Origin of the sequence: Pseudomonas canadensis, assembly GCF_000503215.1 — a bacterium.
GTDB lineage: Bacteria > Pseudomonadota > Gammaproteobacteria > Pseudomonadales > Pseudomonadaceae > Aquipseudomonas > Aquipseudomonas canadensis.
This window is the reverse complement of record NZ_AYTD01000013.1, coordinates 55,511-111,818: the sequence shown is the minus strand read 5'-3', so window position 1 is coordinate 111,818 and position 56,308 is coordinate 55,511. Positions and strand designations below refer to the sequence as shown.

The 56,308-nt window shown below is 62.2% G+C and carries 51 protein-coding genes and 1 pseudogene (2 of these 52 cut by a window edge); 35 read left to right on the top strand and 17 right to left on the bottom strand.

Annotation, left to right across the window (positions count from 1 at the left end; translation table 11 throughout):
* On the top strand, window positions 1-580 hold the 3' portion of the coding sequence (locus U367_RS0109165) for a FecR family protein (RefSeq protein ID WP_028616683.1). The gene continues 353 nt to the left of window position 1, outside the view; only the last 580 of its 933 coding nucleotides appear in the window; the start codon falls outside the window, past its left edge; the stop codon is at window positions 578-580.
* Here U367_RS0109165 and U367_RS0109160 read toward each other — a convergent pair.
* Window positions 577-2,394, bottom strand: a complete 1,818-nt coding sequence (locus U367_RS0109160; protein ID WP_028616682.1) for a sigma-54-dependent Fis family transcriptional regulator — start codon at window positions 2,392-2,394, stop codon at window positions 577-579. The two genes, U367_RS0109165 and U367_RS0109160, sit on opposite strands and share 4 nt — an antisense overlap.
* Window positions 2,395-2,640: 246 nt before the next feature.
* Here U367_RS0109160 and U367_RS0109155 point away from each other — a divergent pair, with 246 nt between their 5' ends.
* The 6 genes from U367_RS0109155 to U367_RS0109130 are packed head-to-tail and all read left to right on the top strand — an operon-like array spanning window position 2,641 to window position 8,564.
* Window positions 2,641-3,735: an ABC transporter ATP-binding protein gene (locus tag U367_RS0109155; protein WP_028616681.1), complete on the top strand. Its 1,095-nt coding sequence runs from the start codon at window positions 2,641-2,643 to the stop codon at window positions 3,733-3,735.
* Window positions 3,735-4,832 carry an ABC transporter ATP-binding protein gene (locus U367_RS0109150; RefSeq protein WP_028616680.1) on the top strand — a complete coding sequence of 366 codons (1,098 nt, stop codon included), beginning with the start codon at window positions 3,735-3,737 and terminating at the stop codon, window positions 4,830-4,832. The genes U367_RS0109155 and U367_RS0109150 overlap by 1 nt, the downstream gene beginning before the upstream one ends.
* Window positions 4,829-5,695, top strand: coding sequence for a carbohydrate ABC transporter permease (locus U367_RS0109145; protein WP_010209674.1), 867 nt, complete (start codon window positions 4,829-4,831; stop codon window positions 5,693-5,695). The genes U367_RS0109150 and U367_RS0109145 overlap by 4 nt, the downstream gene beginning before the upstream one ends.
* Window positions 5,696-5,705: 10 nt before the next feature.
* Window positions 5,706-6,506 carry a carbohydrate ABC transporter permease gene (locus U367_RS0109140; RefSeq protein WP_003232361.1) on the top strand — a complete coding sequence of 267 codons (801 nt, stop codon included), beginning with the start codon at window positions 5,706-5,708 and terminating at the stop codon, window positions 6,504-6,506.
* A gap of 10 nt (window positions 6,507-6,516) precedes the next feature.
* Window positions 6,517-6,789 (top strand): DUF2160 domain-containing protein, encoded by a 273-nt coding sequence (locus tag U367_RS0109135; RefSeq protein ID WP_016977309.1) that lies wholly within the window; start codon window positions 6,517-6,519, stop codon window positions 6,787-6,789.
* 32 nt (window positions 6,790-6,821) lie between these two features.
* A complete protein-coding gene (locus tag U367_RS0109130) occupies window positions 6,822-8,564 on the top strand; it encodes an ABC transporter substrate-binding protein (protein ID WP_028616679.1) in 1,743 nt (580 codons plus the stop codon).
* A gap of 119 nt (window positions 8,565-8,683) precedes the next feature.
* On the opposite strand, the gene U367_RS0109125 is transcribed toward U367_RS0109130, so the two are convergent.
* Window positions 8,684-9,112, bottom strand: coding sequence for a hypothetical protein (locus U367_RS0109125; RefSeq protein ID WP_028616678.1), 429 nt, complete (start codon window positions 9,110-9,112; stop codon window positions 8,684-8,686).
* A 164-nt stretch (window positions 9,113-9,276) separates the two neighbouring features.
* Here U367_RS0109125 and U367_RS0109120 point away from each other — a divergent pair, with 164 nt between their 5' ends.
* Window positions 9,277-10,278: an ABC transporter substrate-binding protein gene (locus tag U367_RS0109120; protein WP_028616677.1), complete on the top strand. Its 1,002-nt coding sequence runs from the start codon at window positions 9,277-9,279 to the stop codon at window positions 10,276-10,278.
* Between the two features lie 120 nt (window positions 10,279-10,398).
* Here the strand turns inward: U367_RS0109120 and U367_RS0109115 are convergent, their stop codons facing one another.
* Window positions 10,399-11,295: a LysR substrate-binding domain-containing protein gene (locus tag U367_RS0109115; RefSeq protein ID WP_028616676.1), complete on the bottom strand. Its 897-nt coding sequence runs from the start codon at window positions 11,293-11,295 to the stop codon at window positions 10,399-10,401.
* A gap of 172 nt (window positions 11,296-11,467) precedes the next feature.
* Between U367_RS0109115 and U367_RS0109110 the strand changes: the two genes are divergently transcribed.
* From U367_RS0109110 to U367_RS0109080, 7 genes are all read left to right on the top strand, one after another.
* Window positions 11,468-12,415 carry a branched-chain amino acid ABC transporter permease gene (locus tag U367_RS0109110; RefSeq protein ID WP_028616675.1) on the top strand — a complete coding sequence of 316 codons (948 nt, stop codon included), beginning with the start codon at window positions 11,468-11,470 and terminating at the stop codon, window positions 12,413-12,415.
* Window positions 12,412-13,497, top strand: a complete 1,086-nt coding sequence (locus tag U367_RS0109105) for an ABC transporter permease subunit (protein WP_028616674.1) — start codon at window positions 12,412-12,414, stop codon at window positions 13,495-13,497. The genes U367_RS0109110 and U367_RS0109105 overlap by 4 nt, the downstream gene beginning before the upstream one ends.
* A complete protein-coding gene (locus U367_RS0109100; RefSeq protein ID WP_028616673.1) occupies window positions 13,494-14,267 on the top strand; it encodes an ABC transporter ATP-binding protein in 774 nt (257 codons plus the stop codon). Before U367_RS0109105 ends, U367_RS0109100 begins: the two co-directional genes overlap by 4 nt.
* On the top strand, window positions 14,260-14,976 hold the full coding sequence (locus U367_RS0109095; protein ID WP_028616672.1) for an ABC transporter ATP-binding protein: 717 nt from the start codon (window positions 14,260-14,262) through the stop codon (window positions 14,974-14,976). The genes U367_RS0109100 and U367_RS0109095 overlap by 8 nt, the downstream gene beginning before the upstream one ends.
* 63 nt (window positions 14,977-15,039) lie before the next feature.
* Window positions 15,040-16,179 carry a branched-chain amino acid ABC transporter substrate-binding protein gene (locus tag U367_RS0109090; RefSeq protein ID WP_028616671.1) on the top strand — a complete coding sequence of 380 codons (1,140 nt, stop codon included), beginning with the start codon at window positions 15,040-15,042 and terminating at the stop codon, window positions 16,177-16,179.
* Window positions 16,180-16,439: 260 nt separating this feature from the next.
* Window positions 16,440-16,922: an L-2-amino-thiazoline-4-carboxylic acid hydrolase gene (locus U367_RS0109085; RefSeq protein ID WP_028616670.1), complete on the top strand. Its 483-nt coding sequence runs from the start codon at window positions 16,440-16,442 to the stop codon at window positions 16,920-16,922.
* The gene (locus U367_RS0109080) at window positions 16,915-18,150 is read left to right on the top strand and encodes a Zn-dependent hydrolase (protein ID WP_028616669.1); all 1,236 of its coding nucleotides are present in this window, start codon (window positions 16,915-16,917) and stop codon (window positions 18,148-18,150) included. Before U367_RS0109085 ends, U367_RS0109080 begins: the two co-directional genes overlap by 8 nt.
* Here the strand turns inward: U367_RS0109080 and U367_RS0109075 are convergent.
* Window positions 18,147-18,935 (bottom strand): AraC family transcriptional regulator, encoded by a 789-nt coding sequence (locus U367_RS0109075; RefSeq protein WP_028616668.1) that lies wholly within the window; start codon window positions 18,933-18,935, stop codon window positions 18,147-18,149. The two genes, U367_RS0109080 and U367_RS0109075, sit on opposite strands and share 4 nt — an antisense overlap.
* Before the next feature lie 86 nt (window positions 18,936-19,021).
* Here U367_RS0109075 and U367_RS0109070 point away from each other — a divergent pair, with 86 nt between their 5' ends.
* The 4 genes from U367_RS0109070 (at window position 19,022) to aqpZ (ending at window position 22,577) form a co-directional block, all read left to right on the top strand.
* The gene (locus U367_RS0109070; RefSeq protein ID WP_028616667.1) at window positions 19,022-20,020 is read left to right on the top strand and encodes a bile acid:sodium symporter family protein; all 999 of its coding nucleotides are present in this window, start codon (window positions 19,022-19,024) and stop codon (window positions 20,018-20,020) included.
* An 86-nt stretch (window positions 20,021-20,106) separates the two neighbouring features.
* Window positions 20,107-20,466, top strand: coding sequence for a hypothetical protein (locus U367_RS0109065; protein ID WP_028616666.1), 360 nt, complete (start codon window positions 20,107-20,109; stop codon window positions 20,464-20,466).
* Window positions 20,467-20,588: 122 nt separating this feature from the next.
* Window positions 20,589-21,773: a sugar transporter gene (locus U367_RS0109060; protein ID WP_028616665.1), complete on the top strand. Its 1,185-nt coding sequence runs from the start codon at window positions 20,589-20,591 to the stop codon at window positions 21,771-21,773.
* Window positions 21,774-21,875: 102 nt separating this feature from the next.
* Window positions 21,876-22,577: an aquaporin Z gene (gene aqpZ / locus U367_RS0109055; protein ID WP_028616664.1), complete on the top strand. Its 702-nt coding sequence runs from the start codon at window positions 21,876-21,878 to the stop codon at window positions 22,575-22,577.
* Window positions 22,578-22,649: 72 nt separating this feature from the next.
* Here the strand turns inward: aqpZ and U367_RS1000000131310 are convergent.
* Both U367_RS1000000131310 and U367_RS0109040 read right to left on the bottom strand, forming a co-directional pair.
* A pseudogene (locus U367_RS1000000131310) lies at window positions 22,650-22,986 on the bottom strand (NAD(P)/FAD-dependent oxidoreductase); the annotation flags it as partial.
* 138 nt (window positions 22,987-23,124) lie between these two features.
* A complete protein-coding gene (locus U367_RS0109040) occupies window positions 23,125-24,069 on the bottom strand; it encodes an aliphatic sulfonate ABC transporter substrate-binding protein (protein WP_028616663.1) in 945 nt (314 codons plus the stop codon).
* A gap of 194 nt (window positions 24,070-24,263) precedes the next feature.
* On the opposite strand from U367_RS0109040, the gene U367_RS0109035 reads away from it, so the two are divergent.
* The 4 genes from U367_RS0109035 (at window position 24,264) to U367_RS0109020 (ending at window position 28,556) form a co-directional block, all read left to right on the top strand.
* Complete coding sequence (locus tag U367_RS0109035) at window positions 24,264-25,595, top strand: LLM class flavin-dependent oxidoreductase (protein ID WP_028616662.1); 1,332 nt, start codon at window positions 24,264-24,266, stop codon at window positions 25,593-25,595.
* A 144-nt stretch (window positions 25,596-25,739) separates the two neighbouring features.
* The gene (locus tag U367_RS0109030) at window positions 25,740-26,798 is read left to right on the top strand and encodes an ABC transporter substrate-binding protein (protein WP_028616661.1); all 1,059 of its coding nucleotides are present in this window, start codon (window positions 25,740-25,742) and stop codon (window positions 26,796-26,798) included.
* Window positions 26,785-27,774: an ABC transporter permease gene (locus U367_RS0109025; protein WP_028616660.1), complete on the top strand. Its 990-nt coding sequence runs from the start codon at window positions 26,785-26,787 to the stop codon at window positions 27,772-27,774. Before U367_RS0109030 ends, U367_RS0109025 begins: the two co-directional genes overlap by 14 nt.
* Complete coding sequence (locus U367_RS0109020) at window positions 27,768-28,556, top strand: ABC transporter ATP-binding protein (RefSeq protein ID WP_028616659.1); 789 nt, start codon at window positions 27,768-27,770, stop codon at window positions 28,554-28,556. The genes U367_RS0109025 and U367_RS0109020 overlap by 7 nt, the downstream gene beginning before the upstream one ends.
* A gap of 125 nt (window positions 28,557-28,681) precedes the next feature.
* Here the strand turns inward: U367_RS0109020 and U367_RS0109015 are convergent, their stop codons facing one another.
* Together U367_RS0109015 and U367_RS0109010 are read right to left on the bottom strand one after the other, a co-directional pair.
* Window positions 28,682-29,068 carry a hypothetical protein gene (locus tag U367_RS0109015; protein WP_028616658.1) on the bottom strand — a complete coding sequence of 129 codons (387 nt, stop codon included), beginning with the start codon at window positions 29,066-29,068 and terminating at the stop codon, window positions 28,682-28,684.
* Window positions 29,069-29,214: 146 nt separating this feature from the next.
* Window positions 29,215-29,937 carry a pirin family protein gene (locus U367_RS0109010; RefSeq protein ID WP_028616657.1) on the bottom strand — a complete coding sequence of 241 codons (723 nt, stop codon included), beginning with the start codon at window positions 29,935-29,937 and terminating at the stop codon, window positions 29,215-29,217.
* A 180-nt stretch (window positions 29,938-30,117) separates the two neighbouring features.
* On the opposite strand from U367_RS0109010, the gene U367_RS0109005 reads away from it, so the two are divergent.
* Both U367_RS0109005 and U367_RS0109000 read left to right on the top strand, forming a co-directional pair.
* Window positions 30,118-31,068 carry a GlxA family transcriptional regulator gene (locus tag U367_RS0109005; protein ID WP_028616656.1) on the top strand — a complete coding sequence of 317 codons (951 nt, stop codon included), beginning with the start codon at window positions 30,118-30,120 and terminating at the stop codon, window positions 31,066-31,068.
* Between the two features lie 149 nt (window positions 31,069-31,217).
* Window positions 31,218-32,687 (top strand): winged helix-turn-helix domain-containing protein, encoded by a 1,470-nt coding sequence (locus U367_RS0109000; RefSeq protein WP_028616655.1) that lies wholly within the window; start codon window positions 31,218-31,220, stop codon window positions 32,685-32,687.
* Here the strand turns inward: U367_RS0109000 and U367_RS0108995 are convergent.
* On the bottom strand, window positions 32,634-35,396 hold the full coding sequence (locus U367_RS0108995; protein ID WP_028616654.1) for an ATP-binding protein: 2,763 nt from the start codon (window positions 35,394-35,396) through the stop codon (window positions 32,634-32,636). The two genes, U367_RS0109000 and U367_RS0108995, sit on opposite strands and share 54 nt — an antisense overlap.
* A gap of 58 nt (window positions 35,397-35,454) precedes the next feature.
* Window positions 35,455-35,853, bottom strand: a complete 399-nt coding sequence (locus U367_RS0108990) for a helix-turn-helix domain-containing protein (RefSeq protein ID WP_028616653.1) — start codon at window positions 35,851-35,853, stop codon at window positions 35,455-35,457.
* 205 nt (window positions 35,854-36,058) lie between these two features.
* Between U367_RS0108990 and U367_RS0108985 the strand changes: the two genes are divergently transcribed.
* The 5 genes from U367_RS0108985 to U367_RS0108965 all read left to right on the top strand — a co-directional run bounded on the left by U367_RS0108985 (window position 36,059) and on the right by U367_RS0108965 (window position 42,045).
* Entirely contained in the window at window positions 36,059-36,967 is a 909-nt protein-coding gene (locus tag U367_RS0108985) for a LysR family transcriptional regulator (RefSeq protein ID WP_028616652.1), read from the top strand.
* An 875-nt stretch (window positions 36,968-37,842) separates the two neighbouring features.
* A complete protein-coding gene (locus tag U367_RS0108980) occupies window positions 37,843-38,433 on the top strand; it encodes an antibiotic biosynthesis monooxygenase (RefSeq protein WP_028616651.1) in 591 nt (196 codons plus the stop codon).
* Window positions 38,430-40,268, top strand: coding sequence for an amidohydrolase (locus U367_RS0108975; protein ID WP_028616650.1), 1,839 nt, complete (start codon window positions 38,430-38,432; stop codon window positions 40,266-40,268). Before U367_RS0108980 ends, U367_RS0108975 begins: the two co-directional genes overlap by 4 nt.
* Window positions 40,269-40,296: 28 nt before the next feature.
* Window positions 40,297-40,914, top strand: a complete 618-nt coding sequence (ycaC, locus tag U367_RS0108970) for an isochorismate family cysteine hydrolase YcaC (RefSeq protein WP_028616649.1) — start codon at window positions 40,297-40,299, stop codon at window positions 40,912-40,914.
* A 249-nt stretch (window positions 40,915-41,163) separates the two neighbouring features.
* On the top strand, window positions 41,164-42,045 hold the full coding sequence (locus U367_RS0108965) for a LysR family transcriptional regulator (RefSeq protein ID WP_028616648.1): 882 nt from the start codon (window positions 41,164-41,166) through the stop codon (window positions 42,043-42,045).
* Here U367_RS0108965 and U367_RS0108960 read toward each other — a convergent pair.
* The gene (locus tag U367_RS0108960) at window positions 42,032-43,069 is read right to left on the bottom strand and encodes an AraC family transcriptional regulator (RefSeq protein ID WP_028616647.1); all 1,038 of its coding nucleotides are present in this window, start codon (window positions 43,067-43,069) and stop codon (window positions 42,032-42,034) included. The genes U367_RS0108965 and U367_RS0108960 overlap by 14 nt on opposite strands.
* 1 nt (window position 43,070) lies before the next feature.
* Window positions 43,071-43,985 (bottom strand): GGDEF domain-containing protein, encoded by a 915-nt coding sequence (locus U367_RS0108955; RefSeq protein WP_028616646.1) that lies wholly within the window; start codon window positions 43,983-43,985, stop codon window positions 43,071-43,073.
* Window positions 43,986-44,374: 389 nt separating this feature from the next.
* Here U367_RS0108955 and U367_RS0108950 point away from each other — a divergent pair, with 389 nt between their 5' ends.
* The 5 genes from U367_RS0108950 to U367_RS0108930 all read left to right on the top strand — a co-directional run bounded on the left by U367_RS0108950 (window position 44,375) and on the right by U367_RS0108930 (window position 50,850).
* Window positions 44,375-46,888 (top strand): TonB-dependent receptor, encoded by a 2,514-nt coding sequence (locus U367_RS0108950; protein WP_028616645.1) that lies wholly within the window; start codon window positions 44,375-44,377, stop codon window positions 46,886-46,888.
* 137 nt (window positions 46,889-47,025) lie between these two features.
* A complete protein-coding gene (locus tag U367_RS0108945) occupies window positions 47,026-48,891 on the top strand; it encodes a phytase (RefSeq protein ID WP_028616644.1) in 1,866 nt (621 codons plus the stop codon).
* Window positions 48,892-48,937: 46 nt separating this feature from the next.
* Complete coding sequence (tolQ, locus tag U367_RS0108940; RefSeq protein WP_028616643.1) at window positions 48,938-49,630, top strand: protein TolQ; 693 nt, start codon at window positions 48,938-48,940, stop codon at window positions 49,628-49,630.
* 15 nt (window positions 49,631-49,645) lie between these two features.
* Window positions 49,646-50,092 carry a protein TolR gene (tolR, locus tag U367_RS0108935; protein WP_028616642.1) on the top strand — a complete coding sequence of 149 codons (447 nt, stop codon included), beginning with the start codon at window positions 49,646-49,648 and terminating at the stop codon, window positions 50,090-50,092.
* On the top strand, window positions 50,089-50,850 hold the full coding sequence (locus U367_RS0108930; RefSeq protein ID WP_028616641.1) for an energy transducer TonB: 762 nt from the start codon (window positions 50,089-50,091) through the stop codon (window positions 50,848-50,850). Before tolR ends, U367_RS0108930 begins: the two co-directional genes overlap by 4 nt.
* Window positions 50,851-50,932: 82 nt before the next feature.
* Here U367_RS0108930 and U367_RS0108925 read toward each other — a convergent pair whose 3' ends face one another.
* The 5 genes from U367_RS0108925 to U367_RS0108905 all read right to left on the bottom strand — a co-directional run.
* Entirely contained in the window at window positions 50,933-51,883 is a 951-nt protein-coding gene (locus U367_RS0108925) for a D-isomer specific 2-hydroxyacid dehydrogenase family protein (RefSeq protein ID WP_028616640.1), read from the bottom strand.
* A complete protein-coding gene (locus tag U367_RS0108920; protein WP_028616639.1) occupies window positions 51,880-53,058 on the bottom strand; it encodes an acyl-CoA dehydrogenase family protein in 1,179 nt (392 codons plus the stop codon). Before U367_RS0108920 ends, U367_RS0108925 begins: the two co-directional genes overlap by 4 nt.
* Window positions 53,055-54,419: an LLM class flavin-dependent oxidoreductase gene (locus tag U367_RS0108915; protein WP_028616638.1), complete on the bottom strand. Its 1,365-nt coding sequence runs from the start codon at window positions 54,417-54,419 to the stop codon at window positions 53,055-53,057. Before U367_RS0108915 ends, U367_RS0108920 begins: the two co-directional genes overlap by 4 nt.
* 12 nt (window positions 54,420-54,431) lie before the next feature.
* The gene (locus U367_RS0108910) at window positions 54,432-55,385 is read right to left on the bottom strand and encodes an ABC transporter substrate-binding protein (RefSeq protein WP_028616637.1); all 954 of its coding nucleotides are present in this window, start codon (window positions 55,383-55,385) and stop codon (window positions 54,432-54,434) included.
* Window positions 55,386-55,476: 91 nt separating this feature from the next.
* On the bottom strand, window positions 55,477-56,308 hold the 3' portion of the coding sequence (locus tag U367_RS0108905) for a rhodanese-related sulfurtransferase (RefSeq protein ID WP_028616636.1). Its footprint extends 752 nt past the window's final position; 832 of the gene's 1,584 nt are visible here — the last part of the coding sequence; its start codon lies off the right edge, out of view — the gene reads right to left on this strand; the stop codon is at window positions 55,477-55,479.

The window sequence follows — 56,308 nt, the reverse complement described above, 5'->3', positions numbered from 1 at the left end:
CGGCAGCCAGTTGCAGCTCAACAGCAATTCCGCGGTGGACGTGAAGTTCGACGGCCATCAACGGGTCATCGAACTGCTGCAGGGCGAGCTCTGGGTGGAGGTGGCCAAGGATGCGCAAAGGCCGTTCGTGGTGCGTACCGACCAAGGGACGGCCACGGCATTGGGCACGCGTTATCTGGTCAAGCGTGCGGCGGATGGCGCCACGGTGGTCACGGTGATCGAGTCCACCGTCGCGGTCAAAGGCGACACCCGCGACGGGGTCAAGGTCACGGCCGGCCAGCGTACGGTCCTCGACCATGGCCGTGCCCAACCGCCGCAAGCCATCGGCAACAGCGACCCGGACGCCTGGACCCGTGGCCTGCTCAAGGTCAATGACCAACCCTTGAGCGAGGTGCTGCAAACCCTCGCCAGCTACCGCCACGGCATGCTGCGCTTCGATCCCCAGGCCTTGCAGAACCTGCGGGTGTCCGGCGTGTTCAAGCTGGACGACACGGCGGCGGCGCTCTCGTCACTGGCTGACAACTTGCCGATCCAGGTGGAGTACTTCACCGACCTGCTGGTGGTGGTCAAGCCGCGCTAGCGTTCGTGCTGGCGCAGACGTTTGTACAGGGTATTGCGGCTCACCCCCAGCTCCCGCGCCAGGTGGGAGATGTTGCCGCCGGCCGCCTTCAAGCGCTGGTTCAGGTCAATGCTGTCATCCAGGTATTCACTGGCGGGCAGCGGCGGCTCCACCTTCAAGTCGACAAAGAAATCATCCGGCAGATGCTCTGCGCGGATCGGTTGTTCTTCGGCCATGGCCAGCGCCACCTGCAACACGCTGCTCACCTGACGCAGATTCCCCGGCCACGGATGCTGCTCGAATAGCGCCAGCACTTCGGCGCTGAGGCCCGCCCATTGAGTCGGCTCGCGGTGCTGCTGCCACAGTTGCTGGAACAGCGCCTGCTTGTCGGTCCGTTCGCGCAACGGCGGCAGTTCCAGGGTCAGGCCGCCGATGCGGTAGTACAAGTCTTCACGGAAACGTCCGGCCTGTACCAGCTCACGCAACGCGCGGTTAGTGGCCGAGATGATGCGCAAGTCCACCGGGAACAATTCGCTGCTGCCCACCGGCTGCACACAGCGTTCCTGCAACACCCGCAGCAAACGGGCCTGGGTCGGCAGGGGCATATCACCGATCTCATCGAGAAACAGCGTGCCTTTGTCGGCCTTGCGGATCAGGCCGATGCTGCCTTTCTGATTGGCGCCGGTAAAGGCGCCTTTTTCGTAGCCGAACAGTTCCGATTCCACCAGTTCGGCGGGAATCGCCGCACAGTTCACCGCGATAAACGCCTTCTGGCTGCGCGAACTGGCCTGGTGCAGAGCTTTGACGAACACTTCCTTGCCCACGCCGGTCTCGCCGTGGATCAGCAGCGGAATGTCCTTCTCCAGTAAGCGTTCGGCCTGACGCACGGCTTTTTCCACGCGCACATCGCCAAAGTGCAGGGTCTTGAGACCGATCGACGCAGGCTTCGGCGGCGTTGGCTCGGTGAACACGCGTGCCTGCACGGGTACCTGCTTGGGGCGTCTCAACAAACATTGGAAACGGTTGCGTCCCGCGGCTTGCAGGGAGAAGGGCAGCCCTTCCGGCTGGTTCAACAACTCCAGCAATGACACCTTGAACAAACTGTCGATCATCACCCGCGACAAGCTGATACCCAGCAGGTTGTCGGCACGCCGGTTGGCCGACAACACCTGGCCGCTCTCATCAAAAATCAACAAGCCCGCCCATTGACTGTCGAGGTTGCTCAGGCCGGTGTTGAAGGTCAGTTGGAAGTGCTCGCCGCGAAACAGATTGAGGATCAGCCGGTTTTCCACGGTCTGGCTCATCATCTTGACCATGCCCAGGGTGTGGGAGGGCGGCAGGTAGCTGTCGCTGGACACATCCAGCACTGCGATGATTTCGCGCTGGGCATCGAAGATCGGCGCCGCCGAGCCGGTCATGAAGCGGTTAGCCTTGAGGAAGTGTTCATCGTGTTCGATATGCACCGCCTGGGCACACGCCAGCGCGGTGCCGATGGCATTGGTGCCGCTGGAGCGCTCCATCCAACTGGCGCCAGGGTTGAAGCCACGCGCCAGCTTGGGCTCGATAAAACGCTGGGTGCCCCAACTGGTCAGCACCTGGCCCTGGTTGTCGGCCAACATGATCAGGCAATTGGAATTGCTGAGGATGTTTTCGTAGTAGGGCAGCACTTCCTGATGGGTGGTCTGCACCAGCGAATGCTGGCTTTCCAGCAATTGACTGATGCCCTCGGCGGGGAGTTGGTCGAAGCTGGGCGTGCTCTGGTGATCCAGGCCGAAGGCGCGGCAACGGCGCCAGGATTCCTGGATAAGGGTGTCGTGAGCCAGTGGTTCGGCCATGGGCGACCTTCTGCTTTTTATTGTTTTTATGGGGGCCCGCAGGCGCGGGGGCCTAACTAGTGTTGTTCAGTGCTGTTCATTGTCAAGGGCCTGAGTGTTCAGTTGTTCAGCCTGTGATGTTCATTTCTGTTCACACCTGAACACCCCGTTTAGCCCATTTCCTTGCACATCAAGCACTTGCCGTTTTGGCACGAAACTCGCTCTGACACCTCGCCAGATTCATTCCAATAATAAAAAGGTCGTGTCATGTCATTGACCCTGGAAAATGTCTCCCGCGTTGTCGAAGGCCAAACCTGGATCGACGACGCCACCCTGCGATTCGAAGCCGGTTCCTTCAACGTCCTGCTCGGCCGCACCTTGTCCGGCAAGACCAGCCTGATGCGCCTGATGGCCGGCCTGGACAAGCCAAACAGCGGCCGCATCCTGATGAACGGCGTGGATGTCACGCAAAAACCGGTGCGCCTGCGCAACGTGTCGATGGTGTACCAGCAGTTCATCAACTACCCGACCATGACCGTGTTCGAGAACATTGCCTCGCCGTTGCGCCAGGCCGGTGTGTCCAACGAGGTGATCCAGGGCAAGGTGCTAGAAACTGCGAAAATGCTGCGTATCGAAAAATTCCTCCAGCGCCACCCGTTGGAACTCTCCGGCGGCCAGCAGCAACGCACGGCCATGGCCCGCGCGCTGGTCAAGGACGCCGAGCTGATCCTGTTCGACGAGCCGCTGGTAAACCTGGACTACAAACTGCGCGAAGAGCTGCGTCAGGAAATGCGCGAGCTGTTCGCCGCGCGCCATACCATTGCCATCTATGCCACCACCGAGCCCAATGAAGCCCTTGCCCTCGGCGGCACCACCACCATCCTGCATGAAGGCCGGGTGATCCAGAGCGGCAAGGCCGCCGAGGTGTATCACCAGCCGCAGACGGTGCTGGCCGCCGAGCTGTTTTCCGAGCCGCCGATCAACCTGATGCCAGGTCGCATCAGTGGCAACGAAGTGAGCTTCGCCAATTTCGTGCACTTCCCGCTCAACGTCGACCTGCGTCCCATCGGCGAAGGCGAGTTCCGTTTCGGCGTACGCCCCAGCCATATCAGCCTGGTGCCGAGCAACGATGACGACCTGGAGCTGGCGGTCACCGTGGAAGTCGCGGAGATCAGCGGTTCGGAAACCTTCCTGCACGTACGCAGCGAGCATTTCCTGCTGGTACTGCACCTGCCGGGCGTGCACGAGTACGACGTCGACGCGCCGATCCGTGTGTACATCCCCACCCATAAACTGTTTGTGTTCGATGGTCAGGGCCGTTTGGTCCAGGCCCCCGGGCGCCGTGTCGCGAGGGTTGCCTGATGGCCGAGATCCATTTGCAGAACCTGGCGCACAGCTACAGCCCTACGCCAAGTGGTCCTGAGGACTACGCCATCCGGGAAATGAACCATGTGTGGGAGCAGGGTGGAGCCTACGCGTTGCTTGGGCCGTCGGGCTGCGGCAAGTCGACCTTGCTCAATATTATCTCCGGCCTGCTCAGCCCGTCCGAAGGCCAGGTGTTGTTCGACACCAAAGTCGTGAACGACCTCACCCCGGAAAAACGCAACATCGCCCAGGTGTTCCAGTTCCCGGTGGTGTACGACACCATGACGGTGTTCGACAACCTGGCGTTCCCGCTGCGTAACCAGGGCATGGCCGAGGCGAAAATTCACAGCAAAGTGCAGGAAATTGCCGAAGTCCTCGACCTGCAAAACCTGCTGAGCAAAAAGGCCCGCAACCTCACCGCCGACGAAAAACAGAAAGTCTCCATGGGCCGTGGCCTGGTGCGTGATGACGTGTCGGCGATCCTCTTTGATGAACCGCTGACGGTGATCGACCCGCACCTCAAGTGGAAACTGCGGCGCAAGCTCAAACAGATCCACGAGCAGTTCAACATCACCATGGTCTACGTCACCCACGACCAGTTGGAGGCCTCGACCTTCGCCGACAAAATCGCGGTGATGTACGGCGGGCAAATCGTGCAATTCGGCACGCCGCGTGACCTGTTCGAACGGCCTAGCCACACTTTTGTCGGCTATTTCATCGGCAGTCCTGGGATGAATCTGATCGAGGTGCAGGCGGAGGCGGGCGGGGTGCGCTTTGCCGGCACCCATCTGCCGTTGTCCGAAGCGCTGCAGCAACGCATTGCCAGCACCGACTACCAGAAACTGCAGGTCGGCATCCGCCCGGAATTCATCCACGTGTGGGACGAGCACAATCCCGACGCCCTGCAGGCCGAGGTCACACACCTGGAAGACCTTGGCACCTACAAAATCATCACCCTCAACCTGGATGGCGCGTTGCTCAAGGTGCGCCTGGCCGAAGACAAACCGGTGCCCGAAGGCAAGGCCTCCATCAGCTTTCCCGCGCAGTGGCTGATGGTGTACGCCGACGATTACCTGCTGGAGGTGCAGCCATGAACAAGGTGCAGAACAACAAGGCCTGGTGGCTGGTGTTGCCAGTGTTCCTGCTGGTGGCGTTCAGCGCGGTGATCCCGATGATGACCGTGGTCAACTACTCGGTGCAGGACATCTTTGACCAGTCCAGCCGCTACTTCGTCGGCGCCGACTGGTACAAGCAGGTGCTGCTTGACCCGCGTCTGCACGACTCGCTGCTGCGCCAGTTCATCTACTCGGCCTGCGTGCTGCTGATCGAAATTCCGCTGGGCATCGCCATCGCCCTGACCATGCCGACCAAGGGCCGCTGGTCGTCGCTGGTGCTGATCATTCTCGCGATTCCGCTGCTGATCCCTTGGAACGTGGTGGGTACGATCTGGCAGATTTTTGGTCGCGCCGATATCGGTTTGCTGGGTTACAGCCTCAACGCCTTGGGCATCAGCTACAACTACGCGGCCAACACCATGGACGCCTGGGTCACGGTGCTGGTAATGGATGTATGGCACTGGACGTCGCTGGTGGCGCTGCTCTGCTACTCCGGGCTACGCGCGATTCCGGACGTGTACTACCAGGCTGCGCGGATTGATCGGGCATCGCCTTGGGCGGTGTTCCGACATATCCAGTTGCCCAAGATGAAAAGCGTGCTGCTGATCGCGGTGATGCTGCGCTTCATGGACAGCTTCATGATCTATACCGAACCGTTCGTCCTCACTGGCGGCGGGCCGGGTAACGCCACCACGTTCCTGAGTCAGACGCTGACCCAGATGGCCGTAGGCCAATTCGACCTGGGCCCGGCGGCGGCTTTCTCGCTGGTGTATTTCCTGATCATCCTGTTGGTGTCCTGGCTGTTCTACACCGCCATGACCCACTCCGACGCCAACCGCTGAGGCCGCCAACATGAGCAAGCGCAAGCTTATTCCGCTGCTGATCTACATCCTGTTCCTGCTGGTGCCGATCTACTGGCTACTGAACATGTCCTTCAAGAGCAACACCGAAATCCTCGGCGGGCTGACGCTGTTTCCGCAGGATTTCACCTTGGCCAACTACAAGGTGATCTTTACCGACCCGAGCTGGTACACCGGCTACCTCAACTCGCTGTACTACGTAAGCCTGAACACGGTGATCTCCCTGAGCGTGGCGCTGCCGGCGGCCTATGCGTTTTCGCGCTACCGTTTCCTGGGTGACAAGCACCTGTTCTTCTGGCTGCTGACCAACCGCATGGCGCCGCCGGCGGTGTTTCTGCTGCCGTTCTTCCAGCTGTATTCGTCGATTGGTCTGTTTGACACCCATATCGCCGTAGCCCTGGCCCACTGCCTGTTCAACGTGCCGTTGGCGGTGTGGATCCTCGAAGGCTTCATGTCCGGGGTGCCCAAGGAAATCGACGAAACCGCCTACATCGACGGCTACTCGTTTCCCAAGTTCTTCGTGAAGATCTTCATCCCGTTGATTGGCTCCGGCATCGGGGTGACCGCGTTTTTCTGCTTCATGTTTTCCTGGGTCGAACTGCTGCTGGCGCGCACCCTGACCTCGGTCAACGCCAAGCCCATCGCGGCAGTAATGACGCGCACAGTCTCGGCGTCGGGTATCGATTGGGGCGTGCTGGCGGCGGCGGGGGTGTTGACTATCCTTCCCGGCATGCTGGTGATCTGGTTTGTTCGCAACCACGTGGCCAAGGGCTTTGCCCTGGGCCGGGTCTGAGGAGTCGATGATGGAATGGATGGCCTGGACCACCCCCACCGCGCTGTTCTTTGGTGCCATAGCCCTGATCCTCGCGGGCATGACCACCTGGGAATTGCGTTCGCCGAGCATTCCTCGGCGCGGTTTGTTACCGATCAGCACCACCCGTGGTGATCGTTTGTTTATCGGTCTTCTCGGCAGTGCCTACCTGCATTTACTGGTCATTGGCGCTACCGACTGGAGCATCTGGGTGGCGTCCGCGCTCTCCCTGGTATGGCTGTTGAGTGTGATGCGTTGGGGCTGATGCCCTTGTGAATAAACAACCTGGAGGTCTCTATGTTGAATAAGAACAATAAGCTGCGACATAGCATTTCATTGGCCGCCGTACTGGCCCTCAGCGGTTTGAGCGCTTCGGCTTGGGCCGATGCGTACGAAGATGCCGCGAAAAAATGGATCGGCAGCGAATTCAAACCGTCCACCCTCACCGCTGAACAGCAGCTTGAGGAACTCAAGTGGTTTATCAAGGCGTCGGAACCGTTCCGTGGGATGAAGATCAACGTGGTGTCGGAAACCCTCACCACCCACGAGTACGAGTCCAAGGTGCTGGCCAAGGCCTTCAGCGAAATCACGGGGATCAAGCTGACCCACGACCTGCTGCAGGAAGGCGACGTGGTGGAGAAGCTGCAAACCCAGATGCAGTCCGACAAGAACATCTATGACGGCTGGGTCAATGACTCGGACCTGATCGGTACGCACTTTCGCTACGGCAAGACCGAATCCATCACCGACCTGATGGCCAACGAAGGCAAGGACTTCACCTCGCCGACCCTGGATATCAAGGACTTTATCGGTATCTCCTTTACCACCGCGCCGGACGGCAAGATCTACCAGCTACCCGACCAGCAGTTCGCCAACCTGTACTGGTTCCGCGCCGATTGGTTTGAGCGCGCGGACCTGAAAGCCAAGTTCAAGGAAAAGTACGGTTATGAACTCGGCGTGCCGGTGAACTGGTCGGCGTATGAAGACATCGCCAAGTTCTTTAGCGAAGACGTCAAGGAAATCGACGGCAAGCGCGTGTACGGGCACATGGACTACGGCAAGAAAGACCCGTCCCTGGGCTGGCGCTTCACCGATGCCTGGTTCTCCATGGCCGGTGGTGGCGACAAGGGCCTGCCGAACGGCTTGCCGGTGGACGAGTGGGGCATTCGCGTGGAGGACTGCCACCCGGTCGGCTCCAGCGTCACCCGTGGCGGCGACACCAACGGCCCTGCCGCCGTGTACGCCACCCAGAAATACGTGGACTGGATGAAAGCCTACGCGCCACCGGAGGCGGCGGGCATGACCTTCTCCGAATCCGGCCCGGTGCCGTCCCAAGGCAACATCGCCCAGCAGATTTTCTGGTACACCGCGTTTACCGCCGACATGGTCAAACCGGGTTTGCCGGTGGTGAATGCCGACGGCACGCCGAAGTGGCGCATGGCGCCGTCGCCGGTAGGACCGTACTGGGAAAAGGGCATGAAGAAGGGCTATCAGGACGTAGGTTCCTGGACCTTCCTCAAGTCGACGCCTGAGAAGCAGAAACTCGCGGCCTGGCTCTACGCGCAGTTCGTGACCTCGAAAACCGTCTCGCTGAAGAAGACCATCGTCGGCCTGACGCCGATCCGTGAGTCCGACATCAACTCCCAGGCCATGACCGACATGGCGCCGAAACTGGGTGGCCTGGTGGAGTTCTATCGCAGCCCGGCCCGTACCGAATGGTCGCCGACCGGCACCAACGTGCCCGACTATCCACGCCTGGCACAACTGTGGTGGAGCAACATCGCGGCGGCCGCCAGCGGCGAGAAAACCCCGCAGCAGGCGCTGGACAACCTGGCCAAGGAGCAGGACGCGATCATGACGCGCCTGGAACGCTCCAAGGTGCAACCGGTGTGCGGCCCGAAAATGAACCCAGAGCGTGACGCGCAATACTGGTTCGACCAGCCGGGCGCGCCGAAACCGAAACTGGCCAACGAGAAGCCGAAAGGCGAGACCGTGGCTTATGGCGACTTGCTCAAACAGTGGGAGGCGGCGCGCAAGTAAACGCGTTGAGTGGAGCAAAACGGCACTCACGTGCCGTTTTGTTTTTCCATCACGGAAAGCATGCAAATTTCAAAACAATACAAATCAAATGTGGGAGCTGGCTTGCGGTGATTTTAAGATCACGCCGCCTGCGGCTGAACCTGCAACACGCCCTCTACGTCCTTGACCAACCCACTGGCCAAAAACAGCGGTGCCAGGCGTTTGTGCAGTTGCGGCTCGACAAACTCCTTCACCGTGTCCAGCGCCAGTACACCGCTCAATGGCAACTCCGCCTTGGTGTACGACAACCAGGCTTTCTTCAACGCTTGCAACACATCGCTGCCCGCCGTGGTGGCGAAGCGGCGGTGGGTGGGTTTGCCGTCGAAGGTGAAGGTGTGCTGGAACTCGTAGCCGGTTTCATCACCTTGGCTGGCGGTGCAGCGGATGCAGCTGCACGGGCCGTCGCCGAAGGCGCTGCGCAGGTAGGCGTTGAAGTCCACCACGGGTTTGAGTGACAGGCGCTTATCCACCTCGAACAGGTCCCCGGTCATTTTTTCGTCAGTGTTCAACGTCCATTTCCTCGCAGTGTGCGGCAGGTTTTCAAAGCGCGGCACAATACCAGCCGAGCGCCTGTTTGTGGGTTATTTGCATAACAATAGATCCCGATATTCTTTTCCAGTCTTAAAAATCGCCGCTAGGCTCCATCACCTTATTAAAAACGCGGCAGACTCCTATGACTTTCAAGCGTTCTTCCCTGACCCTGCTGGCTGCTGCGACAGCCTTGATCAGTATCGGCGCCCACGCCGAAGGCAAGATCAGCATCGCCCAGCAATTCGGCATCGGCTACCTGATCCTCGATGTGGTGCGTGACCAGAACCTGATCGAAAAGCACGGCAAGGAACAGGGCCTGGACATCAAGGTGGAGTGGAACAGCATTTCCGGTGCCACCGCGATGAATGAGTCGCTGTTGGCCGGTGCCTTGGATGTGGTCTCGGCCGGGGTGCCGCCGATGCTCACCCTGTGGGACCGCACGCAGGGCAAGCAGAACGTCAAGGCCATCGCCTCCCTCGGCTCGATGCCCAACTACCTGTTGACCAACAACCCCAACGTGAAAACCCTCAAGGACTTCACCGAGAAAGACCGCATCGCCGTGCCCGCCGCTGGCGTGGGCTTCCAGTCGCGCACCCTGCAGATCGAAACCGCCAAGCAGTTCGGCGACGCCAACTACAAGAAGTTCGACGACATCTCCATCAGCCTGGCCCACCCTGATGCGACTGCCGCGCTGATTGCCGGTGGTTCGGAGATCAATGCGCATTTTTCCAGTCCGCCGTTCCAGTACCAGGAACTGTTGAATCCCAACGTGCACAAGGTGCTCAGTTCCTATGACATCCTGGGTGGTCAGGCGACGTTCAACGTGCTCTACACCACGCAGAAATTCCACGACGAAAACCCCAAGACCTATAAGGCGTTCTATGACGCGCTGGCCGAGGCCGAAAAGATCATCAAGGCCGACAAACCGGCTGCGGCCAAGGCCTATATTCGCGTAGAACAGTCGAAATTGCCGTTGGACCTGGTAGAGAAGATTGTCCAGGACCCGGAAATCGATTTCACCATCGTGCCGCAGCGTACCTACATCTACGCCGAAAAATTGCAGGAACTCGGCGTGCTGAAAAACAAGGCCGCCAGTTGGAAGGACTACTTCTTTGAAGAAGCCCATGGCGGCAATGGCAGCTGAAATCGCTTTCTGTAGGAGCGAGCTTGCTCGCGAAGGTCGTTAACGATAACGCAGCGCATCGGGTTTGACGCGGCGCTCTTGGGTTCTTCGCGAGCAAGCTCGCTCCTACAGTAGGTTGGGTTAAACGGCGATCAGACTGCGCTTGATCCAGTCATACAAGTCATTTCCCTCGCTCGACAATTCACTGTTGGCCCGCCGGCACAGGTAGTACTGGCGGCCATCATTGACCTCCAGTTCAAACAACTTCACCAGCTCGCCACTGGCCACCAGTGGTGCCACCAGCGGCTCGCGCAGCAAGGCGCAGCCGAGGCCGGTGAGGGTGGCGGTGAGCGCCAGTTGGCCGTCTTCCAGCAACAACCCATTCAGTGCCGTGGTGTCGACGTCGGCCGCTTCGAACCACTGGCCCCAAGTGCCACGCTCTTCGTCGTGCAGCAGTGGCAGTTGGCTCAGCGCCTCGGGTGAGTCGATAGGGCCGTGCTGCGCCAGGAAATCGCGGCTGCAATAAGGCGTCACCGCGCCGGAGATCAGCGGCTCACTGTAATAACCCGGCCAATGCCCGGTGCCGAAGCGGATCGACAGGTCGGCTGCATCGCTGGGGTAACTGCGGTGGTTGGCGTAGGTCACGTTGATGTCCAGCGCCGGGTGGTCCTTCAGAAAATCCGCCAGGCGCGGGATGAATAGGTTGATGCCAAACAGCGGGATCAGGCTGATGGTCACCTGGCGCGTGGCGCTTTTTTCGCGCACGTGCTCGGTGGCGCTGCGCAGTACGGCGAAGGCCGAACGAATCGCGCGGTAATACTCACGGCCTTCATCGGTAAGCACCAGGTTACGGCCCTGGCGCAAGGTCAGCGGCTGTTGCAGGAAATCTTCCAGCAAGTGCAATTGATGGCTGATGGCCGAGGCGGACACGTCCAGCTCGCGCGCGGCGGCATTCACTCCGCCATGGCGCGCGAAAGCTTCGAACGTGCGCACGGCACGCAGGGGAGGGTCGTTGGCTAACTGTTCTGATTTATTCATGTATTGAATTAAATACTAACTTTTAACCTGAATAAAGAGCCATAAATGCCGTATATCTGGCATAAATAGCCTGTTATTCGTTTGATATATGCATATGACTTTCTGATATTTGATAAAAACAGAATAGATGCTTAGTGTGCCGCCCTTGCACGCACTGAGGTTTCTGGTCCTGATGGATGGGTTTATCCAACAACTGCTCAACGGTCTGATGACGGGCAGTCTCTACGCGCTGGTGGCCCTGGGTTACACCATGGTCTATGGCATTTTGCGCATCATCAACTTTGCCCACGGCGATGTGCTGATGATCGGCGCGTTGGTGGGGTTGTCGGTGATCCGCCTGGTGCAGGCCGCTTGGCCTGCGCTGCCGCCGGTGCTGGTGCTGCTCTGTGCAACCTTGGTTGCCATGGCGGTTTGCGCGGTACTCGCGGTGGTGATCGAACGCGTCGCCTATCGTCGCCTGCGTCATGCCCCGCGCCTGGCGCCCCTGATCAGCGGGATTGGCGTGTCGCTGCTGCTGCAAACCATCGCCATGCTGGTGTGGACCCGCAACCCGCAGATGTTCCCGCAACTGCTGTCGCTGGCGCCGATTGAAGTGTTGGCCGGTGCCTCGGCGCACCCAGCGATTACCAACGTCACGGCGCTGACTACTATCGCTATCGCGCTCTCGGTGATGGTCGCGCTGCTGGTGCTGGTGGAGCGCACGCGCTTCGGCCGGGCCATGCGTGCGGTGGCGGAGAATCCCCAGGTCGCCAGTTTGATGGGCATCAGCCCCAATCGGATTATCGTCATCACCTTTGCCATCGGCGGCGCCCTGGCAGCACTCGCCGGGATCATGATGGCCAGCAACTACGGCAGCGCGCATTTCTACATGGGCTTCCTGCCCGGCATCAAAGCCTTCACCGCAGCGGTGCTGGGCGGCATCGGCAACCTCAAGGGCGCCATGCTTGGTGGCCTGCTGCTGGGGCTGATCGAAGCCCTAGGCACGGGTTACCTGGGCGCGGCCACGAATGGCGTGTTCGGCAGTAATTACCAGGATGTGTTCGCCTTTATCGTGTTAATCGCGGTGCTGGTGTTCCGTCCTTCGGGGTTGTTGGGCGAACGTTTGGCGACCCGCGCATGATCAAGTCTCTGTCTCCCAACAAGCGTGCGAGTCTCGGCCTGCTGCTGTTCGCCGTGGCCCTGGTATTGGCGCCTTGGATCGTCGGGCATGCCGGCGGCAACACCTGGGTGCGCACCCTGGACTTTGCCCTGCTGTACATCATGCTCGCCCTTGGCCTGAATATCGTGGTCGGTTACGCCGGGCTGCTGGACATGGGCTTCATCGCGTTTTACGCGGTGGGTGCCTATCTGGCAGCGTTGCTCTCGTCACCCCATCTGCTGCAACAGTTCCCGGCATTGGCCGCGCTGTTGCCGGCAGGGATGCACACCTCGATCTGGCTGATCCTGCCGTTGGGCGCGCTGCTTGCTGCCGGTTGCGGCGTAGTGCTGGGTGCACCGACCCTGCGCCTGCGCGGCGATTACCTGGCCATCGTCACCCTGGGCTTTGGCGAAATCATCCGCATCCTGCTGCGCAACCTCGATCGCCCGGTAAATATCACCAACGGGCCCAAAGGCATTGCCCAGGTCGATCCGGTCAGCCTCCTGGGCGTGAACCTCGGTCGCACCCAGGAACTATTCGGTCTGCGCCTGCCGTCGGTCTATCTCTACTACTACCTGTTCACCGCGCTGGTGGTGCTGATCCTGTTTGCCTGCATCCGCCTGGAGCGCTCGCGCATCGGCCGCGCCTGGGTGGCGATCCGTGAAGACGAAGAAGCGGCGCAGGCCATGGGCGTGAACACCGTGCGTCTCAAGCTGTTGGCGTTTGCCATTGGTGCCGCGTTCGGCGGGGTGAGCGGGGCGCTGTTCGCTTCGTTCCAGGGCTTTGTTTCGCCGGAGTCCTTCACCCTCAACGAGTCCATCGCCGTGTTGGCCATGGTGGTGCTGGGTGGCATGGGCCATATCCCTGGTGTGATCCTCGGCTGCGTGCTGTTGGCGGCCTTGCCCGAAGCCTTGCGCGCCAGCATGGGCCCGCTGCAGCAGGCGCTGTTCGGCCAGGTGCTGGTGGACCCGGAAATCATCCGCCAGTTGTTTTACGGCCTGGCGCTGATTCTGGCGATGCTCTATCGACCGGCCGGGCTGTGGCCCAAAGGAGTGGCACGATGAACGCACCGCTGTTGCAGATAGACCACGTCAACAAGCACTTCGGCGGCGTCGCGGCGCTGACCGATGTGAGCCTGAGCATCCAGCCCGGTGAGATTTATGGGTTGATCGGCCCGAACGGCGCGGGCAAGACCACGTTCTTTAATGTGATGACCGGCTTGTATACCCCGGATTCCGGGCGTTTCCAGTTAGATGGCCGCGACTACCAGCCCACCAGCGTGCATCAGGTGGCCGAGGCGGGCATTGCCCGCACGTTCCAGAACATCCGCCTGTTCAATGCGATGAGCGCCCTGGAAAACGTTATGGTCGGGCGCCATGTGCGCACCCGCAACGGCCTGTGGGCGGCCTTGAGCCGCCACCGCCGCGCGCAGGAAGAAGAGGCGCAAACCCGCGCCCATGCCCATCGTTTGTTGGCGTATGTAGGCCTGGCCGGCTTTGCCAATTACCGCGCCGACAGCCTCAGTTACGGCCATCAACGCCGCCTGGAAATCGCCCGCGCCTTGGCCACCGAGCCACGCCTGTTGGCCCTGGATGAACCGGCGGCCGGAATGAACGCCAGCGAGAAAGTGCAACTGCGCGGCCTGCTGGAAAAGATCCGCGATGACGGCCACACGCTGTTGCTGATCGAACACGACGTCAAGCTGGTGATGGGCGTATGCGACCGCATCAGCGTGCTCGACTACGGCCAGGTCATCGCCGTCGGCCCACCAGCCGAAGTGCGTCAGCATCCGGCGGTGATCCAGGCCTATCTGGGAGCCAGCGCGCATGTCTGAAGCCTTGTTGAACGTCGAGGGCTTGCAGGTGCGCTACGGCGCCATTGAGGCCGTCAAATCCCTGGACCTGCATATCGCTGAAGGCGAGCGTGTCACGCTGATCGGCGCCAATGGCGCGGGCAAGTCCTCCAGCCTCAAGGCCTTGACTGGTTTGCTCCCAGCGGCCAAGGGTGAGATCCGTTTTGCCGGGCGATCGATTCTCGGCCAGGCGCCGGAAAAACTGCTGCGCCAGGGCATCGCCATGGTCCCGGAAGGCCGCGGGATTTTCGCGCGCATGAGCGTGCTGGAAAACCTGCAGGCTGGCGCCTTTCTGCGTCGCGATAACGAGCAAGTGCAGCGCGAAATGCGCCAGTTGTTCGAACACTTCCCGCGCCTGGAAGAACGCCTGCATCAGTCCGCCGGCCTGTTGTCTGGTGGCGAGCAACAGATGCTCGCCCTGGCCCGTGCGCTGTTGTCACGCCCGCGCTTGTTGATCCTGGATGAGCCGTCCATGGGCCTGGCGCCGATCATGGTCGAGAAGATCTTCCAGGTGATCGACGACGTCTGTCGCCAGGGCATGACCCTGTTGCTGGTGGAACAGAACGCACGGCTGGCGCTGCAAGTCACCGACCGTGCCTACGTGATGGACACCGGGCGCATCACCTTGACCGGCCCCTCCCAGGCTTTGCTTGAACACCCCGAGGTGCGCAGTGCCTACCTCGGTGAATAAAACCATGACGCTACCGGACGCCCGGCGTGTTCCGACCCGCCCGACACTTAGCAGGAATAACCCATGAACACTTTGAAAAAAACCGCATTGATCGGCCTGGCCCTGAGCAGCCTGGCCAGCGCCGTGGCCCAGGCCGACCAGACTGTGTTGATAGGCCTCGCCGGTCCGCTCACCGGCCCCTCGGCACGGATCGGCAAGGACCTGGAAAACGGCGCGCAACTGGCCATCGACCAGGCCAACGCCAAGCACCCGAAAATCAACGGTGAAGCCGTGACCTTCAAGCTAGTGTCCGAAGACGACCAGTCCGACCCACGCACCGCCGTCACCGTGGCCCAGCGCCTGGTGGATGAAGGCGTGGTGGGCGTGGTCGGCCACTGGAACACCGGCACCAGCATCCCGGCGGCACGGGTTTACCACGACGCGGGCATCGCCCAGGTCGCACCGGTGGCTACCGGTCACGCTTACACCCAGCAAGGGTTCGACACCAGTTTCCGAATCATGGGCCATGACGACGATGGCGGTCAGGTAGCAGGCGACTATGCCTTGAAAACCCTGAAAGCCCAGCGTATCGCCGTGATCGACGACCGCACCGCGTTCGGCCAGGGCCTGGCGGACCAGTTCGTCAAATCCATCGAAGCCGGAGGCGCCAAGGTGGTGTCCCGCGAATACGTGGATGACAAGACCATCGACTTCAGCGCCGTGCTGACCAATATCCGCAGCCAGAACCCGGACCTGATCTTCTTCGGCGGCGTCGATGCCCAGGCCGCGCCGTTGGCCCGTCGCATCAAGCAGTTGGGGATCAAGGCGCCATTGATGGGCGCCGGGGGTTTCGTCAGCCAGACCTTCCTGCAATTGGCGCAGAACGAAGGCGAGGGCGTAATCGCCCTGGAGCCGGGCCTGGCGATTGCGCAGATGCCGGGCGGCAAGGCATTCGAGCAGGCTTACAAGGAACGCTACAAAACCAACATCGAGCTGCACGCGCCGTTCGCCTACGACGGTGTGGGGGTGTTGGTGGCAGCGATCGAAAAGGCCGATTCGGTGGACCCGCAGAAATACCTGCCGGTGCTGCGCGCCATTAGCTATGAGGGCGTGACCGGCACCATCGCCTTTGACGGCGAAGGCAACTTGAAGAAACCGTCGTTCACCGTTTACCAGGTCAAGGCCAATCAATGGCAGCCGGTGAGCGTGGCAGGCGGTCAATAACCGCTGATCTGGGGTGAGCATACTTTAGTGTGGTGAGGAGGATTAGAGTGGTGAGCGGGCTTGCCCCGCGCTGGGCTGCGAAGCGGCCCCAAACCAGGCGCTGAGGAGTTGTCTGACACACCGCGGCGTTCCCAATGGGGCTGCTACGCAGCCCAGCGCGGGGCAAGCCCGCTCACCACAACAAGCCCGTTCACCAGAGAGAGCCCCCCTTTGAGCTTGGGGGGAATTAATAGGTTTTGTGGAGCTGATGGAGGCACACAATGAGCAAACTGGAAGGTGAACTGGGCATCCTCGCCCGGCGGCGCATCGAGGCCGAAATCATCAAGCCGATCTACGAGATCCTCAAGCGCGAACAGGGCAAGGACTTTGCCGCTACGGTGATCGGTGAAGCCGTGGGCAATGCCGCGATCCAGGCCGGCAAGCATTTTGCTTCGCTGGAAGAGCAGGGCGCTGACCTCAAGAGCTTCGTCGAGCTGCAAGTGCTGTGGGAAAAGGATGACGCGCTCAAGGTCGAGATCATCGCCAGTGACGCCGAGCACTACGACTACGACGTCAAGCGCTGCCGCTACGCCGAGATGTACCACGAGATGGGCCTGGGCGAGATCGGCCATCTGCTGTCGTGCAACCGTGACGAGCTGTTTATCGTCGGCTACAACCCGGACATCAAGTTGACCCGCACCCAGACCATCATGGGCGGCGATCACCGTTGTGACTTCCGCTATCGGGCCAAACCTCATGAGTAAGCTGGCGCGTGTGAACGGCGAACGCCTGTGGGCTTCGCTGATGGAAATGGCGCAGATCGGCGCCACCGAAAAAGGCGGCGTCTCACGCCTGGCGCTGACCGACGAAGACCGCCGTGGCCGCGACCTGTTCGTGCAGTGGTGCGAGGCGGCCGGTTGCAGCATTCGCGTGGACGCCATGGGCAATATCTTCGCCCGTCGTGCGGGGCGCTTCGATGATTTGGCCCCGGTGATGACCGGCTCCCACGGCGACTCCCAGCCCTTTGGCGGCAAGTACGATGGCATCTACGGCGTACTTGCGGGGGTGGAAGTGCTGCGCACCCTGAACGACCTGTGCATTGAAACCGACCGGCCCATCGAAGTGGTCAACTGGACCAACGAAGAAGGTTCACGTTTTGCGCCGGCGATGATTTCGTCGGGCGTCTATGCGGGGGTGTTTGACCTGGAATACGGGCTGTCCCGGGAAGACAAAGCCGGCGTGACCATTGGCCAGGCGCTGCAGCAAATCGGCTACGCTGGCACCGAGCCGGTGGGTGGCCAAGCGATCCACGCCGCATTCGAACTGCATATTGAACAAGGCCCGATTCTGGAGGCACAGGGCATTACCATCGGCGTGGTCACTGGCGCCCAGGGCCAGCGCTGGTACGAAGTGGAACTGAGCGGCCGCAGCGCCCACGCCGGCACTACGCCCATGGATCATCGCCTGGATGCCTTGCTCGGTTTTGCCCGTGTGGTCGAGGCCGTCAACGGGCTGGGCCTGGAGCAGGGCGCCGAAGGGCGGGCCACGGTGGGCATGGCGAATATCTTCCCTAACTCGCGCAACGTGGTGCCGGGGCGGGTGTTCTTCAGTGTGGAGTTCCGTCACCCGGACGAAGCGGTGCTGGCGCGCCAGGACCAGCAGTTGCGCGATGCCGTGGCGCAGATTGCCGACGGGATTGGCTTGCAGCACAGCGTGAAGCAGATTTTCCAGTACGCGCCGATTGCCTTTGACGCGGGCTGTGTCGAGGTCGTGCGGGCGTCGGCTGAGGCATTGGGCTACAGCCATCGGGCGATGATTTCCGGTGCTGGGCACGATGCCTGCTACCTGAACCAGGTGGCGCCGACGGCGATGATTTTTGTGCCCTGCGTGGATGGGTTGAGCCATAACGAGGCGGAAGAAATTTCTCAGGAATGGTCGACGGCGGGGGCGGATGTGTTGCTCCAGGCGATGCTGGCGAAGGCCTCTGCCTAGCGAAAGAACTCACCCGGCGTCGCCTCGAACTGCTGGCGAAACGCATTGATAAACGCCGAGGTGGATTCGTATCCACACCCCAGCGCCACATCCGTCACCCGCTCGCCTTGCTCCAGGGCGGGCAGGGCGGTCAGTAACCGCAAACGCTGACGCCACGCCCGAAAGGTCAGCCCGGTGTCGCTCAGGAACAAGCGGCTGAGGGTCTTCTCGCTCACCCCCAGCTTCTGGCTCCACTGGCCCAAGGTCGTCTGCTGCTCCGGGTGTGAGTTGAGGCTGCGATAGATCTGGCGCAAACGCGGGTCCAGTGGCAGCGGCAGCATCAAGTCGACTTGCGGCGCCGCCGCCAGTTGGTCCAGCACCACCTGGGCCAAACGCCCATCCGGTCCATCCTCAGCATATTCCACCGGCAATTCGCTGAAGCTGCGGATCAACTCCCGTAACAAACTGCTCACCTCCAGCACATGACAGCGCTCATCCGCCCAGGTGGTGACGCTGCAATCCAGGTACAAACTGCGCATTTCCGTGTGGGGCGAGCTGAACACGCGGTGCGGCATGCCGGCCGGAATCCACACTGCCCGCTGAGGCGGCGCGACGAAGCGGCCGACGCTGGTCTGGATCTCCAGAACCCCGGAAATTGCGTAGGACAATTGCACCCACGGGTGGCTGTGGCGACGGGTCAGCGCACGATTGGGCAAGGATTCGGTGCGTCCGTACACCGGCCGTGGCAGGCTGAAAAGCCCGGGCACACTGCGGCGGACGGTCTTGTCATGTCCTTTTGGCGGCATTTACTGGCTCATTGGCGTTAGTCGGTAACAAGCCGTTACGTTAGAGTCGCGACGACGCTCTTGGCAACCCCCGGAAGATCCTGCTTATGACTCGCCCCCGATTTCTGCCCGACAACTTCACCCTGACGCTGATCGCCACGGTGATCCTCGCTTCCCTGCTGCCCGCCAGCGGCCAGACCGCCGTGGCCTTCGGCTGGGTCACCAACCTGGCGATCGCGCTGCTGTTCTTCCTGCACGGCGCCAAGCTGTCGCGTCAGGCGATTGTTGCCGGTGCCGGCCACTGGCGCCTGCATCTGTTGGTGTTCAGCCTGACCTTCGTTCTGTTCCCGCTGCTGGGCCTGGCCCTCAAGCCGGTGCTGTCACCGTTGATCGGCAAAGACCTGTACATGGGCATGCTGTACCTCTGCGCCTTGCCGGCCACGGTGCAATCGGCGATTGCCTTCACGTCCCTGGCGCGGGGCAATATCCCGGCGGCGATTTGCAGTGCGGCGGCGTCCAGTCTGTTCGGGATCTTTCTCACGCCGTTGTTGGTGACGCTGTTGCTCAACGTGCACGGCGAGGGCGGCTCTACCGTCGACGCAATCCTGAAGATCAGCGTGCAATTGCTGTTGCCATTCATCGCCGGGCAGATCGCCCGGCGTTGGATCGGTGAGTGGGTCGGCCGCAATAAATCCTGGTTGAAGTTTGTCGACCAGGGCTCGATCCTGCTGGTGGTATACGGCGCGTTCAGCGAAGCGGTCAACGAGGGCATCTGGCACCAGATCCCGCTGTGGGAACTGGGCGGTCTTGTAGTGGCGTGCTGCGTGCTGCTCGCCTTGGTGCTGGTGGCTTCGACCGTGTTGGGCAAAGCCTTCGGCTTCAACCAGGAAGACCGCATCACCATTCTGTTCTGCGGTTCGAAAAAGAGCCTGGCAACCGGCGTGCCGATGGCCCAGGTGTTATTTGCCGGAGCCTCCATGGGGGTGCTGATCCTGCCGCTGATGCTGTTCCACCAGATCCAGTTGATGGTCTGCGCGGGGCTGGCGCAGCGTTATGCCAAGCGGCCGGAAAGCATTCCGGAACTGATGGGCCAGGTGGATCCATGATCCCTGTCACAACCTTCGGCGAATAGGCTCAAGTAAACGCCGGCCCAGGCGACTACCTTCTTAACTACCCAAGAAGGAGCGTCGACATGAACGTTAAGCGTTTGTCACTGGTTACCGGCGTTCTTGCGGTATGGGCGGGGGCTAGCCTGGCAGGGCCCTCAGGCGTCATTCAGTTTCACGGCAGTATCGTCGAGCCCGGCTGTCATGCAGCTGCACCAAGCGGGTCGACGCTGGAACTCAAGGGCTGCCCGCAGGCCTTGCGTGGCAGCCAGTTCGCGGTGCAGCCCGTGCGCACGGTGACGGCGCTGGGCACTGCGCAGGCAGACGTCAAGTTGGTCGCCCAAAGCAGTGATGGGCGCTATTACGACCAGCGGTATGTGCTGGTGGACGCCCTCGGCAAGCCCATTCAATCGGGGGCCTACGTGGTCACCATGACCGCGCCGTGACGTCCTGAGGTGGTTTTGAGCCGGATCGGCGTCAACAGCCGCGCCAGAAACCTATAGAATGCTCGGCGGCGGCGCTTGTCCTGGGTGGCCGTCTGATCATCGTCCGAGTACCGCGCCCTTCAATGAGCATTTCAGCCGCAACGCCCCAAGCCAACTGGCAACCGGTCATCGCCCTCGCGTTGGCCGCCTTTGTGTTCAATACCACCGAATTCGTGCCCGTCGGGCTGCTCAGCGCCATCGGCGCCAGCTTCGACATGCCCGTGTCCAGCGTCGGGCTGATGCTCACCATCTACGCCTGGATCGTGTCCCTGACCTCGCTGCCGGTGATGCTGCTGACCCGCAACGTCGAACGGCGCAAGCTGCTGATCGTGCTGTTCTGCATGTTTATCGCCAGCCACATCCTTTCCAGCGTCGCTAACAGCTTCGGCCTGCTGATGCTCAGTCGCATTGGTATTGCCTTGTCCCACGCCTTGTTCTGGTCGATCACCGCGTCCCTTGCTGTACGCCTGGCGCCGGAAGGCAAGCAGGTGCAAGCCCTCGGCCTGCTGGCTACCGGTACTTCTCTGGCGATGGTCCTGGGCATTCCACTGGGCCGCCTGCTGGGCGAAGCCATGGGCTGGCGCACCACGTTCCTGGTGATCGGCGCGTTCGCCGCCGCCCTGGTGTTCTGGCTGGCGCGCACCTTGCCGCTGCTGCCGAGCCAGAACTCCGGCTCCTTGCGCAGCCTGCCGCTGCTGTTCAAGCGCCCGGCGCTGGTGGCGTTGTACGTGCTCACGGCCATGACCGTGACCGCGCAGTTCACCGCCTACAGCTACATCGAGCCTTTCGTCGAAGGCGTGGCCGGCATGAGCGGCAGCGCGGTGACCCTGATCCTGCTGGTGTTCGGCGGCGCGGGCATCATCGGCTCGCTGTTGTTCAGCCTGGTGCACCGCTTCAATCCGCACCTGTTCGTAGTCGGCGCGGTATTCATCCTCGCCGCGTGCCTGGCGCTGCTGCTGCCGTTAAGTGGCGCAGAATCCTACCTGGTGATGCTGAGCGTGTTTTGGGGTATGGCGATCATGGGCTTCGGCCTGGCGATGCAATCCAAGGTGCTGGTGTTGGCGCCGGATGCGACCGACGTGGCCATGGCGATGTTTTCCGGCATCTACAACATCGGCATCGGCGGCGGCGCCCTGATGGGCAGTTGGGTGGGTAGCCAGTTTGGCTTTGCCTGGATCGGCGCGGCGGGCGGTTTGCTGGCGGCGCTGGCGTTGATTGGCTACTGCCTGGCGATCCGCCGGTTTGGGCAGGGTGTCGTAACCCGATAAAACAGGACAAGTCTTACACAGCAATTTGATACCCATTGCTACCGTCGCCCAAGACCGCCCACGGCCTGTGGTGACGGCACTTGAACAGCAATGGAGTCGATTGTGCAAAAGCGTTTGACCGCCGAGTTTATCGGTACTTTCTGGTTGACCTTCGGCGGCTGTGGCAGCGCCATCCTGGCGGCGGCTTTCCCGGAACTGGGCATTGGGTTTGTCGGCGTTTCGCTGGCGTTCGGGCTCACGGTGCTGACCATGGCCTATGCGGTAGGCAGTATTTCGGGTGGGCATTTCAACCCGGCGGTGACCCTGGGTTTATGGGCGGGGCGTCGTGTGGCGGGGAGTGATGTACTGCCGTATATCGCGGCGCAGGTGGCTGGAGCGCTTGGCGCTTCGGCAGCGTTGTACCTGATTGCCAGCGGGCAGCCGGATTTCGCAGTGGGAGGTTTTGCCGCCAATGGTTATGGCCCACTAAGCCCTGGCCTCTTTGATATGAAGGCCGCGTTGCTCGCGGAATTCATCGCCACGTTCTTTTTCTTGTTCATCATCATGCGCGTGACCGCACCAGGCGCGGTGCCTGGCTTTGCGCCGATTGCGATTGGGCTGGCCCTGACCTTGATTCACCTTGTGTTGATTCCGGTGACCAATACCTCGGTGAACCCTGCACGCAGCACCGGGCCTGCGTTGTTTGCCGGGGGCGAGTACCTGGCGCAGCTCTGGCTGTTCTGGCTGGCGCCGATGGTAGGCGGAGTGATGGGGGCCTTGGCGGCGTATTCGTTGGGTGAGTGCGCAAAAAAAACACCCGCCTAACAATTATCGGCGGGCGCTCGGGAATGACCGGATCAGCACGGAGTGAGCTGGCCGGTGTAGGGCGTATGGGGATCAGGCCACCGGAATCAACGGGTCTGCCGCCGCCAGCGCCACCGCACGATCAGCGGCCGATGGCTAGATCCACACGGTGTTGATCTGGTGCTTGAGGTCCTTGGCTTCCTGGCCGACCAGTTTCAGCTGGCGGTCCCAGCCTTCGGTGAACACGGCGCCCCAGGCGCCAAGATCGAGTTGCCCAGGGTGTCGGTGGCGGCGTAGGCCACGTCACCGGCGGCGAACAGTCGGCCTAGCCCTTGACCTTGAGGGTGCCGTCCACATGCAGGCGGCCCTGGGGATCGCGGGTGCCGCTGACCTGCTCGGTGAGCGGGTTGGCCCAGAACACGGTCTGGGCACCGGTCAGGGCAAGCAGGCCCATTTGCAGGGTGCGCGGTTGAACGAGTGGAGCGATGGCGGTCATGAAAGACGGTTTCCTGGGGCGAGTACAGGGACGCCCTTTGTACCACTTAACCGGGTTCGCCCGCTCAGTCCGTCAAGGCTTCCAGGTCTGCACATCCTTGGCATCCACGGCCTTGGGCAGTAGGCCTGCCTTGAAGAACGCATCGGCGATTTTCTGCTGCTCGCCCAGTTGGTCGAGCGTCACCGGCTGCACCTGGTAACTGCGGTGTGCATTGGCGGCTTCAACGGTGGCCGTATCCAGGTTGCCCCACAGCGGGCCGAGGATCCTGGCCGCGTCCTGCGGGTTGGTTTTCACCCACTGGCCGGCCTTTTCCAGCTGTTCATACACCACCTTCAACACCTCAGGATGCGCCTTGGCGTAAGGCGTGCCCGTCAGGTAGTAGCGCTTGTAACTGGCCAGCCCTGCGCCGTCGGCCAGGGTGCGCGTGGGCAGTTGACGTTGCACGCTTGTGAGGAAGGGTTCCCAGGTAACCCAGGCGTCGACCTTGTTGTTCTCGAACGCCGCGCGACCATCGGCGGGTGTCAGATAAGCCGGTGTGATATCCGAAAATTCCAGGCCCGCCTTGGCCAGCGCGGCGATCAGCAAATAGTGGGTGCCCGCCGCCTTGGTCACGGCGATTTTCTTGCCCTTGAGGTCCGCCAGTTGTTGGATCGGTGAGTCCTTGCGCACCACGATGGCCTGGGCTGAAGGCGAGGGTGCTTCCTGGGCGAAGTAAGTGAGCTTGGCCTGGGCGGCCTGGGCGAAGATCGGCACGGTATCGGCCACGTCGGCGCTGATGTCGACGTTGCCCACGTTGAGCGCTTCGAGCAGCGGCAGGCCGCTGGGAAACTCATGCCAGCTCACGTCGATGTGGTCGGCCTTGAGGGCTTTTTCCAGGGTGCCTTGGGTTTTCAGCAGGGTGATCAGGGTCGAGGACTTCTGGTAACCGATGCGCACGGTTTCCTGGGCTTCGGCGCTCGCCGCGACGGAAAAGGCCAGCAACCCGAGTACTGCGGCGAGGGGGCGACGTATGGACATGGCGAGCTCGATCTTGAACGGAGTAGCGTCGAGCTTAAAGTTCTAAAAACTATTCGTTAAATACTCTTTCGGTCTTAGCTTAGGGCGCTTTTTTTGAGATCAAACCCATCGGTAATAACCATAGAACTATATGGTTCTTTCATAGTTGTTCGTGATTAATATAATTAAATGGAATTTTTAAGCGAAAATATTCCATGACCAAAAACCGCCAGATCCATTTATCCGCGTTCCTGTTGAGTGGGCCGGTGGTGCACAGCCACGCCGTGTGGCGTCATCCGGAGACCGTCGGCAATTACCTTGACCCCGAGTACTACGCGCGGGTGGCCAAGGTGGTGGAGGAGGGGTTGTTCGACTTCCTGTTCTTCGCCGATCGCCTGGCCGTGGGCGATCAAATGGGCGGCTCCCGCGAGTTCGCCTTGCGCTACGGTGCCCAGGACGCTACGCGGTTGGACCCGCTGCCGATTCTCTCTTACCTGGTCGGCAAGACCACCAAGCTTGGGCTCGGAGCGACCCGTTCCACCACCTATTACGAACCGGCGCACATCGCCCGTGAATTCGCCACCCTCGACCACCTGTCCAAGGGCCGTGCAGCCTGGAATATCGTCACCTCGATGAACGACAGCGAAGGGCGTCTGTTCGGCAAGGACAAGCACTTGGAACACGATCTGCGCTATGACCGCGCCGATGAGTTTGTCGAAGTCGCGCTGAAGCTCTGGAACAGCTGGGGCAAGGACGCGCTGAAGCTGGACCGAGAAAGCGGCGTGCTGGCGGACCCCGAGTTGATCCGTTCGGTGCAACATCAGGGTGAGTGGTTCAGGGTCGAAGGCCCGTTGAATATTCCGCGCACGCCCCAGGGGCGACCGGTGCTGATCCAGGCCGGTTCGTCCGGGCGGGGCCGGCGCTTTGGCGCGCGGTGGGCCGAGGCGATTTTCACCATTCACCCGCATTTGGCGGCCATGCGTGCGTTTCGCGATGACGTGCGTGCGCAGGTGGTGCAGCAAGGCCGTGAGGCTGACAGCTGCAAGGTGCTGACGGCGGTGATGCCGTTCATTGGCGCGAGCGAAGCTGAAGCTCGCGCCAAACGTGATCAGCACAACGCCCTGGCTCGGCCTGAGTTGGGGCTGGTGACCCTGGCGTCGCAGCTGAATGTGGACCTGTCGCCATTCCCGCTGTCCGCGACCCTGGCCGAGATCGCCCAGTCGCCACTGATCCACCCGGCCGCCGCTGAAAAGCTGTTGATGCAAGGCCCGCAAACCACCCTGGAACAACTCGGGCGCCTCTTCGCCAGCAGCGTGCGCGTACCGCAGTTGGTGGGGACGGGCGCGCAGGTGGCCGATCAGTTGGCCGAGCTGTTTGAGCAGGGCGGTTGCGATGGGTTCGTGGTTTCACCGGGGTATCTGCCGGGCTCGTTCACCGAGTTTGTCGAGAGCGTGATTCCGCATTTGCAGCGCAAGGGGTTGTTTCGCACGGCGTATGAAGGCTCGACGTTGCGTGAGCACCTCGGCCTCGCCGATCTCAACCCCTGAACTCGGTCCCTGTAGGAGCTGGCTTGCCAGCGATAGCGGTGTATCAGTCAGCCGTGATGTCGACTGGCCCGATGTTATCGCCGGCAAGCCGGCTCCTACAGGTGCCACACCGTCCAGAACACTCATTTATAGGGAATATTGTGTATGGCTGACTTCGATCACTTAACCCGCCGCCGCCTGCTGGGGCTGGCCGGTATTACGCTGGCCAGCCTGTCGCTGCCACGCCTGGGCTTCGCCGCCGATGAACACGCCGGCCATAACACTTCACAGGAACCTGCTGGCACCGGTGAATTCATCCGCCTCGACGCTCCGCGCAAGCTGAAGCTGGCAGTCAACCTCAACGCCGTATGCCTGGCGCCAGTGGTGATCGCCCACGGCCAAGGCTTTTTCACCAAGCACAATCTGGACGTGGAACTGGTCAACTTCGGCAACTCAACCGAAGTACTGCTGGAGGCCATCGCCACCGGTAAAGCCGACGCGGGCGTGGGCATGGCGCTGCGTTGGCTCAAGGCGCTGGAGCAAGGGTTCGATGTGAAACTCACTGCGGGCACTCACGGCGGCTGCCTGCGTTTGCTCAGTGCGGTGAATGGCGGCGTGACCCAACTCGAAGACCTCAAGGGCAAGGCTATCGGCGTGACCGACATGGCCAGTCCGGACCGCAATTTCTTCTCGATCCTGCTGAAGAAACACGGCGTGGACCCGGTGCGCGACGTGGAATGGCGGCTGTACCCGGCCGACCTGCTCGGCACGGCCCTCGAGCGTGGCGAAGTGCAGGCGGTGAGTGGCAGTGACCCGTTCATGTACCGCCTGATCAAATCCGGCGTGGCCCGCGAACTGTCCACCAACCTGGTGGAAGAGTACGCCAACCTCAGCTGCTGCGTGGTCGGCGTCACCGGCAAACTGGTGCGCGAAGACAAACGCGTGGTCGCGGCCTTGACCCAAGCGATTCTGGAAGCCCACAACTATTCCGTGCAGCACCCCGAAGAAGTTGCCAAAGGCTTCCAGGCCCATGCGCTGAATACTTCGGTAGAAGAAGTGCAGGCGATCCTCCACGACCACACCCACGGCCATCACGCGGTGGGCGCGGCGCTGACCCAGGAAATCCTCACCTACGTCACCGACTTGAAAACCGTCGAAGTGATCAGCAAGAGCACCGACCCGGTGGAGTTTGCCAAGGAGATCACCGCCGATGTCTTCAGTTGATGCGGCAACCCTGAACCCGTCCCTGGCGTTCAAAGTCTGGTGGCAGGGCGTGGCGGTGGTGGGGGCCTGGCTGGCCGTCGCGCTGCTGATCAGCTACTGGCCCAACGCGACGCGCAACTGGCCGATGACCCAAGGCCTGGCCAATCTGTGCGTGGGCATCGCGGCGCTGTTCATCGTATTGAGCCTGCTGGGGCGCAAGATAGCGAGGTTGGGCCTGCGCCTGCGCAACGCGGGTCCCTGGCTGATCGCCTTGCCGGTGCTGCTGGGTATCTGGGAACTACTCACCGCCAAACTGGCGCTGTTGCCGGTGCCGTTTTTTGCGCCGCCCCAGGCCTTGCTGGCCGTGTATATCGAAGACTACCCACGCCTGGCCGACAGCCTGTGGCACTCGGCGTTGCTGCTGGGTTCGGGCGTGGCGCTGGGCGCGATCACCGGGTTTATCGCGGGGGTGGCGATCGGATGGTCCACGCGCATCGGCTACTGGTTGCACCCGGTGTTGCGCATTCTCGGTCCGGTGCCGTCGACGGCGTTGTTGCCGCTGTGCTTCTTTCTGTTTCCGAGCAGTTGGAGCGCCAGCGTATTTTTGATCGCACTGGCCACCTGGTTTCCGGTCACGGTGCTTACCTGGTCCGGCGTGGCGAGTGTAGACAAAGCCTATTACGACGTGGCCCGCACCCTCGGCGCCAAGCAAGCTTTTCTGATTTTCAAGGTGGCGATTCCCGCCGCGTTGCCGCATGTATTTGTCGGCCTTTTCATGGGCCTGGGCGCCTCGTTTTCGACGCTGGTGGTGGCGGAGATGATGGGCGTCAAATCCGGTATCGGGTGGTACCTGCAATGGGCCCAGGGCTGGGCCGCCTACGCGAATATGTACGCCGCCTTGCTAATCATGGCGCTCGCTTGTTCAGGGTTGATCACCGGGTTGTTCCTGGTGCGTGACCGGTTGTTGGCCTGGCAGAAAGGATCGATGAAATGGTAGCCCTGGCACACGCAGTATCGGCGTCGGAAGGTTTGGCGCTGAGCATAGAAAACCTGAGCCATGGCTTTGCCCTGGACGGCCTGCATCTGCCGGTATTGGAGCGGGTTTCGTTGGCTGTGGCGCCAGGCGAATTCGTGGCCTTGCTCGGGCCTTCGGGATGCGGCAAGTCGACCTTGCTGCGCTTGGTGGCCGGCCTGGAACCGGCGGACTCCGGCCGTTTGCTGGCGGACGGTGAAGCCATCACCGGCCCGGACCCGAGCCGCGTGGTGGTGTTCCAGGACCCGACGCTCTACCCATGGCGCCGCGTGTGGGACAACGTCGCCGTCGGCCTGGAAGCGCAGGGGCTACTCAAGACTCATTCGGCCAAGGTCGACGAAGCCCTGGAAAAAGTCGGTCTCAGTCAGTTCGCTCGCGCTTATCCACGGCAGTTGTCCGGTGGCATGGCGCAACGGGTGGCGCTGGCCCGCGCACTGGTCAATCAACCACGCCTGCTGATCCTCGACGAGCCGTTGGGCAAACTCGACTCCCTGACCCGTATCACCATGCAAAAGGAACTGATCGACTTGTGGCAGCGCCAGGGCTATACGGCCTTGCTGGTGACCCACGATGTGGAAGAAGCCTTGCTGTTGGCCAACCGGGTGGTGGTGTTCAGCGATCGTCCGGCGAACATCCTGGCGCAACTGACGATTGACCGGCCGTACCCCCGACACCGGGACGATCCTTATCTGGTGGACTTGCGACGCCAGATTCTGGGCCTGCTGGGGCTGGGAGAAAGTTGGTAGCCAGATACGTTCATGTGCCGGCGTTTGCCTACCCGGCTTGGTTCATCGGCGTAGCCGCACTTCATCGAGGGCGAAAAAAAACCGGCTGATCAGGCCGGTTTGGGGTTCCCGCCAGCAGTGCGGGATTAAACGTTGTTGCCTTGCAGGCGATCAGCACCACCTTCGGCCAGACCACGTTCTTGCAAGCGATCAGCACCGCCTTCGGCCAGACCACGTTCTTGCAGGCGATCAGCACCGCCTTCGGCCAGACCACGTTCTTGCAGGCGATCAGCACCGCCTTCAGCCAGGCCACGTTCTTGCAGGCGATCAGCGCCACCTTCGGCAACACGGCGTTCCAGCAGGCGGTCCGAACCATTTTCGGCAACGCGGTTACCTTGCAGGCGGTCCGAGCCACCCTCTGCGACGCGACTTTCGATCAGGCGATCCGAACCGCCTTCAGCGACGACAGGATGGGCAAAAGCATTTGCAGCGAGTACCGAGAAAGCGAGGCTAAGCAAGATTTGGCGTTTCATGAGAGTGTGCTCCGAGTGTTTTAGTTTGGGTTGTTGCTGGTATGGGTTTGATGTTACGCGTTGCATTTTTTAAGAGAACTTCATTGGGCTGATGGTGACTATCGACGCCAGCGATGGCTCGTTCCGACGAGCCATCGCACGCCTGGTCATGGCATCTGCGGCAGCTCTTGCGGGCGCAGATCGAACACCAGCACTTCGGCGTCCTCACCATGGCCCAGGCGGATCTGCCGTTCATCCCGCACGCGGGCGCCGTCGCCTTCCTGCAAGCGCTGGCCGTTGACTTCAACGCTGCCTCGGGCCACATGGATGTACACATGACGATCCGGCGCCAGGTCCAGGGTGGCGGCTTCGTCGCCGCTGAACAGCCCGGCATACACCCGTGCGTCCTGGCGCACGCTGAGGGAACCGTCGTTGCCGTCCGGCGAGATGATCAACTGCAAGCGCCCACGTTTCTGCGCCTCGCTGAAGTGCTCCTGTTGATAACGCGGTTCGGCGCCGGCTTCATTCGGCACGATCCAGATCTGCAGGAAGTGCACGCCACGGGTCTGGCTGTGGTTGAACTCGCTGTGGGCCACGCCGCTGCCGGCGCTCATCAGTTGCACATCGCCGGGGCGGATCACCGAACCGGTGCCCAGGGTGTCTTTGTGTTCCAGCGCGCCTTCCAGCACATAAGAGAAAATCTCCATGTCGCGGTGCGGGTGTTGGCCGAAACCTTTGCCGGCCGCGACGCGGTCATCGTTGATCACCAGCAGGTCGGAAAAGCCTTGTTCTTTCGGGTTCCAGTAGTTGGCGAACGAGAAGGTGTGGAACGACTTCAACCAACCGTGATTGGCGGCGCCGCGTTCGGAAGCTTTGCGAAGGGTCAGCATGGTCTTGTCCTCAAGTGGGAGCGGGCTGCGGCATGCAGGGCTCCGGCGTTGAGAAGAAGGTTAATAGTTAATGAATGATTCATTAAGAAGCTGAAATCTGAATAACTGTCGCCTTCAAGTTGACAGTTCTGAACGTGCAATAATGGCGGCCGCATTCCTTCTCGATGGACTTTTCTCGCTATGAAAACCGTGGCCATGGCGCTATTTCCGGACTTCCTCCTGCTCGACATGGCCGGGCCGCTCGAAGTGTTTTCCATTGCCAACCGCTACCTGCCAGCGGCGGATCACTATCAGATCCTTACCCTCGGCACGGAGCCCGGCGCGTTGCGCGCCTCCAATGGTGTCGCGGTACACACCGACTTGCTGTTGGACCAGGCCCAGGATGCCTACGACCTGCTGCTGGTGCCCGGCGGTCCTGGTGCCTACAACGAATGCCATCCCGCCTTACTGCCGTGGCTCAGGGCGGCAGCGCCACGGGCGCGTCGCTTCGGCTCCATTTGCACCGGCGCCTTTGTGCTGGGGCATGCCGGGTTGTTGGACGGCCATCGCGTGACCACTCACTGGCACTACACGGAGCGGCTGATCAAGGCGTTCCCCAAGGCTGTTGTGGAAACCGACCGTATCTATTTGCAGGACGGGCGCCTGATCACCTCGGGTGGCGTCACCGCCGGTATCGACCTGGCGCTGTCGGTAGTGGCCCAGGACCACGGCAAGCATGTCGCCGTGGAAGTGGCCAAGGTGTTGCTGGTGGTGATGAAACGCCAGGGCGGCCAGGCCCAATTCAGTCCGATGACGGCGGCGGTGGCGCCTCAGGAAACGGCGATCACCCGCGTGCAGAAGCATGTGCTGGAGCATCTTGATCAACCGTTCACTATCGAGTCCATGTCCGAACTGGCCGGCATGAGCGCGCGCCACTTTGCGCGGTTGTTTGCCAAGGATGTGCAGATGACGCCCATGGCATTCCTGCAGGGCGCGCGCATCGACCGCGCCCGGCAATTGCTGGAAACCACCGACTTGCCGCTCAAGACCGTGGCTTTCCACGCGGGCTTCGGCAGCGTGCGGCACATGCGCTTTCTGTTCAGCGAAAAACTGGGCCTCAACCCGACCCAATACCGACAACAGTTCAGTTAACGACAGAATGTCCGTCTGGCGCACCCGAATGTCCGTATCACTCCCTGTGCCAGCATTGTCCTGTCATCGCCAACTGGCAAGATAGCGGCAAGCCCACGGAAAAGGATGCGCGAACGCCCAAGGCCGGGTGTTTCAGCGCTTTTGCACAGATGAACAATCCTCAGGCGATTGACGCTGATGGCACGGTGCGCTTCGGCGCCTATGTCTTTCACCGGCAACAGCGTCTGGTCAGCAAGGCAGGCTGGCCGGTGCCTCTGGGCGGGCGGGCGCTGGATATCCTCACGGTGCTGCTTGAAGCGCCTGGGCAGTACATCAGCAAGGCCACCTTGATCGAGCGCGTGTGGCCGAACAGCGTGGTGGAAGAAAACAACCTGCGGGTGCACATCGCTGCATTGCGTCGCGCCCTTGATGGGCAGCGTTTCATTCTCAACGACCCACAGCGTGGCTACTGTTTCGCCGCCCCCGTGCACGGGGTTGTGCCGGCCACGTTACCCCTGCATAACCTCGCCGCACGCCTGAGTCCGGTGATGGGCTGTGATGAGCTGTTGGGCGTGCTGGTGAGACGCCTGTCCGGCCAACGCCTGATGACGCTCACCGGGTGTGCCGGCGTGGGCAAGAGCAGCCTGGCCCTGGCGTTGGCTGAGCGGGTGTTGCCGCGTTACCGGGACGGCGTGTGGTGGGTCGATTTGGCCACGGTGGAAGCGCCGATGAGCATGCTGCGTCACCTGGCTTCGGTACTGCACCTTGAACCCTGCGCCAATGCCGCTGAACTGGGGCGGCAATTGGCGGCCCGCCAGTTGTTGCTGGTGCTCGACGGTGCCGACCTGCTACTCGGTGCCTGCCGTCACCTGGTGCACGTGCTACGCGAAGCGGCGCCTCAGGTCAGTGTGCTGGTCAGCAGTCGTGAAGCCCTGCAAGTCTCCGGGGAATGGGTGCAACGCGTGCCTCGGCTGTCGGTGCCTGCGCCATCGGCGTTAAGCCGTGTCGAAGAAGCGATGGCTTACCCGGCGGTGCAAGTGTTCGTCGCCCGAGTACGTGCTGCTCAGCAAGGCTTTGTGCTGCGACCCCAGGACTTGGCCCCGCTGCGTGACATCTGTCGACGCCTGGATGGCATTCCCCTGGCCCTGGAGCTGGCGGCCGCTCAAGTGGACGCCCTTGGCGTGCGTGGATTGCAGCAGCAACTGTGCAAAGGCGTGCATGTGCTGAGCCGGGGCCGGCGCACGGCGGTGGAACGTCATCAATCCCTGAACGCGGCCCTGGACTGGAGCTACCAGCGCCTGAGCCTGCCGGAGCGCTGGCTGTTCCTGCAATTGGGGTTGTTCAAGATGGCGGTCACCTTGCCCGCCTTGAGTGAACTGGTCGCTGGTACCGAGCTGGAACATGCCGACTTGGCCTACCTGCTGGGGCGTCTGGTGAGTACTTCGTTGCTGACCCTCGAACCCGGCCCCGGCAATGCCCGTTACCGCCTGCTCAACTGCGTGCGCAGCTATGCACTCGCGCAGTTACGCGACCCGATGCAGGTCGCGCGCTTGCAGCAGGGCTATGAGCATTACCTGGGGCCGTTTTCAGGCCGGCCGCTTGTCCTGCAACTCGTCGAGCAGGCCGCGTACGCGGACTAGGTCCTGGGTGGCAAAGCCCTCCGTGAACCGCGTGTAGACCGAACTCAGCAGATCGCGGGCCGGCTGCACGCGGCCTTGCGCCTGCCACAGCCGTGCCAACGACGTCGCACAGCGCAACTCCCAGGCCAGCGCGCCTTGCTGGTGAGCCAGGCCCAAAGCTTCCAGCAGCAGCGCTTCGGCCGCACGGGCATCGGTCGTGCTTTCTGCGTGTATCCGCAGGATCTCCGGGGTGCACCAACCCGCGTCGCCCGCGCGGGCGCGTTCGAACCCAGGCTCGTCCAGTGCATGGGAACCCAGCGTGACCAGGATATCCTCAATCAACCCCAGGCCTTGCAGGTCCTTGCGCCCAAGGATTCCCGCGTAGTGACCTGCCCACGTCTTGAACAACTGCACCGAATGCTTGTGGGCATGTTCCAACAGCAGTGCCTGTAGGGTCTGGGCGGTGTCTTCGTCACCGTTGTAACGGGCGATGACCACGCCTGCCAACGCCAGGGTGTAGCAGATGGAGGTGCCATGATTGATCTGCTGCGCCAGTTCCAACGCCTGGTTGGCGGTGCGCCAGGCTTGCTCGGGAAAGCCTTGCAACCACAGGATTCGCGCCAGCACCGTGAGTGAGGCAACGCTCTGGTCGTATTGCACACCGATGCCGTGGGCAAATCGGTTGACGTGGCCGCTGTGCGCCATGCGTTGGATCACTTGCTCGGCATTGTGCCGGGCGAGTGCCTGGTTGCCGTTGTAATGCTGGGCCAGCACCCGCAGACGCTGGGCGCTGATATCCAGTTGCGGGTCGGTGCGTGGGTCGAGGCGATCAAACTGCACGCTTTGCGCCAGCGCCTGACGATACTGGCCTGCACACAGGTTCACCGCCATATGCCCGGAGACCGCGCGCAGTTGCCCCGCGACGTCCTCGTGCGCTTCGGCCAGGTGCCGCGCACGGACGAACGCGGCAATGGTCTGCGGGGCCCCGCCCATGGCGTGATAGGACAGGCTGCCCAGCGCCAGTTGCAGTTGCATCGACAAGCGGGGGCAGGGCGATGCGGCCTGGTCCATCAACGCCAGCGCCTTGTCCACGTACAAACGGTGTTCCCTGAGCAACGACAATTCTTGCCACAGCGGCATTGCGCTGACGGTCAAGCGGATCGCCAGCAGGTGTTCGCCCGCCTGCGCGAGCCCCCAGTCGAGGGCAGCGCGGATATCTTCACGCAGCGGCGCGTAACGGTCGATCCAGGGTTGGGTGGCGACCGAATCCCAATCGTCGCGCGCCTGTTCCATCAGCGCCAGGCACCGCTCTGCATGGCGTTCGCGGGTGGCGTCAAGCTCTTGGGCGACGCTGAGCTTTTCCAGGGCGTAGGTACGGGTGATGTCCAGCAGGCGATACACCATCTCATCATCACCGGCCTCGACGTTAAGCAAGGATTTGGCGACTAGTTGAGTGATTGAGCCCAGCACTTCGGCGGGTGCTACCTGTTCCCCGGCAATCACCGCCGCCGCACTGGCCAGGCTGAAACCGCCGCGAAACACCGCCAGGCGACGCAGGCAGATCTGTTCGCAGGCGGTCAGCAGCTCAAAGCTCCAGTCCAGCGTCGCGCGCAAGGTTTGATGACGAGGCAGGGCGTTGCGCCGGCCACGGGTCAGCAGGCGGAAATTGTCCTCCATCTGCACCAATAGCCCTGGCAAGCCAAAGCGCTCGATCTGCGCCGCCACCAACTCGATCGCCAACGGAATGCCGTCCAGGCGCTGGCAGATATCAATCGCCAGCGGCAGCTCTGCCTCGCTCAGCTCGAAGCTGTCCTGATGGGACATGGCTCGCTCGATCAACAATTGCAGTGCCGGGTAGCCCAACGCTTGGGCGCGATTGCCGGTGACGGGCGGGCAGGCCAGGGGTTCCAGGCGCTGCACGGATTCGCCTTCGGCGCGCAATGCCTCGCGACTGGTGGCCAGGATGTGCAGCCTGGGCGCATGGCGCAGCAGGGTTTCGCTGATCAGGGCGATGTCGTCGAGCAGGTGCTCACAGTTGTCGATCACCAGCAGCAACTGGCGTTCCTGCAGGCTGCGCGCAAAGGTCGCCAAGGGTTCGTGCTCGGCATGAGTGACGTCGAGCAGGGCAGCCAGGTTGGGCAGGATCATCGATGGCGCGCTCAACGGCGCCAGGTCGAACAGCCGGATGCCGTCGCGGTAATGCCCGATCAACAATTCCGCCACCCGCAGCGCGACAGTGGTCTTGCCGATGCCGCCGGCGCCGGTCAGGGTGATAAAGCGTTGTTCCGGCAGTTGCTGCACCAGGCTGTCGATCAAGGCCTGGCGGCCGATCATCCGGGTACGCCGCAACGGCAGGTTGTGGCAGGGGCGTTGTGGGGCACCTTCGGAAGGCGGTGTCATCGGTTCGATGCTCAGTGGCGCAACAAAACTGTAGCCACGCTGGGCCACGGTCACGATATAGCGCTGCCCGGCCTGGCCATCGCCCAGAGCCTTGCGCAACGCCGCCATATGCACCCGCAGGTTGCCATCTTCCACCACGCTTTTGGGCCAGACGCGGGCGATCAACTCCTGTTTGCTCACCACATTGCCGGCCTGCTCCAGCAGGATCAGCAGGATCTCCACCGCACGCCGTCCCAGGCGCAAAGGGCGACCCGCCTCGAGCACCAAGCGTTGGCGCGGGTGGATGCGATAGGGGCCGAAATGTACGGCCTGGTCGCCGGGGTCGCTCATGGCTGGCCGTGCTCGGAAAGGGGGGAGCGGCCAGCATATTCCAGGTACGCACCGACCACTAGGCTGCGATGACTTGAAGCTTGTGACGTAAGTGGTGATTTCGCCAGGTCATCGGGTTGACGCCTTCGCTGCGGGTGAACATATGGCAGAAGTGCGCCTGGTCGCAAAAACCGCATTCCAGGCTGATTTGCGTCAGGCTCAGGGACGAGCTGGTGATCAGCTCCTTGGCGCGCTGGATGCGCTGTTGGCGGATCCACTCCTGCGGTGACAACCCGGTGGTGCACTTGAACGCCCGGGAAAAATGGCTGCGCGACAGCGCGCAGGCCTGGGCCAGGTCGGCAATGGCCAGGCTCTCGCCCAGATTGGCCAGGATCAGTTGCTTGGCGATGCGCTCGCGCCGAGGGCACAGGCCTCCGGTGGCGGACAAACGAGGTGCATATTGATCGAATCGGGCCATGACAAATATCCGCAGTCGATGGGAGCGTTCCCGGTGGATGGATGCAGTGTAGACGCGGTCAATCTTGTTGCCGGACCGTCCGGCTGACGAGTTAATCGTTGTTAATTTCGCCAGGTGCCGAGGTGAAAAAGACAGCACAGACATGCAATGCCGGTCGGGTTTTGCATGCTTATCTGTGCGCTTGCCAACCGTTTGGATGCTTCCCATGAACCGCAACGACCTGCGCCGCGTCGACATGAACCTGCTGGTGATTTTCGAAGCACTGATGTTCGAGAAGAACCTGACCCGGGTCGCCGAAAAACTCTTCATGGGCCAACCGGCGGTGAGTGCGGCGTTGGGGCGTCTGCGCGACCTGTTCGACGACCCGTTGCTGCTGCGCAACGGGCGGGGCATGGAGCCCACGCCACGTGCCGTGGCGATACTCAAGGAGTTGCAACCGGCCATGGACACCATCTCCGGAGCGGTCAGCCGTGCCAAGGATTTCGACCCTTCCACCAGTTGTGCGGTGTTTCGCATTGGCCTCTCTGATGACGCTGAGTTTGGCCTGTTTCCGCCGTTGCTCAGTCAATTGCGCGAGGAGGCGCCGGGGATCATCGTGGTGGTGCGTCGGGCCAATTACCTGTTGATGTCGTCGTTGCTGGCCAGTGGCGAGATTTCGGTGGGGGTGAGTTACACCACTGAATTGCCGGCGAATGCCAAGCGCAAGAAGCTGCGGGATATTCCGTGCAAGGTCTTGCGTGGGGATGGTGGTGTCGAGCCGCTTACGCTGGATGATTACTGTGAACGCCCTCATGCAATGGTGTCGTTCTCGGGGGACTTGAGTGGCAATATCGATCTGGATTTGGCGCGGATCGGCCGGGCGCGGCGGGTGGTGTTGGCGGTGCCGCAGTTCAGTGGGTTGCGGGCATTGTTGGCGGGGACGCAGATAATTGCGACGGTGCCGGATTATGCGGCGTGTGCGTTGACCGAGGGGACGTCGTTACGCGCGGAGGATCCGCCGTTTGCGATTGAGGAGGCGCAGTTGTCGATGGTGTGGAGTGGGGTGCATGACAATGATCCGGCGGAGCGGTGGTTACGGGCACGGATTGGGGAGCATATGGCTCGGGGGGCGTGAATGAGTACATATCCGTTGTTTGGGTAACGGCTGGTATTGGTTCCGCCCTTACGGCGGGTCACTTTTGGAAAAGAGCCCCAAAAGTAACCAAAAGGGCTCTTGCCCCAACACTCGGCACCTCGCTTAGGCTCGGTGTACCCTCACTCCGGCTTGAATCCGTGGGCCGCCGCGATGGGCCATCCTTGGCCCAGCGCGGCTAACCCGGCGTCCTGCCGGGTTAGCCACGGATTCAAGCCTGCGTTCGGCCAGCGTGTTTGACGGGGCGCCTAAGATCAAGATCAAGAGCGACTCGCTTCGCATCGTAGATACGCGGTCCCTGTAGCAGCCGGCTTGCCGGCGAAAAACGTGAGAACGCCGCGTTCATCCAGACACCCCACGTCATCGTTAACGACCATCGCCGGCAAGCCAGCTCCTACAGTGGACTGCCTTTGCTTTTGCTTCACACCACTCAAGCCGGCTGTCAGGCCGCTGTGCTCTTGCTTTTGATGTTGATCTTAGGCGCCCCGTCAAACACGCTGGCCGGAATTCGGCAGGGATTTGGGGGGTAAACCGGCAGGGATGCCGGTTTAGCCGCCCCGCGCCATGGATGGCGCGTGGCGGCGGCCCCCCAAATCACTGTCGGATTACGGGCACACCGAGCCTAGGCGAGGTGCCGAGTGTTGGGGCGAAGCGTTTTTGGTTACTTTTGGCGCTCTTCCAAAAGTGACCCGCTGTAAGAGCGGAACCATAGGTGGCCGTTACCCAAATAACGGATATGTACCCAACCCAACCCAACCCAACCCAACCCAACCCAAACAGCACGTACATCCAATTTTCCCCACCCCAACCCCCGCAAACTCCCTCATCGCTGAAACATCAAGGCAGAGGACCACGCCATGGACCCAGCAACAAAACCAACCCCCGACGAAGTCGTCACCCTGGTGGTCAAACACCTGATCAAACCAGGCCGAGAAGCCGACTACGAAGCCTGGCTACGCCGCATCGTACGCATCGCCGGCGCACGCCCAGGCCATCTCGGTGTCGACGTGGTGCGCGGCAAGCAAGGCAGCCTGGCCCTGTTCACCTGCGTATTGCGCTACCGCTCCACCGACGACCTGGAAACCTGGCTCGAATCCCCAGAGCGCAAAACCCTGATCGCCGAAGCCACCCCCATGCTCGCCGACGGCGACAACACCGAAATCGGCGCGGTCAACGAATTCTGGTTCAACCCCGAAACCCCAAACGCCGCCAAGCCACCGCGCTGGAAGCAGGCGGTCGTCACCCTTTGCGTGATCCTGCCGCTGACCCTGCTGGTGCCGATCATCTGGGGCCCGGTGCTGCGCCTGCATCCGTTCCTCTCCAACTACGTGGTCGCCACTTTCCTGGTCACCCTGACCATCGTCCTGCTGGTGGTCTACCTGCTGATGCCGGCGGCCACCCGCCTGTTCGCTCCCTGGCTCGAAGCCTCCGTAAAGGAAACCCTATGAACGCCGACCTGATTCTGTTCAATGGCCAGTTCCACACTGTGGACCGTGAAAACCCCCGCGCCACGGCCGTCGCCATCCACCAGGGACGCTTCGTCGCCGTGGGTACCGACGGTGAAGCCATGGCCCTGCGCGGCAATGGCACCCAGGTCATCGACCTCAAGGGCCGCACCGTGATCCCCGGCCTCAACGACTCGCACTTGCACCTGATCCGTGGCGGTCTGAACTACAACCTGGAACTGCGCTGGGAAGGCGTGCCGTCACTGGCCGATGCCTTGCGCATGCTCAAGGACCAGGCCGACCGCACACCGACGCCGCAATGGGTCCGCGTGGTCGGCGGCTGGAACGAATTCCAGTTCGCCGAAAAGCGCATGCCGACCCTGGAAGAACTCAACCAGGCCGCACCGGATACGCCTGTATTTGTGTTGCACCTGTACGACCGCGCCTTACTCAACCGCGCCGCCCTGCGTGTGGCCGGCTACACCAAGGACACGCCGAACCCGCCGGGCGGCGAGATCGTGCGTGACAGCAACGGCAACCCCACCGGTATGCTGGTAGCGCGACCCAACGCGATGATCTTGTATTCGACCCTGGCCAAGGGCCCGAAACTGCCGCTGGAATACCAGGTCAACTCGACCCGCCAGTTCATGCGTGAACTCAATCGCCTAGGCCTCACCAGCGCCATTGATGCCGGCGGTGGTTTCCAGAACTACCCAGATGACTACGCGGTGATCGAGCAGTTGGCCAAGGACGAACAGTTGACGGTGCGCATCGCCTACAACCTGTTCACCCAGAAGCCCAAGGAAGAACTCAGCGATTTCAAGAACTGGACTGGCAGCGTCACCCTGCACCAGGGCGATGACTACCTGCGCCACAACGGCGCCGGCGAGATGCTGGTGTTTTCGGCGGCCGACTTCGAAGACTTCCTTGAGCCGCGCCCGGACCTGCCGTTGACCATGGAGCAGGAGTTGGAACCGGTGGTGCGTCACTTGGTGGAGCAACGCTGGCCGTTCCGTTTACACGCGACCTATGACGAATCCATCTCGCGCATGCTCGACGTGTTCGAAAAGGTCAATCGCGACATTCCGTTCAACGGCCTGCCGTGGTTTTTCGACCACGCTGAAACCATCACGCCGAAAAACATCGAACGAGTGCGGGCGCTCGGTGGTGGTATCGCGATCCAGGACCGCATGGCGTTCCAGGGCGAGTACTTCGTTGAGCGTTACGGCGCCAAGGCGGCCGAAGCCACGCCACCGATCAAGCGCATGCTCGCCGAAGGCGTGCCGGTCGGCGCGGGCACTGACGCTACGCGGGTGTCGAGCTACAACCCTTGGACCTCGCTGTACTGGATGGTCAGCGGTCGCACCGTTGGCGGCCTGGAGCTGCACGCCGAAGGCCTGCCGCGCCTGACGGCGCTGGAACTGTTCACCCATGGCAGCGCCTGGTTCTCGTCCGAGCAAGGCAAGAAGGGCCAGATCAAGGTTGGCCAACTGGCGGACGTCGCGGCGCTGTCGGCGGACTTCTTCAGTGTCGACGAAGAAGCCATCAAGTGGATCGAATCGGTACTCACCGTGGTCGGCGGCAAGGTGGTCTACGGCGCCGGTGACTTCGAAGATTTCGCACCGCCCCGCGTGCCGGTGCTGCCGGACTGGTCGCCGGTGGTCAAGGTGCCGGGTCACTGGCGCCCGAGTTCGCCGTTGCAGGCTCAGGTTCACCAGTGCAGCGGCCCGTGCGGCGTGCATTCCCACAGCCATGAAAAGGCGCGGCTTTCCAGCGTGCCGGTCAGCGACTTCCAGGGATTCTGGGGTGCGTTTGGCTGCTCGTGTTTTGCTTTCTGATTTCCCATCCCCCGTAAGGAGTTGAACCATGGCTAGCCCTCGTTTGAACAAAGATGATGCTGTTGTACTGTTGGTCGACCACCAGACTGGCCTGATCTCCCTGGTACAGGATTTCTCGCCCAACGAATTCAAGAACAACGTCCTGGCCTTGGCCGATGTGGCGAAGTTCTTCAACCTGCCGACCATCCTCACCACCAGCTTCGAAAGCGGTCCCAACGGCCCACTGGTGCCCGAACTTAAGGAGCTGTTCCCGGACGCGCCGTACATTGCCCGCCCTGGCCAGATCAACGCCTGGGACAACGAAGATTTCGTGAAGGCCGTCAAGGCGACTGGCCGCAAGCAGATCATCATTGCCGGTGTGGTGACGGATGTGTGCGTCGCGTTCCCGACCTTGTGCGCCCTGGAGGAAGGCTTTGAGGTGTTCGTGGTCACTGATGCGTCGGGCACCTTCAACGAAACTGTGCAACAGGCGGCCTGGGCGCGCATGACCGCCGCCGGTGCGCAACTGGTGAACTGGTTCGCGGTTGCCTGCGAATTGCAGCGCGACTGGCGCAACGACATGGAAGGCCTGGCCAACCTGCTGTCGCCGCGCATTCCCAACTACCGCAACCTGATGAACAGCTACTCGGCGTTTACCACCAAGTAAGCTGTCCCCAAGCACCCCCCAATACCCCTGTGGGAGCCGGGCTTGTGTGGTGAGCGGGCTTGCCCCGCGCTGGAGTGCGAAGCGCTCCCAGATTGGCGACGCAAGTTTACGCGTAGCTGACTTTGGGGCCGCTACGCAGCCCGGCGCGGGGCAAGCCCGCTCACCACAGCAAGTCCGCTCCCACCTTTTGGTTTGTGGTGTGGCAATAGACAGGCTATAAACCAGCCAAATGTCCACCGAGAAGCGACAATGAACCCCTTCGAAGACATGCGTCTGTTCTGCCAGGTCATGGAATCCGGCAGTTTCACCGCAGCCGCCGAGCAACTGGGCCTGTCCAAGCAGTTCGTCAGCCGCCGCCTGATCCAGCTGGAAGACCGCCTCGGCGTGCGCCTGCTCAACCGTTCCACGCGCCGTCTGGATGTCACGCCACTCGGCCAGAGTTACTACGAATCCGCCTTGCGCCTGCTCGGTGAAGTCGAGCAAGTGGAGCAGGGTATCGCCGGGCAGAACAGCGAACCACGCGGCACCATCCGCCTCAGCGCGCCGTTGTCGTTTGCCATGGCGCACCTGGGCTGCCTGTTGCCGCTGTTCCTGCAGCGCTATCCCCAAGTGTCGGTGGAGGTTGACTTGAGCGACCGCCCCGTGGACCTGATCGGCGAAGGCTACGACCTGGTGCTGCGCATCGGCACCCTGGAGGATTCCACCTTGATTGCGCGCCGTATCGCCAGCATCCCCCGGGTGTACTGCGCCAGCCCCGACTACCTGGCCCTGCGCGGCACACCGCAAAAACCCGAAGACCTTGCTGACCACGACTGCCTGCCCTACGGCCATGGCCGCCAAGTGCAATGGCGTTTCAAAGGCAAGCTACAGGCGCTGAACGTGAGCGGGCGTATGCGCGTTAACAACGGCGATTTGCTGCGCGACACCGCCATCGCCGGCTTGGGTGTGACCTACCTGCCGACCTTTATCGTCGGCGATGCGTTGAAGGACGGCCGCCTGGTTACTCTCTTGGACGAGTTCGCGCCCGAGGCGTTGACCCTGTCGGCGGTGTACCCGCAACACCGGCAAAGCTCGCGGCCGGTCCAGGCGCTGGTGGAGTTTCTGCGCGAGCGCCTGGCTAGCGGCTGTTGAACAGTTGGCGGATCAGGTTGGGCGTGCTGCCGGTCCAGCGCTTGAATGAACGGCGAAAGTTCGCTGCGTCGTTGAAGTTCAAGTACGCCGCCACTTCGTCATTGCTGTAGCCCTTGACCTGATACAGGTGCAGCGCCACTTGCTTGCGCACACGGTCGACCTGTTGCTGAAAGCCGGTATTGTGTTTGTGCAGCTTGCGCTTGAGGGTCGCCGGGCTCATGGCGAAGGCCTGCGCGGCTTGTTCCAGGCTTGGCGGCTGGCGCACCTGCTCGCGCAGGTAGTCGTAGAGACAATCCAGAAAACTGCCGGTGAAACCCAGCTGTTCGATCTGCTCGCGGGCTTGTTGGCGCGCTACCTGGCCGGCGGTGGCCGAGGCGCCCGGCCAGGCGCGGGTGAGGTGCTCGCGCGGGATGCTCAGCATGTCCAGCGGCCGCTCGAAACGCGTGTCTTCCCCCAGGTGCACCCAATATTGCTCGACATAGCGCGGCTCGGCATGGCTGAAGCTGGCCGTCCACGGCAGGCGTTCGCCGCTGAGCCATTGGCTCATGGCAACCAGTGAGGTCATGCTGGCTTCAAGCAAGAAGCGCCAGTGTTCGCCGGCGCCGCAACTGTCGAGCCAATACAGATAGGCGTGGTGCTCATCCAGCTCCAGTTGCAGGGTGACCAGCGGGCTGAGCAACACCTGTTGCTGGATCAGGATATCCAGGGCCTGGTGCAGGTTCTGTGCATGGCCCAGCGCATGACTGGCGGCGCCGTAATAACCGGGCAACAGGCGTTGGCCAAACAGAAAACTGCTGTCGTCTGCGTCGAGCAGTTTGCGGCTGTTGCCGATCAAACCCAGGAACTGCTGCGGGCTCAGCCGCGCCGTGCCGGCCAGGATGTCTTCGTGGAACAAGCCGGTGCCGCGCAGCAGGCGGTGGCTGTCGATGTCCCGGGACAGGGCCAGGTCGATCAACGTGGCCGGTTGATAGTGCCCGGGGATGAAGCGGCTGTCGGCCTCGTACCAGCTGGTTTTAACGGCCATTTCAGGCACTTTTCGCCAGGGGTTGCTTGGCCCTGGCCAGGGCCAGGTTGAGGCGCTTGAGCAAGTCATGGGGCGGCTCGTTCAGGGCCATGACCACGGCGGTGGTCGCCGCCAGTTGCAGGCGCTCACCGTGCAGCCGGGTCTTGTGGGCCAGGCCGCGCACGGCCTGCTGCAACTCCAGCGCCAGCTCCTTGGCCTGGCGCTCGCCGGTATTGGGCAGCAGCACCACAAACCGGTCACCGGCCAGGCGGCACAGCAGGTCCTGACGGCGCAGGTTGAGCAATAACAAATGGCTGAGCGCCTGCAACACCGCATCGCCTTCGGCATGCCCGTAGGCCTGGTTGATGGCGGCGAAGTTGTCCAGGTCCAGGGCCAGCAGCGACAGCGGTTGTTGCTGCGCGTGGCTGTCTTGCAGGCTGTCGGCCAATTGGCGCTTGAGGTAGTCGGCACCGGCCAGCGGCGTGAGTTTGTCGAACAGCCGATGCTCGCGGAACAGCCGCTCGCGCTTTTCCATCTGCGCGCTGATCGCCAGTTGCTCGCGGTGCCAGTGGTAGATGCCGATGGTCAGCAGGATCATGCCCACCGGCATCGGCCCGGACTCCAGCCAGTGATCCCAGGTAATGCTGTCGGGCAGGCGGATGAACTCATCGAGGCTGTCGATCCACCAGGAGAAGAAAATGCACGACAGGCCTAACGCCAGGTAGTTGGTGACGCGCCCGGCGGGGCGACTTTTCAGCACCAGGCCCAGCCAGACCAGCGCCAACAGCGCGGAGCCGCCTTCGCCGAAGATGTCCAGCCACACCCATTCGCTGACGCTCTTCAACTCGCCACAGGCCAGGTGCAGGATCAGCCCGAGGTTGGCGGCGATCAGCAACAGGGAGAGTTTCCAGCGGTGGGGTTTGAGCACGGAAAACATGGCCGCGAGTCCTTGGGCAAAAAAGCGATGGGCGCCAGCACAGCAGATGGATGTGACGGTTGCGTGACGGTGGGGAGGGGTCGAATCAGCTCATGCCATACACACAATCTCCTGCCAAACACAAAACAAATGTGGGAGCGGGCTTGCTCGCGAATACGGTGGATCAGCCACACATGTGCTAGCTGCAATACCGCATTCGCGAGCAAGCCCGCTCCCACATTTCGATCGAGGTCATTTCAGCTCATTTGCTTGCCGGAACAAGCTAAAAACCGCGGTTTACGTGGCTTTGCGCCAACCCCTGTCACAGAACCGTCATCCCCCACCCCTAGCGTGCCCTCCCAGTTGCCGGGCCTCTTGCCTGGCGCCAACGGATTCTTGGGGAGGATTGCATGTACAAGCGCACCGGGCTCGTCGGCTTCACGCTTACTGCCTTGGCCCTGGCAATGGCCAGTGAGCGGCTTTCGGCGGCCGAAGTGGCCAACACCGAGCACGTCGAGGTGGTCGGCCAGGCGGCAGCCATTGATCAGGCGCTCAAGGAGCAACGCAGCGCCGACAGCATCAAGAGCGTGGTGCATGCCGACGGCGTGGCCCAGTTGCCGGATGAAAACGTCGCTGAGGCGGCGCAGCGCCTGCCAGGCATCAGTGTGGAGCGCGACCAGGGCGAAGGGCGCTTTGTCAGCGTGCGTGGCCTTGGCCCGGACCTTAACAGCGTGACCATCAACGGCACCCTGGTGCCGGCCCCGGAAAGCGCACGCCGCGCCGTGGCCCTCGATGTACTGCCTTCGGAGCTGGTGCAGTCGCTGTCGGTGATCAAGACCCTCACGCCGGACATGGACGCCAACTCCCTCGGCGGCACCGTTGATGTGCAGAGCCTGTCGGCCTTCGACCACAAGGGGCTGTTCTACACCGGCAGCACCGAGGCCAGCTACGACAAAAACACCCACCAGACCAGCCCGAAATTCTCCGGTGCCGCCAGTAACCGTTTCAGCCTCGGCGACGGCATCGACAACTTCGGCGTGGCCGCTGCACTCAGCTGGCAGAAGCGCGACTTCGGCTCGGACAACGTCGAAACAGGCGGCGCCTGGGACTTCACCAACGGCGCCAAACTCAATGAATTCGAGCAGCGCGACTACGACATCAGCCGAGAACGTGCCGGTGGCGGCCTCAACTTCGACTACAAGCCCGATGACCTCAGCAGCTACTACCTGCGCACCCTCTACAGCCGCTACAAAGACACTGAGACCCGCAACTCCACCAGCCTCGAATTTGCCGACCCCCAAGCGCCCGGCGAGCTGGGCGATGCCGAGGCCAAACGCAAGCTGAAGAACCGCGAAGAAACCCAGGAAATCCAGTCCTACGTATTCGGCGGCGAGCGCATGCTCGGCCTGTGGACCCTGAGCGGCCAGGCCGGCTACAGCCAATCCAGCGAAGACAGCCCGGCGCACATCGCCGGTGCCACATTTGACGGCGGCGATTTTGCCAACAGCGGCTTCTACGACAAGGACAAGCCACGCCCGATCATTGGCAGCGGCTTCTACGACGCGCGCAACTTCACCCTCGACAAGGTCGACTGGGAAAAACAGAACACCAAGGACACCGAGAAAAACCTGCGCCTGGACCTGGCCCGTGACTATGACCTGAGCGGTTATGCGTCCCTGGTGAAGTTCGGCGGCAAAGTCAGCCGTCGCAACAAGGACAACGATCTGGAGGCCTGGGTCTACAAAGACTTCGACACCCTCGGCTTTACCGACGACCAGCTCAACCTCAGCCAATTCCAGAAAGGCAACGTCGACTACCGCCTGGGCAACTACGGGCCGGGCATCAGCCCCAGCAGCATCAAGCAGTTGATCGGAGGCCTCAACGCCGCGGACTTCTATGACGAGACCGAATCCCGGGTCAACGACTTCACCATCCGTGAAGACATCAACGCCGGTTACCTGATGAACACCATCGACATCGACGACTGGCGCTTTATCGCCGGCCTGCGCTACGAGGGCACCGAATTCGAAGCCAAGGGTACCGGCGCCACGGACGGGGTGTTCACACCCACCGAAACCAAGCGCCGCTACCATCATTGGCTGCCCGGCCTACATGCGCGCTACCAGATCGACAAGAACACCCAGGTGCGCGCGGCCTGGACCAAATCCGTGGTGCGTCCGACCTTTGGCCAATTGGCGCCGGGGTTCGTGATCGACGATGACGAAGCCACCTTCGGCAACCCGGACCTCAAACCCTTGGAGTCGAGCAACCTGGACCTGGGCATCGAGCATTTCATGGGCCGTGCCGGTACGGTCTCCGCATTTGTGTTCTACAAGGACATCAAGAACTTCGTCTACAACACTGACCTGGCGGGCACTGGGGCCTGGACCAACTTTTCCGAGGCGCATACCTACGCCAACGGCGACAGCGCCAAGCTATACGGCCTGGAACTGGCCTACTCACAGAAATTCGATTGGCTGCCGGCACCGTGGAATGGCCTGCTGGTCGGTGCCAACACCACATTCAGCCGTTCCAGTGCTGACATCGAAGGCTTCGACAGCGCCAGCGGCGCGAATCGCAAGCGCAACATCAGCCTGCCCAATCAGTCGGACACCGTCGGCAACCTGATGCTCGGTTGGGAAAACGACAAGCTCAGCCTGCGCCTGTCGGCCAACTACAAGTCGGCCTACCTCTTTGAGCTGGCCTCGATCAACGACAAGGCCCACGACCTGCACGTCGACGCCCAGACCTTCGTCGATTTCAGCGCGCGCTATTCGCTGACCAAGAACCTGCAAGTCAGCTTCGAGGCCCAGAACCTCACCGATGAGTCGTACTTCGTCTACACCGGCCACCGCAGCTACAACGGCCAGTACGAGGAATACGGCCCGACCTACAAGCTGGGCCTGACCTTCACCCATTTCTAACCCCCCACGTTTCCACTGTAGGAGCGAGCTTGCTCGCGAAAAACGCCAGGGCACCGCGTGCATCCAGATAGCCCGCGTCATCGTTGCCGTTCTTCGCGAGCAAGCTCGCTCCTACAAGACAAGGATTTTGATTGTTCATGAGAATTTCCAAGCTCTACCTGATGATCGCGTTGGCCGCTTGCTCGCCGGTCATGGCCGCCGACCTGGCGCTGACCCCTTGGGCACCGAGCCTGAAGGCCGAAGCCGTGACCTTCCTGCCCAATGCCACCCAGCGCCTGGCCGCCAGCACCCGTGACGGCCTGCAATTGCTCGATAACCAAGGTGCCGAGTTGGCCAGCTTCAAAGGCAACTTCAGCAGCCTCGACACCCGCGCCGCTGGCACCCAGGTGCTGGTTGCCAGCCTCGACAACGACCGCCAGCAGGCGCTGTTGGTGAGCCTTGATGCCGCGACCAAAACCTTTGGCAAACCGCTGTACCTGCCCGCCCGCGATTACCCGGTCAATGGCCTGTGCCTGTTCCGCGACGCAGCCGCCAACCTGTTTGTGTTCCTGGTGGGGGAAGAGGGCAAAGGCGAACAATGGCTGGTGGGCAATGGTACGACGCTGTTAAGCAACCCTCAGCGCGTGCGCGGTTTGCCGCTGCCGCCGTCGGCGCAGTTCTGCCAGGTGGATGACGCGACCCAGCAGTTGCTGGTCAATGAAGAAAACGTCGGCTGGTGGGCTTACCCGGCACACCCTGAGGCGGATGTGAAACGCATCCCGGTGGCGCTTTTCGACAACCCCAAGCGCGAGGCTGGCGCCATGGCGCTGGTGCCGGGCGGGGTGGTCGCACTTGATCCGAAGACCGCCCAATTGCATCTGTTCCAACAGAACGGTGTGCGTTGGGTCGAACACGCCAGCCTGACGCTGCCGGGGCTCAAGGAACCGGAGCAACTGAGCATCAACGGCCAGCAACTGCTGGTACGTGACGATGACACCGGCAAGTTCTATCAGGGCGCACTCGAGTGGAAGGCCAAGCCTGTGCCGGTCGAGCCCGTGCTGCCGGAAGTCGCTGCGCTGCACCAGACCGACCCGGTCGGTCGCCAGGGGGATGCGGCGGATGACCCGGCAATCTGGATTCACCCCGAACAACCCGCCAAAAGCCGCGTGCTCGGCACTAACAAAAAGCAAGGCCTGCTGGCCTATGACCTCGACGGCAAGCTGCTGCAGGAGCTGGCGGTCGGTCGCTTGAATAACGTTGACGTGCGCGCCAACTTCAAGCTCGGCGCGCAAACAGTCGACCTCGCCGTGGCGAGCAATCGCGATCACAACAGCCTTAGCCTGTTCAGCATCGACCGCCAGAGCGGCGAGTTGCGTGAAGCGGGTGAAGTACCGACGCCGCTCAAGGAGATCTACGGCATTTGCCTGTTCCAGCCCGCCAGCGGCGAGATCTACGCGATCGCCAATGGCAAGGACGGCACCTTCCTGCAATACCGCCTGAGTGCGCCGGACGGCCGGGTGCAGGGCGAACTGGTGCGCCAGTTCAAAGTCGACAGCCAACCCGAGGGCTGCGTGGCCGATGACCAGCGTCAGCGCTTGTTCATCGGTGAAGAAGATGTCGGCGTCTGGGCAGTGGATGCCCGTGCCGACCAACCGGCCACGCTCACCAGCGTGATCAAGGTCGGCCCGCAGTTGCATGCGGATGTCGAGGGTTTGGCGTTGTACCAGAGCAAGGAACGCGACTACCTGGTGATCTCCAGCCAGGGCAATGACAGCTACCTGGTGTTGGATGCCGAGCCGCCGTTCACCACCCACGGCGCCTTTCGTGTCGGCCTGAACGCGGCAGCGGGGATCGATGGCGCTTCGGAAACCGACGGTCTGGAAGTGACGGCCATGAACCTCGGCGGGCCCTGGAGCAAGGGCATGTTGGTGGTGCAGGACGGCCGCAAGCGCATGCCCGAGCAGACCCAGAACTTCAAGTTCGTGCCGTGGGCCGAGGTGACCCGCGCATTGAAATTGCCGTAGGCGTCATCACCCGGTCATCACTTTTTAATCGAATAGGAGCTTAACCATGCACGCGACGATGGAACATATGACGATCTGGGGTTTGATCAGTGACGCCAGCCTGTTGGTCAAGGCCGTGATGGTCACGCTGCTGCTGGCGTCCTTGCTCAGTTGGTACCTGATCATCCAGCGCGCCAGCGTGTTGCGCCGCCTGGAGCGCCAGTTGAAGGGCTTTGTGCTGCGCTTTCGTAGCGCTGCGGACTTGCAGCCGCTGTACCGCGACACCCTGCAGGCGGGCGAGGGCGGCATTGCGCCGATCTTTATCGCGGGAGTGCAGGAATACCAGCACCTGCAGGGCCACGATCCGGCCGTGCTGGAAGGGGTCGAGCGCGCCTTGCAGGTGGCGATCACCGAGCAGGAAATCGAGCTGGAAAAGGGCCTGCAGTTCCTGGCGACCGTGGGTTCGGTCAGCCCCTACATCGGCTTGTTCGGCACCGTGTGGGGCATCATGAATTCCTTTATCGGTTTGTCCCAGGTGCAGCAGGCGACGTTGTCGACGGTAGCACCGGGCATTGCCGAGGCACTGATCGCCACTGCCATCGGCTTGTTCGCGGCGATCCCGGCGGTGATCGCCTATAACCGCTTCGCGGCACGTGGCCAGACACTATTGACTCGTTACTACGCCTTCGGCAACGAACTGCAAGTGCGCCTGCACCGCGCCTTGCGCGGTACGCCGATCAACCTGGCCGTGGCCGCCTGAACAAGGAGCAAACCGATGTTGACCAGGCCGCAACGCAAGCACGGGCCCAAGGCCGAGATGAACGTGGTGCCCTACATCGACGTGATGCTGGTGCTGCTGGTGATCTTCATGGTCACCGCGCCGATGCTGACCCAAGGCGTAAAAATCGAGCTGCCCAAAGTCGCGGCCGAGGCACTGGCGACCGACACGCGCCAGCAGATCCTCACACTGTCGGTGAAGGCTGACGGCGGCTACTACTGGAACCTGGGGGGCGAACTCGATACCACGCACCAGACCGACAGCGCCGTGACCCTGGATGAAATGGGCGTCAAGGTCATGCAGGTGGTGGCGGCGCGCAGCGATACCCAGGTGTATATCCGCGCCGACGACAGCGCTGGCTACGGCCGGGTCGTGGCAGCCATGGCGGTGTTGCAGAAGGGCGGTGTCAGCAATCTGGGATTGGTGACCGAGGCCCCGCAATGACGGCAATGATCATGCACAGTCCGATGCTCGCAGTGGAGCCTGGGGAGCCTTCCGGGTTCTGGAGAAACAGCGTGGCGGCCAGCCTCGCGGTGGCGCTGCATGTAGGCGTGCTGGCGGTATTGATGCTGGGTGGGTCGACAGATAAGCCGCAGGTGGAAACGCCGAGGGTGATGCATACCCAGTTGGTGATGGTGCCGCCGACGCCCGCTCCCGTGCCTGAGCCGGTGGCCGTCGCAGCGCCTGCTCTGGAGCCTGTGGTCGCTCCCGTGCCGGCGAAACCGGTGATCGATCCACAGATCCAGGCACAAAAACTGGAAAAAGCCGCATTGGCGCGCAAGCGGGTCGAGGAAAAGAAGCTGGAGCAGCAACAGGAGCGCCTGGCCACTGAACAGCGCAACCGCGAGCTGGAGCAGCAGCGTCTGGCCCGGGAGCGCCTCGCCGCTGAACGTGCGCGCCCTGCAGCACCGGCCGCCGCGCCGGCCTTCGACAGCCGTCAGTACCAACCCTTGAGCAAAGAGGCGCCGGACTATCCGGAGCGTGCCCTGGACAAAAACATCGAAGGCGATTGTTCAGTGGAGTACACCGTCAACACCCAAGGGCGTGTAGAAAACCCCAAGGTGCTGGACGGCTGCCATCCACTGTTCATGCGGCCTTCACTGGCGGCGGCGAATACCTTCCGCTACCAGCCGAGGGTGGTGGATGGCAAGGCCGTCCCCGTACCGGCGGTGCGCAACACCTTCCACTACCGCATCAAATAACAACTGTAGGAGCCGGCTTGCCGGCGATTGGCCTTTGAGCCTGGTGGTGATCATGAGGACGCCATCACCGGCAAGCCGGCTCCTACACGGGGGTACTCGCCAGGTTATGGAGTTCAAGTCCGGCCACATACCGCTCCAAATTCGCCAAAAACGTATCGGCAATTTCATTGCGGCTATTCGTGGAAATCGCCGAGGTATGTGGCGACAACCTCACCCTCGGGTGGGTATACAGCGCATGCCCGTCCGGCAACGGCTCCGGCTCGGTCACATCCAGCGATGCCAGCCCGATCTGCCCGTTATCGAGCGATTCCAACAGCGCCTCCTGGTCGAGCAGCCCGCCCCGCGCGATGTTGATCAGGTGCAGCCCAGGCTTGGCGCTACCCAGTACATCGCGGTTGATGATATGCCGCGTGGACGGGGTCAGCGGTGCGGCCACCACCAGGTGATCGGCGCGGGCGAACAGGTCGTGGATGTCCTTGGCGGCGTCCACTCCCGCGCTGAAAGGCTCCTGGCTTTGGCGCAACGCTACGACCTTGATCCCCAGGGCCAGGGCTTTTTGCGCGAGACGTTCGCCTATCGCACCAAACCCCAGGATGCCCAATGTGGTGCCCTTCAGCGGGCGCAACGCGGTGAAATTCCACTGCGAATCCTTTACCCAGATGTCCGGCAAATGCTTGGCGGCGGCAAAGATCGCGGCCAAGGCAAACTCGGCCAGGTTGTCAGCGGCACTGCCACGGGAGGTGGTCACCGGCGGGCCGTTGAACAGCCATTGCGGGTAGAAATCGATGCCCGACGACACCAGATGCACCCATTGCACGCCGTAAGGCCAACCCGGTGGCGGCGTGTCCGGCGCGGTGTAGCCGCGCACGTTGATCGGGCGCAGCAGCAGGATATTCGCCTGGGGCGGCAGGTCGCTCGGTACGCCAACGGGCACGTCGATCACCTGGGCGTCGGGATGGATCTTTGCCAAGCGCTCGCGAATCACTTCATTGAAATCTTCGTCCAGCTGGCTGGCGACAATCACCTGACTCATGTGCGTTCCTTCTGGCGTTGGGCGAAGACGGCTTTGCCGACGCCTTGCAATACGGCGTCGTTCTGCGGGGTATGCACGCGGCTGCACAGCACGTCGCGGTAATGCCGTTGCAACGGGCTATGGCGCGACAGGCCGGGGTTGCCCGAGGCTTCGATGGCCAGCTCCACGGCGCGGATCGCGTTGTGGGTCACCAGGTACTTCAACTGCGCCGCATGGGCGGCCGGGGTGTGGCCTTCGGCGGCAGCATCAAGCAGGCTGCGGTTGGCGAACAGTAGGGTGTCGATATGGCCGACGGTTTCCTGGAAACGTGGCAAGGTCGACAGCGCAGCGCCGAGGTTGGACGGCGCGCGTTCTTCCAGCCAGTTCACCAGCCAGTCCCGCGCAGCCTGGGCCACGGCGTCGTATACCGAGGACAACAACACCGACATCCACAGGAAACCTTCGCCGTCCAGCTCCGGCGACGGCGCGCTCCACGGGCTGACGCTGACGGCGTGGTCCAGCGGCACCAGCACGTTGTCGAGCACCACTTCATGGCTGCAGGTAGCACGCATGCCCAGGTGGTGCCAGGTGTCGATGATGGTCACGCCGGGACTGTCCTTGGGCACCAGCCAGGCGCCTACCAGTGGGTCGGCATCGTCACTGCGGCCCCATACGCTGAACCAGCTCAGGCCGTGGCTGCCGGTGGAGTAGATCTTGCGGCCGCTGATGCGCCAGCCCTCCGCGGTGCGTACGGCGGTGGTCGCCGGCAGGCCGCCACGGGCCGGGGTGCCAAGGTCGGGTTCGACGCGCAGGGCGTTGATCAAGGCGCCGTTGCGCACGGCGTCTTCCGCCACTTGTGCGCGCAGGTGTGGCGGCCAGGTTTTGCTGTCTTGCAGGCGCGTGTGTTGCAGGTACTGCATCACCAGGATCAGCGCGGTGGACGGCTCGCCCTTGGCGATCGCACTGATCGCCTTGCGAGCCTGGGGCAGGCTCGCGCCGCCGCCGCCCAGGGCCTTGGGCACGGTGAGGGCGACCAAGCCATGTTGGTGCAGCAACTGGAAGTTGGCATGGGGGAAGGCGCCGCTCTCGTCATAGACGTGTGCGGTGCTGGCCAGCTCGGCAGTGAGGCGTTCGAGCAGGGCGTCGAAATGGGCGACTTCCACGGAGCGTAGGGAAGGGTGCGAGGATTGGCTCATGCCAGCGCCTGCTGCTGCTCTTCAACCTCGACGGCGACGCTGTAGCGGTTGGCCGGCACGTCCAGGCCCAGGTTGTCGCGTAGCGTTTGGCCGCTGTATTCGGTGCGGAACAGGCCGCGTTGCTGCAGCACCGGCAACACCAGTTCGGTGAAATACTGCAAGCCATCCGGCAGTACCGAATTGATGATGAAACCATCGCTGGCGCCGGTTTCGAACCAGGTCTGGATCGCGTCAGCGACTTGCTCCGGGGTGCCGACAAAATCACGTTTTGGCCGCGAAAAGCGCAGCGCCACCTCACGCAATGTCAGGCCTTCGTCCTTGGCCAATTGCTTGATGCGGTCGGAACCGCCTTTCTGGCTGTTGGAACCCAAGTCACCGAGTTCGGGGAAGGGGGCGTCCAGCGGGTATTGACTAAAATCGTGGTCGTTGAATGGGCGGCCGAGGGCGACGATTGCATCTTCCACGGTGACCAGGTCCACGGCCTGCTGATAGCGGCTTTCCACTTCGGCCTCATCGCGGCCAACAATCGGGCGGATACCCGGCAAAATCGACAGGCTGTCGGCGTCGCGGCCAAACCCTTTGGCGCGGCGCTTCAGGTCTTGGGAATAGGCCAGGCCTTCCTCGATGCTGTCCACATGCACAAAGATCGCGTCGGAGTTTTCTGCGGCGAAGTTGCGCCCATCTTCGGAGGTGCCCGCCTGGAAAATCACTGGCTGGCCCTGACGCGAACGCGCGATGTTCAGTGGGCCTTTCACCGAGAAGAACTCGCCCTTGTGGTTCAGCGCATGCAGCTTGCTCGGGGTGAAAAATTCGCCGGATTGCTTGTTGTAGGCAAAGGCGTCGTCTTCCCAGGAGTCCCACAGGCCCTTGACCGCGTTCACGTGTTCCTTGGCGATGCGGTAGCGCACGGCATGGGGCGGATGCTCGGCCTTGCCGAAGTTGTCGGCGGTGCCGCTCAACCAGGAGGTGACCACGTTCCAGCCGGCGCGGCCGCCGCTGATATGGTCCAGGGACGAGAACTGGCGCGCCACCTGGTAGGGCTCGGTGTAGCTGACGGTCACGGTCGCCACCAGGCCGATGTTCGTGGTGATTGCCGCGAGTGCCGAGAGGATGGTCAGCGGCTCGAAACGGTTGAGGTAATGCGGGCTGGATTTGGCGTGGATATGCAGGCTGTCGGCGATGAACACGAAGTCGAACTTGGCGGCTTCGGCCAGTTCAGTCTGCTGTTTGTAGAAGCCAAAGCTGGTGCTGGCGTTGGGTTGGGCGTTCGGGTGGCGCCATTCGCCCCAGCCGTGACCGACGCCGTGGACCATTGCACCCAATTTTAAATGGCGCGGTTTGAATTGACGTGGCTTGCTCATGTTCTGCTCCTATTAGCGCGAGGCTTGGGAAAGGGGGGCACGCTTGGCGTTGAAGCTCTTGTCGAAGCCCTGTGACACGTCGATATGCGTGAGCAGCAGGCCTTCTTTTTGATAGGTGTCGGCGGTCGCTTGCAGGCCGCTGATGACCGCGTCGTCGATGGCGACCGGCGTCAGGTGGGTGTCCTTGGCGACTTCCACATGCACTGCCAGCGGCAGGCCAGTGATCTTGGCCTGGGCGGCCGCGTATTCATTGGGGTGCACGTTGGCCCAGGCATAGGCGCGGTCGAGACGGGCGACAAAGTCATCCAGTTGCGGGCGCTTGTCGGCGATGGCCTGGCTGGTGGCGGCGAGGTACAGGTGATTGCTTAGCAGCTTGTTGCCGCTGATCAGCACGCGGGCCTGGCTTTGCGAGGTGACCACGGTGGTGTACGGGTCCCAAGTGGCCCAGGCGTCGGCGGTGCCGTTGTCCAGCACCAGGCGCGACTCGCTCGGCAGCAGGAAAATGAATTGCACGTCCTGGGAGGTCAGCCCGGCGGTGGCCAGGGCCTTGATCGCCAGGTAATGGCCGATGGAGCCACGCCCGGTGACAATCTTCTTACCCTTGAGGTCGGCGACAGTCTTGATCGGTGAATCCTTGGGCACCACCAGGGCGGTGGTGTTACGCCCTTCGGAGTGAATGATGCTGACCACCTTGAGCGACGCGCCGGCCCCCAGGGCGAACACGTAGGGCGCGTCACCGAGGGCGCCGATGTCCACGGCTCCGGCGTTCAAGGCTTCACCCAGGGGCGAGGCCGAAGGGAACTCCGACCAGCGGATTTCGTAGGGCACGTTTTTCGATTCGCCGGAGGCTTCCAGCAGCGCCTTGATGGTGGATTTCTGATTGGCGACCCGCAAGGGTTGCAGGTCGTCGGCGTAGGTGATGCCCGATAGTAGAGCGATCAGCAGGAGGGGCAGGGTCAGACGCATAAGTGAGGCTCCAGACTAAGGGTTTTAGGTTGCAGTCGCCTCCGCCTCGAGAAGGGGTCGGCTGTTGGGAAGGCCCGGCAAGGGCATACCGTCAGATCACATAGAAACCATGGGTGCCGTCACGCGCCAGTTGGTCGACCAGGCCGAATTCCCAGTCCAGATAGGCCTGCATGGCTTCCTTGGGGTTGTCGGTGCCTTCGTACGGGCGGCGGTAGCGGTCGATGCGCGGTGAGGCCAAGTGAGTTTCACCTTCTTCCAGCGGCAGTTGCGCGTTGATCCAGCCGGCGGTGCCGTCCTGTAACAGGAACACCTGCTTGCCGGTGATGGCTTCGACTTCCGCCACCGCCAGGCGCGCCAGTTGGCTGCTGCCGCAGGTCAGCACGTAGCGTTGCGCGGCAGGCACTTTTGCCAGGGCCTGGGGCAGCTGTGCCCGCAGCGCCCACCAGGCACCGGGGATGTGACGTTTCACGTAGTTGGCGCTGGCGGTGAAGTCCAGCACCACGGTGTCGCCATGGCCGAGCCAGTCGGCGAGGGTGTGCGGACTGATCAGCTCGGCTTGGGCGGGCGTCGGCACCGGCGCGATCCAGGTGCCTTTCTCGCTGAAGTGCGTGGGTTGCAGGTTATCCAGTACGTAAACTTCCCAACCCAGCTGGGCCAGCCAGGAGGCGGACATGTTGGCGCGCACGCCATCGTCATCCGCGAGTACCAGCCGCGCGCCACGCACACTGGCGACGTGATCGGTTTCCTGCACCAACTGACCGCCTGGCGTGGAGCGCGCGCCCGGCAGATGCCCCGCTTCGAATTCTTCCGGCGTGCGCACATCGAACAGGTAGGTGGTACGCGTCGGTTCCTGCTGCCAGGCGTGCAGATCGGCCAGGGTGGCGCGGCCCACGCGGGCCTTGTCGGCAACCCGCCGGGCATCG

Bases quoted from the DNA above. Each gene is read 5' to 3' on its own strand.
- tolR (WP_028616642.1), top strand. From the start codon at position 49,646: ATGTTGACCAGGCCGCAACGCAAGCACGGGCCCAAGGCCGAGATGAAC.
- U367_RS0109015 (WP_028616658.1), bottom strand. From the start codon at position 29,068: ATGAAACGCCAAATCTTGCTTAGCCTCGCTTTCTCGGTACTCGCTGCA.
- U367_RS0109095 (WP_028616672.1), top strand. From the start codon at position 14,260: ATGTCTGAAGCCTTGTTGAACGTCGAGGGCTTGCAGGTGCGCTACGGC.
- U367_RS0109070 (WP_028616667.1), top strand. From the start codon at position 19,022: ATGACTCGCCCCCGATTTCTGCCCGACAACTTCACCCTGACGCTGATC.
- U367_RS0109100 (WP_028616673.1), top strand. From the start codon at position 13,494: ATGAACGCACCGCTGTTGCAGATAGACCACGTCAACAAGCACTTCGGC.
- U367_RS0109010 (WP_028616657.1), bottom strand. From the start codon at position 29,937: ATGCTGACCCTTCGCAAAGCTTCCGAACGCGGCGCCGCCAATCACGGT.
- U367_RS0108915 (WP_028616638.1), bottom strand. From the start codon at position 54,419: ATGAGCAAGCCACGTCAATTCAAACCGCGCCATTTAAAATTGGGTGCA.
- U367_RS0108990 (WP_028616653.1), bottom strand. From the start codon at position 35,853: ATGGCCCGATTCGATCAATATGCACCTCGTTTGTCCGCCACCGGAGGC.
- U367_RS0109080 (WP_028616669.1), top strand. From the start codon at position 16,915: ATGAGTAAGCTGGCGCGTGTGAACGGCGAACGCCTGTGGGCTTCGCTG.
- U367_RS0109000 (WP_028616655.1), top strand. From the start codon at position 31,218: ATGAACAATCCTCAGGCGATTGACGCTGATGGCACGGTGCGCTTCGGC.
- U367_RS0109005 (WP_028616656.1), top strand. From the start codon at position 30,118: ATGAAAACCGTGGCCATGGCGCTATTTCCGGACTTCCTCCTGCTCGAC.
- U367_RS0109085 (WP_028616670.1), top strand. From the start codon at position 16,440: ATGAGCAAACTGGAAGGTGAACTGGGCATCCTCGCCCGGCGGCGCATC.
- U367_RS0109145 (WP_010209674.1), top strand. From the start codon at position 4,829: ATGAACAAGGTGCAGAACAACAAGGCCTGGTGGCTGGTGTTGCCAGTG.
- U367_RS0109140 (WP_003232361.1), top strand. From the start codon at position 5,706: ATGAGCAAGCGCAAGCTTATTCCGCTGCTGATCTACATCCTGTTCCTG.
- U367_RS0109030 (WP_028616661.1), top strand. From the start codon at position 25,740: ATGGCTGACTTCGATCACTTAACCCGCCGCCGCCTGCTGGGGCTGGCC.
- U367_RS0109160 (WP_028616682.1), bottom strand. From the start codon at position 2,394: ATGGCCGAACCACTGGCTCACGACACCCTTATCCAGGAATCCTGGCGC.
- U367_RS0109150 (WP_028616680.1), top strand. From the start codon at position 3,735: ATGGCCGAGATCCATTTGCAGAACCTGGCGCACAGCTACAGCCCTACG.
- U367_RS0109020 (WP_028616659.1), top strand. From the start codon at position 27,768: ATGGTAGCCCTGGCACACGCAGTATCGGCGTCGGAAGGTTTGGCGCTG.
- U367_RS0108975 (WP_028616650.1), top strand. From the start codon at position 38,430: ATGAACGCCGACCTGATTCTGTTCAATGGCCAGTTCCACACTGTGGAC.
- U367_RS0108965 (WP_028616648.1), top strand. From the start codon at position 41,164: ATGAACCCCTTCGAAGACATGCGTCTGTTCTGCCAGGTCATGGAATCC.
- U367_RS0108950 (WP_028616645.1), top strand. From the start codon at position 44,375: ATGTACAAGCGCACCGGGCTCGTCGGCTTCACGCTTACTGCCTTGGCC.
- U367_RS0108980 (WP_028616651.1), top strand. From the start codon at position 37,843: ATGGACCCAGCAACAAAACCAACCCCCGACGAAGTCGTCACCCTGGTG.
- U367_RS0108945 (WP_028616644.1), top strand. From the start codon at position 47,026: ATGAGAATTTCCAAGCTCTACCTGATGATCGCGTTGGCCGCTTGCTCG.
- U367_RS0109130 (WP_028616679.1), top strand. From the start codon at position 6,822: ATGTTGAATAAGAACAATAAGCTGCGACATAGCATTTCATTGGCCGCC.
- ycaC (WP_028616649.1), top strand. From the start codon at position 40,297: ATGGCTAGCCCTCGTTTGAACAAAGATGATGCTGTTGTACTGTTGGTC.
- U367_RS0108910 (WP_028616637.1), bottom strand. From the start codon at position 55,385: ATGCGTCTGACCCTGCCCCTCCTGCTGATCGCTCTACTATCGGGCATC.
- U367_RS0108995 (WP_028616654.1), bottom strand. From the start codon at position 35,396: ATGAGCGACCCCGGCGACCAGGCCGTACATTTCGGCCCCTATCGCATC.
- U367_RS0108930 (WP_028616641.1), top strand. From the start codon at position 50,089: ATGACGGCAATGATCATGCACAGTCCGATGCTCGCAGTGGAGCCTGGG.
- U367_RS0109115 (WP_028616676.1), bottom strand. From the start codon at position 11,295: ATGAATAAATCAGAACAGTTAGCCAACGACCCTCCCCTGCGTGCCGTG.
- U367_RS0108955 (WP_028616646.1), bottom strand. From the start codon at position 43,985: ATGTTTTCCGTGCTCAAACCCCACCGCTGGAAACTCTCCCTGTTGCTG.
- tolQ (WP_028616643.1), top strand. From the start codon at position 48,938: ATGCACGCGACGATGGAACATATGACGATCTGGGGTTTGATCAGTGAC.
- U367_RS0109075 (WP_028616668.1), bottom strand. From the start codon at position 18,935: ATGCCGCCAAAAGGACATGACAAGACCGTCCGCCGCAGTGTGCCCGGG.
- U367_RS0109105 (WP_028616674.1), top strand. From the start codon at position 12,412: ATGATCAAGTCTCTGTCTCCCAACAAGCGTGCGAGTCTCGGCCTGCTG.
- U367_RS0109025 (WP_028616660.1), top strand. From the start codon at position 26,785: ATGTCTTCAGTTGATGCGGCAACCCTGAACCCGTCCCTGGCGTTCAAA.
- U367_RS0109135 (WP_016977309.1), top strand. From the start codon at position 6,517: ATGGAATGGATGGCCTGGACCACCCCCACCGCGCTGTTCTTTGGTGCC.
- U367_RS0109090 (WP_028616671.1), top strand. From the start codon at position 15,040: ATGAACACTTTGAAAAAAACCGCATTGATCGGCCTGGCCCTGAGCAGC.
- U367_RS0109065 (WP_028616666.1), top strand. From the start codon at position 20,107: ATGAACGTTAAGCGTTTGTCACTGGTTACCGGCGTTCTTGCGGTATGG.
- U367_RS0109155 (WP_028616681.1), top strand. From the start codon at position 2,641: ATGTCATTGACCCTGGAAAATGTCTCCCGCGTTGTCGAAGGCCAAACC.
- U367_RS0108985 (WP_028616652.1), top strand. From the start codon at position 36,059: ATGAACCGCAACGACCTGCGCCGCGTCGACATGAACCTGCTGGTGATT.
- U367_RS0109035 (WP_028616662.1), top strand. From the start codon at position 24,264: ATGACCAAAAACCGCCAGATCCATTTATCCGCGTTCCTGTTGAGTGGG.
- U367_RS0109120 (WP_028616677.1), top strand. From the start codon at position 9,277: ATGACTTTCAAGCGTTCTTCCCTGACCCTGCTGGCTGCTGCGACAGCC.
- U367_RS0109110 (WP_028616675.1), top strand. From the start codon at position 11,468: ATGGATGGGTTTATCCAACAACTGCTCAACGGTCTGATGACGGGCAGT.
- U367_RS0108920 (WP_028616639.1), bottom strand. From the start codon at position 53,058: ATGAGCCAATCCTCGCACCCTTCCCTACGCTCCGTGGAAGTCGCCCAT.
- U367_RS0109060 (WP_028616665.1), top strand. From the start codon at position 20,589: ATGAGCATTTCAGCCGCAACGCCCCAAGCCAACTGGCAACCGGTCATC.
- U367_RS0108960 (WP_028616647.1), bottom strand. From the start codon at position 43,069: ATGGCCGTTAAAACCAGCTGGTACGAGGCCGACAGCCGCTTCATCCCC.
- U367_RS0109040 (WP_028616663.1), bottom strand. From the start codon at position 24,069: ATGTCCATACGTCGCCCCCTCGCCGCAGTACTCGGGTTGCTGGCCTTT.
- U367_RS0108925 (WP_028616640.1), bottom strand. From the start codon at position 51,883: ATGAGTCAGGTGATTGTCGCCAGCCAGCTGGACGAAGATTTCAATGAA.